The sequence below is a fragment of the Kitasatospora cystarginea genome (genome assembly GCF_039533515.1).
Taxonomy (GTDB): domain Bacteria; phylum Actinomycetota; class Actinomycetes; order Streptomycetales; family Streptomycetaceae; genus Kitasatospora; species Kitasatospora cystarginea.
In genome coordinates this window covers 255506-312563 of the sequence record NZ_BAAATR010000002.1, presented here as the reverse complement: position 1 = coordinate 312563, position 57058 = coordinate 255506, and the positions used below count along the sequence as shown (strand labels likewise).

Below are 57058 nucleotides of genomic sequence, written 5' to 3'. Positions count from 1 at the left end.
CGGCCACCTGGCCCGCCACCTGGGACTGACCTGCGACAACCTGCTCTCCGCGGACGTGGTGACGGCGGACGGCCGGTTCCTGATGGTGACCGAGCACGAGCACCCCGACCTGTTCTGGGCGCTCCGCGGCGGCACCGGGAACTTCGGCGTGGTCACCTCCTTCGAGTTCCGGCTCAGCCCGGTCTCGGAGGTGCTCGGCGGCCTGATGTTCTTCGAGCTGGAGCACACGGAATCCGTGCTGCGGCACTACCGCGAGTACATCGCCGTCGCACCGGAGCAGCTGGGTGCCTTCCCCGCCTTCCACAACGCCCCGCCGCTGCCGTTCGTCCCGGAGGAACGGCACGGTGACCCCTTGATCGCGGTGGTGGTCTGCTGGTCCGGGCCGATGGCGGAGGGCGAGCGGGCCGTCCAGCCGTTCCGGGAGGCCGCCCCGGTGGCCTTCGAGTCGGTCGGGCCGCTGCCGTACCCGGTGCTGCAGACCATGTTCGACCAGCTGCTGCCGCCCGGCCTGCAGCACTACTGGAAGTCGGCCTTCGCCGTTCGGCTCACCGACGAGGCGATCGCCGCCCACGCCGCGCACGGGCCGAAGGTGCCGTCGGTCAGCGCCTGCCACATCTACCCGATCAACGGCGCCTGCCACCGGATCGCCCCGGAGGAGACCGCGTTCTCCTACCGCGACGCCACGTTCGCGACCGTGATCGCCGGGATGTGGCCGGATCCGGCCGAGAACGCGGTCAACACGGCCTGGGTGAAGGACTACTACCGGGCGATCGCCCCACACTCCTCGGCGGGCGGCTATGTCAACTTCGTGGCCGACGACGACCAGGAACGGGTCACGGACGACTACCGCGACAACTACACCCGCCTGATCGAGATCAAACGCGCATACGATCCGGACAACTTCTTCCACGTCAACCACAACATCCGGCCCTGACGGGTCGAGCGAGTGCCGGGGGCGCGGCCGCGATCCACACCCGTCGCCGCCCGGTTCTCCGTCGCACCACGTGGCGGAGAACCGGCCAGAGGCTCGAAGCCTCCGGTGACGACCGTCGCGCCACTCCACGGGTGTGACGGCCGGCGGCGACGGCCGTCACACCCGCGGCGCCGGTCAGCCGCGCGGGCGGAAGGAGCGCAGGACCGGCTCGCCGAAGAGGTCTACCACCGGGCCCTCGACCTCGAACTCGTCGAGGTTGACCAGGTGGTACTGCACGCCGTACCAGAGCGGCAGCAGCGGCAGATCCGCGCAGACCCGGGCCTCCGCCTCGGCGTAGAGCTTGCGCCGGCTCACCGGGTCCGCGGTGCCACGGGCCCGGTCGATCAGCGCGTCCGCTTCGGTGCTCCGGTAGCGGGTGTAGTTGCTGCTGCCGACGGAGGCCGAGTGGAACAGCGGGAACAGGAAGTTGTCCGCCGACGGGTAGTCGATCGCCCAGGTCATCCGGAACACCGTGTCGGCCTGCTTGAGCCAGGCGAGGAACTCCGGCCACACCATCGGGCGGGGGGTGATCCGCCAGCCCAGGTTGGTGTTGAGCTGGTCGATCACACTCTCCACCCAACCGTCGTGCCCGAGACCGGCGTTGTAGGTGAAGTAGGTGGTGACCGGCGCGATGCCGTGCTCCGCCAGCAGCGCCCGGGCGCCCTCGGGGTCGTAGCGCACGCCCGTCAGGTCGGCGTCGTCGTCGGTGCGCAGCATGGGAGGCAGGATGCGCTGCGCCAGCGGGCGCGTCCCGCTGAACGCCGAGTCGATGACGCCCTGGCGGTCGATCGCCATCGCCGCGGCCCGGCGGACCACCGGGTTGTCGAACGGCGCGACCTCGGTCGGGAAGCCCACGTACTGCATGAGCGCGCAGGGGGTGCGGCGGAAGCGTTCGCCGAACGGCAGCGCGTCCGGGATCCGGGCCGGCGGTACCTTCACCACGTCGAGCTCGCCGCGGTGCCAGTCCCGGTACGCGTCCTCCAGCTCCTCGTAGATCCGGAACTCCAGCCGGTCCAGGTAGCCGGAACCGCCGTCCGGGAAGGCCTCGTTGGCTCCGTAGTAGCCGTCGAAGCGGGCCATGGTCAGGCCCTGGCCCGGCACCCACGGGCGGATGATCCGGTACGGGCCGGTGCTGACCGGGTGCACGCGGAACAGCTCCCGGTCCCCGTCCGCCAGCTCCTGCGGTACGGCCGCGGTCACCCGGTGTCCGAACACGGCCGCGACCTCGTGGAACGGGCGGTTCAGCCGGACCCGCAGCAGCCGCGGGTCCACCGCGGTCACGCCGCTGAGTGTGTCGGCCTCGCCCGAGCGGACGGCATCGAAGCCCTCTATGCAGGAGAGGTGGTACGCCAGCTTCGATCCGGTGGCCGGGCGGACCACCCTGGACAGCGAGTAGACGTAGTCCGCCGCCGTGACCTCGCGGCCGTGGTGGAACCGGACGCCCGGCCGCAGCCGGAAGTCGACCCGGGTGCCGTCGGCCGACACTTCCCAGCTCTCGGCGGCGGCCGGCCGGGCCTCACCGGTGTCGGCGCTGTAGTCGACCAGCGGGTCGGCGAGGAAGCGGAGCAGCAGCGCGCCGTCGTGTTCGAAGCCGTTGCTCGGGTCGACCGAGGACGGCTCACCGATGAACACCCGTACGCTGTCCCGCTCCTCAGCGGCCGAGCCGGTTCCGGTCGCGGCGGCGTGCAGCTTGAACAGCGCCGGGTCCGCCAGCCGGCCGGCGATCCGCATCAGCTCCTCGGCGGTGTCGGCCACGGCCGAGATCTTGGCCAGCTGGCAGGCCGTGCCGTTGGCCGAGTCGACCAGCTGGCCGGCCGGCACCAGGTGGTGCACGCCCCGGGTGCCGGGAATCCGCAGCAGGTCCTCCCGCGCGGGGGCGACATCGACGAGGTGACGGCCCACCGGGGGCTGCGGGGTCGCGTACAGCGCCCAGCGCTCGCACGTCACGGCGGTGTCGGCGGGCATCCCGGCGGACAGCCGGGCCAGGTTGAGCGGAAGGTCGTACCCGGCGGCGAGCATCAGGAGGTCCGCGACCTTGCCGCCCGGGCGGCCGTTGACCTCGATGATGCGCGGGCCGTCGGCCGTCAGCTTGACCTCGGTGTGGGTCGCGCCGAACCGGATGCCGAGCGCCGCGTGCGCCGCCAGGACCTGCGCCACGACCTCGTCGGTCTCCGCGGCCGGGCGCAGGGTCGGGATGATGTGCCCGTTCTCCCGGTAGGGCCGGGAGAACGGGAGCTTGTCGGACACCGCCAGGACGGCCGGCTCGCCGTCCACCACCAGCACTTCGACGGACAGGTAGTCGCCGAGGCCGCCGGTCGCCCGGGCCGGATCCCCGACGAGCTCCTCCTCCAGCAGCATGACCGGCCGGTGATGGGCCACCCGCGGGTCCGCGAGGGCCAACTCCCGGGCCCGCCGCCAGGCGGGAGCGAGCTCCTGGGCACTCGCCACCCGGAAGGTGGCCAGGCTCCCCATGCCCACCGACGGCTTCAGTACGGCCGGGAACGGCGCCTGCTGCTCGGCCTCGGCGACGTCAGCGGGTTCGCGCAGCTCCCACTGCCGGGGCACCGGAACACCGTGGCTGCGCAGACGGGCACGCTGGACCCGCTTGTCCTGGAGGGCCTCCAGCACCGCGGGCGGGTTGCCGGGCAGGCCGGCCCGGACGGCGGCCTGCTGGGCGAGGTGGACCACCCGCTCGCTGAAGGCCACCACGCCGGCGGTACGGCCCGGCACGACCAGCACGGCCAGTGCTTCGGCGACCTCCTCGGGCGTGCTCACCGCCGTGACCGTGCCGCCCGTGGCCGCGACCTGCCGCATGGCCGTCGCCCGGTCGGCGCGGGCCTCGGCCGCCTCGACCGCGAGCCATACCGCGTCCACGTCGAACTCGGTGAGCAGGGAGGGGAGATAGCTGGACGGATGGGGGCCACCCGGCGCGTCCGCCACCACGATGCGTCGACGCTGTGTCACGAGGGAACTCCTGTTCCGAAGGGCGAAGAAGCCGAGGAGAAGGGGGCGGGCGGCAGTTGGGGGAGTCGCTCCCGCAGCGCCGCTTCACGCTCGGCGAGCGCCTGGGCCGCGGCTTCGCGCAGTTCGGCGGGCCAGCGCACCACCCCGTAGGCCGGGACCGGGCTCGCGCCCCGGGCGATCTTGGCCGGGTAGCTGCCCGTCCCGAACGAGTACGTCCTGATCCCGTGCTCCAGACCCCACTGGATCGGTTCGTAGAAGAGCAGGTTGAAGTAGGCGAAGTCGGAACCGGTGGCGTCGTAGTCGAAGCCGACCAGCCGCAGGTGCAGCCGATCGCCGTCGAGCAGCGCCAGGCTCAGGCCGACCGGCTTCCCGTCCCGCTCGCACAGGAAGACCCGGACCCGGTCGCCGACCGTGCGGCCCAGATGGTCGTAGTCGGCCAGCACGGACTCCACTGAGCCCGGCGCGGAGTAGCGCTTGCGCACGGCGAGTTGGAGCCGGGCGGTGGTCTCGTCGAGCTCGTCGGTGCCGTGCAGCACCCGGACGGTCAGGCCGGACCCCAGGAACTCCCGGCGCTCCCGGCGGACCTTGTTGCGCCGGGAGCGGTGCAGGGTGCCCAGGTAGCCGTCGAAGTCCGGCCAGTCGGTGGTGAGTTCGGTGTGCGCCGCGGCCAGGAAGGGCGGGCCGGCCGCCGCTCCCAGGACGGCCGAGACATCCCGGACCGCGTCGGCGTCGGTCAGGTACAGGAACCCGACCGTGCGGCAGCCCTCGTCCTCGGCCAGCCCGGCCGCGGCCCGGACGAGCAGCCGACGGCGCCCGGACCGCTCGGCCGGCCCGCCGTCCCCGGCCGTCAGCAGGACGCAGTGCGCACCGGAGACGGCGGCCACGCCGTTCGGGAACAGACCCCGGCGGGCCAGCTCCTCGGTCGGCTCCTGCGCGCCGATGAGCGACGCGAGGTTGTACAGGCCCAGTACGTTCTGGTCCGGGACGATGCGCAACGAGGTGAGGCCGACCAGGCGGCCGCGCTCGTCGGTGAGGGTCAGATGGCGCGTGCCGCCGGCGGCCGACTGCTCGCAGTACCGCAGCCAGTCGGGCGAGTCGTACAGCGCGCCGGTGCCGGTGAGCGCGGCGAGTTCGTCCAGCGGCAGGTCGTCGACCCGGTCGTGGACCCGGATGCCGGGGGGGACGGTCGTCATGCGAAGGCCGTCCTTCCGGTCATCAGGGACTCCACGGTGCCGCCCAGCAGGACCTCGCCGCGGCCGGTCAGCCGCAGGTGCAGCCGGCCCTGCTGCTCCTCGCGCGCCGGACCCTGGACGACCGCGAGGTCGCCCCTGACACCGTCGAGCGCGGTGAGCCGGCCCACGCCGAGGACGGCTCCGCCGGTGGCACTGTCCTCCCGCCCGGACAGCGAGGTGGTGAAGACCCGTACCCGCAGCCCGTCGTCCGCCGGGGCGGACAGGACCAGCCCGTTCGTGCCGGTCCGGGCGCACAGCTCGAGCACGTCCGCGGCCCGGATGTCCAGGCCGTCCAGCTGCTTCGCGTCGGCGCAACGCAGATGCACCCGGCTGCGGGCCTGCCGCAGGATCACCGGGCCGCTACCGGGCGCCGGTTCGGCCATGACGAAGTTGGGCCAGTCGGTGTGCTCCAGCGCGAGCGAGCCCGGTGCGGTCTCCCGGGCCCAGGTGACCGCGCCCTCGCGGTACAGCTCCAGTTGCTCGCCGCGTTCGTGGCGGACCAGCCGGCGCTCACCCTCGGGGACGCCGAGGGCGGTCAGGGCCGCGAGCGAGGTCTGCAGGCACTGGGCCAGTTCCTCGACCGGGGAGAAGGTCCGCAGGGTGATCTCGTTGCCGTGGACGCCGGTGACGAAACCGGTGTCCGGGACGGCGAACCGGGCCGCGACCGCCGCCCGGTCCACCACCTGCACACCGGGCAGGACGATCACCGTGTGGTTGCCGCCCGGGCTCCCCTGCGCGAACACTCGGCCCCACCACGCGTGCACCTCGGTCATCCGACCGCCTCCGCACCGGCGCACTCCGCTGCCAGCGCCTCCCTCAGGACGTCGACGGACCGGTCGAGCTCCGCCGCCGTGATGGTGAGGGGCGGGGTCCACTTGACCACCGTGCCGTCCGCGCCGCCGCGCAGTGCCAGGACGCCCAGCGCCCGCATCCGCGCGATGACCGCGCAGGTGAAGGCGGTCCGGTCCGCGACCGGTGCCTCGGCGATCCGCACGCCCGTCATCAGCCCGCGGCCGATCGTCTCCAGCCGTACGCCCGGCACGGCGAGCTTGGCGACCGCGCCGACCAGCCGGTCGCCCAGGACGCCCGCGCCGGTGGACAGGTCCTGCTCCAGCAGGGTGTCCAGGACGGCCAGGCCCGCCGCGCACGCGACCGGGTTGGCCGAGAAGGTGCTGGTCTGCCGAAGCGGCGGGAGGGCCGCCAGCAGCTCACGCGGTCCGGCCACCAGCGACACCGGCAGACCGCCGCCGATCGCCTTGCCGAGCACCACCAGGTCGGGAACCACATTCTCGTGCTGGAAACCGAACAACGCGCCCGTGCGGCCGAAACCGGTGAAGATCTCGTCGACGATCAGCAGCATGCCGTGCGCGGTGCAGAACTTCCGGAGGTCCTGCAGCAGGCCCGGCGCGGCGGCGTTCATGCCGCCAGCGCCCTGCACCGTCTCCACGATGAGGCCGGCGACGTCGGCGGAACCGAAGTCGGGGTGCTCCAGGATCTCCTGGCCGAACCGCTGCCCGCGTCCGGGCCGCGCCCCGGGCGGCACATGGCCGGCGGCCACCGGGTAGGGCAACGACAGGCCGGCCACCGGCACTTCGGTCGCACCGGACCGGTAGGCCGAGTTGGCGGTCACGGCCAGGGCTCCCGCGGTCTTGCCGTGGTAGCCGCCGAGGAAACCGAGCACCTGTCGGCGGCCGGTGGCGCACCGGGCCGTCTTGAGCGCGGCCTCGACGGCCTCGGTGCCGGTGGTGCACCACAGCAGCATCGGGTCGGGCCACGGGAGCAGCTCGGCCAGCCGCTCGCTCAGCTCGGCCCGGGCGGCGCAGCCGAACTGCCAGCCACCGTGGGCGTAGCGGTCCAACTGGGCGTGCATCGCGGCCAGCACGGCCGGGTGGCTGTGGCCGAGCGCGAGGACGCCGGAGCCCGCGGTCAGGTCCAGGTACTCCCGGTCCTCCTCGTCCCACAACCGACTGCCCAGACCGCGCACCGGCGTGATCCCGATCTCCGCGCCGATCGTCTTGGCCATCGACGGGCTCTCGCGCCGCTGCAGCACCTCGAGGCTGCTCTTGGTGGTCACAGCCATGAGCGCTCCCGGGCGATCGCGTCCACGCGGGTCAGCAGGGCCTCGGCGATCACTTTTCCCTTCTCGGCACTCGCCAGGCGCGGATCGCCCAGGACGCCGGACGGGATGTCCTGCGGCCGCAGGCGCTCCACCAGGTGGGACCGCTTGCGCACGTGCAGGTCGGCGCGGGTGACGTCGCCCTGGGGCAGGGTCCCGAGCGCTATCAGGTCGGTGCGCACCCGCTCGGGGTACCAGTGCAGGAAGAGGGAGGTCAGCCCCTCGCCGCCGTGCGACTCGCTGGTGGACTCGGAGACCTCCCGGACGACGTCGCTGACCAGCTGCGCCCACTCGACCACCACCACGTCGGTGCCGTGACGCTCGTTCAGGGCGCGGGCCGCGATCATCAGCGGTTCGTGGTTCTCGTCGTGGCCGTTCAGCACCAGCACCCGGTTGCTGTACCGGGCCGCCGTCTCGGCCATGCCCGCGGCCTGGCCGATCAGCACGTCCACCGGGATCCTCTGGCTGCCCGGCCAGTCCTGGAAGGCATGCAGCACGCCCGTCCGGATGCTGCCGAGGACGACCGCGCCGTGCAGCTCGGCGGACAGGTCGGCCAGCCGCTCGGCCACCAGCGTGTCGGCGGCCAACGGGAGATGCGGCCCGTGCTGCTCGGTGCTGCCGGCGACCAGGATCCAGTAGGGCACCTGCGACGCCCTCGCCTCGAACTCGGTCCATGTGAAGTCCTCGAGCCGCATGGGCTGAGCGATCTTCGTCGTCATGCCAGACGTCCTCCATCGACGATCACGGTCTGACCCGTGAGATAACTGTTGCGGTCGGAGACCAGAAAGGCGATCAGATCCGCCACTTCCTCCTTGTGCGCGAGCCGTCCGACCGGGATCTCGCGCCGGTACCGGTCGATCTCCTCGGCGGAGTCGGGCCAGTCGGGATTGGCGACCTTGCCAGGGGCCACGGTGTTGATCAGCACACCGTCCCCGCCGTGGCGCACCGCGAAGGTGCTCACCATCGCGGCCAGACCGGCCTTGGCCGCGGCATATGCCGCTCCGGCCGTGGTCCGTCCGGTGTGCGCCGCCGCCGAGCCGACGGCCACCACCCGGCCGCGGCCCGCCTCGGCCATGGCCGGCACCAGGGTGCGCATCAGCAGGAAGCAGCTCGTCAGATTGGCGTCCAGCACCTGCCGGAAGAGCGCGGCCGGCACCTCGGCCTCGGGCAGCGGACGGCCGTCGGGCCCCTTGGGCGACCAGCCCTGGCACATCACCAGCCCGTCCGGTGCGCCCCGGAGCTCCAGCAGCCGCGCCAGCCGTTCGTCCGTCGCCTGCTCGTCGGCGAGATCGGTCTGGTGGAACTCGGCTCCCTGAGCGCGGGGAGGGACCCGGTCCAGGACCACCACCCGGCGGCCCTCCGCCAGCAGGCGGGCGGCCACGGCCGAGCCGAGGTGCCCCGAGCCGCCACTGATGACGGCGTAGCCGTCGCTCATCGGATCTCCAGTCGGGCGAAGCGGGCGAGGTCGTCGATCGCACCGGGGTGGGAGGTGGCGGCCGCCCGGACCCCCGAGAGTTCGCAGCCGCCGCCGGCCAGCAGCGCGAGCACGAAAGCGGCGAAGATCACCCGGTGGTCGGCGGGCAGCCGGAGCTGTTCCGGGGCGACCGGCGTGCCGGGCTCGACCATCAGGCCGTCGGGGGTGGCCCGGGCGGCGATGCCGAACGCGGCGAGCAGTTCGACGGTACTGGCGATCCGGTCGGTGTCCTTGCCCTTCAGCTCGGCGGCGTCCCGGATCACCGTACGGCCCTTGGCCACCGCGGCCAGCGCGGCGACCAGCGGCAGCTCGTCGATGGCGCTCTGCACCAGCTGCCGACCCTCGACCACCGTGCCGCGCAGGGGACCGGGCAGCACGATCCGGATGTCGCCCGCGGGTTCCGGCCCGTCCTGGGAGGTCACCGTCTCGGTCACGGTGGCGCCCATCGCCGCCAGGATCCGCAGGAAGCCGGTGCGCAGCGGATTCAGCCCGACCCGGGTCAGGGTCAGCTCCTGTCCCGGCTGGGCGGAGGCCAGGTGGAGCGCGGCCAGCAGCGCGGCGCCCGAGGGGTCGCCGGGCACGGTGAGATCGAAGGCGCGCGGGCGGCGCGGGGTGACCAGCAGGTCCAGCTCGCTCTGGGCCACCGGGACGCCCGTCCAGCGCAGCAGCCGCTCGGTGTGGTCCCGCGCCATCGTCCGCCGGCGGATGCGCACCGGTCCGGCGGCGTTCAGTGCGGCGAACTGCAGCGCGGAGACCGGCTGGGCCGAGTCCACCGTGACATTCACCTCGCCGCCGCGCAGCCGCGCCCCGCGCACCCGCAGCGGGAGCCGGCCCGGCTCGCCGAGTTCCTCGATCTCGGCGCCCAGTTCGCGCAGCGGGTCGAGCACCTCCGTCATTGGCCGGGAGCGCAGCAGCCGGTTCCCGGTCACCACGCAGTCAGACGTGCTGCCGGCCAGTACGGCGAGCAGCAGCCGCGAGGTGGTGGCGCTGTTGCCTGCGTCCAGGGTGCGGTCGGTGATCCGGATCCCGGACGCGGCGGTGCCGGTCACCATCAGCTCGCCCGGTCCGGTGACCCGGACCTGGATGCCGAGCTTCCCAAGTGCTCTGAGATTGCAGCGGACATCGGCGCAGTCGGCGACGTTGCTCAGCCGTGACGTGCCGTCGGCGACGGCGGCCAGTACGGTGGCGCGCTGGCTGATCGCCTTGTCGGGATGGGGTTGCAGCGCTGGGCCGCCGGCCTCGGCGGGGTGGACGGAGCGCACCAGGATGCGGTCGGGAAGGGCTCGTGCCTGGTCCAGCAGGCCGGCGTACCGATCGTCCGGCACGGTCATGACTGAGGGTCCCTACTCATGAGTTCGATCAATTCGTCGTCGCCTATCGGCCGTTCGACCTCGACGCCGGCCACCGGCGGGCTGGGCACCGCCCCCGGGTTGTCGGCCGCGTAGCTCGCGTACCGATGGCGCTTGCGCTGCAGCCCGAGGCTCTCCTCGGGGAGGAACACGTTCTCGGCCACCTCGAGGTCGCCGTGGCGGACGGTGTCCGCCACGAGTGCCTGGCCGGTCTCGGTACGGGTCACCACCAGCGAGGCCTTGTCGGTCTGCTCGCCCTCCCGGCTGGTCCGGAAGATGTTGGGGTCGCCGTCGGCGATCGAGACGTCCGCCAGGCCACTCCACCAGTCGGGGCAGGCCAGGCAGCGGTGGGTCTTGAACTTCTTGAATTCGGTGACCAGTTCGTGGAACGGCAGGGAGCGCCGCCGGTCGGAGCGGTCCCACACGGTGAACTCGCCCGGGTAGTCGCCGGCCCGGTACTTCATCCGGGTGACGTCGACCAGCGGCAGGCGCAGGCGCTCCTCGATGAGGTACTCCGTGCCCTCCCGGCGGGTGTTGGAGGCGCAGCCGATCTCGATGGTGAAGGCGATCTTCTCGGCCACCGCGGGCTGCTGCGGCAGATTGCGCATCCGGTTCACCGCCTCGATCTGGCAGGCGAGACCGACCACGCCGATCCGGTCGTACGGCGCGTCCCGGAGGATCTGCAGGTTCGGGGTCAGGCAGTAACTCGCCTGGGCGCACTCGACGATCTCGGCGACGGTGGTCGCCAGCCGGGGCACCGGCACCCAGGGGCGCTCCTCGTCGCGGCCGATGACCAGGGCCGCCTCGATCTGTCCGCGACGCAGCGCGGACACCAGCAGCGCGGTCGCCGCACCGCCGGCCGAGGCGGCCTGCTTGACCGCGGGATCGGCGGCGCGCGCCGAGTAGGTGGAACGGACGATGCCCGTCCAGCGCTCGTCCTGCGACCTGGTCCGGCCGAAGATCCGGCGCTCCGACTCGGGCACCGCGGTCTCCCGGCCCGGGCAGACATCGACGCACAGGGTGCAGCTGCCGCACCCGTCCGCGCTCGCACCGGCGGCGAGGACGGGGGTGGGCTGATCGGGCGAGACGACGAGGACGTTCTCGGGGCAGACGGCGGCACAGGCGCCACAACTGGCGCACAGGGACGCTTCGAGTACGGACTGACTGAGCTCGGAAAAGCTCATGGCTAAGGAATCCCCTCGCATCATGGCTGTGTTCGTGGCCTTCGTGCGGCGTGTCGTCGCGCCGCACGCCGGGCTTCGTGACAGAGGTCGGATCCGGCCGGGGAGTTCGCCGGACCCGGGTGATGAGGTGCTACTCGGCGGCGGCCAGCGCGGACCGGAGCTGGTCCAGGTGGTCCCGGTCGTGGCCGGCCAGCACCGCCAGCAGGACGCGCAGCGACTCGGCGCCCCGGTAGGACAGCACTCCGCGCCGGTCCAGGTCCTCGGCGTCGAGCGACCTGGCGAGTGCGACGGTGTTGCGGCGGGCGGTGCTGAACCGCTCCAGCGCGTCCTGCCAGGTCTCCAGGGCGAAGAACCTGGTCCAGGGGTGGGAGTCGTAGCCGAAGACGGTCGGTGTGTCCTCGGTGAGGATGGAGCGGATCCGGACCGCGTTCACCGCTTCGTTGTCCGCGACGTGGTGGACTATGTGAAGCGCGCTCCACTCGTTCTCGGCCGGAGCGACGGTGATCCGGCCGGGGTCCGCGGCTGCCAGCAACCCGGCGACGGCCGCCGGGGTTTCGGCCAGCAGGTCGATCACATCGTGCCCGGCGACCAGCAGGTCGTAGGCGCGGCGCTGGCCCGGCGTACCGGATCCGGCGGCGAGGGCCTCCTCGGCCCAGCTGCGGGTGGCCGGATCATCGGGCGCGTCGAACAGCCGGTCAAGGACGGTGGCCCAGTCGAGCGTGGTCATACGGAAGCCTCCAGGCGGTCTGTGGACGCGCGGTCGGGTCGCAGTTCCGCCCGCTGGCCGAAGAACCGGCCGCGCAGCACGGCTGCGGTGACGAGGAACAGGGAGAGGTAGGCGGCGGCGACACCGGTGAACACCAGTGCGGTGACGTGCACGCCCCAGTCGGTGGTTACCGGGCCGGTCAGCGGGATCATGGCGATCGCGGTGATCGAGGTGGCGCTCTCCCGGGTGATCGAGAGCCGGCCCAACAGCTGTGGTGCGGAACGGAGTTGCAGAATGGTGTCGGAGGTGGTCGCGCCCAGCGTGGTGGCCACACCGATACCGAGGAAGGCCAGCCCCGCCACCGGCAGCGCCGACGCTCCGGCGAGCAGGCCGAGGGCCAGTACCGCCGTGGCGCAGGCAACGCCGACCAGGTACGGCCGCCGGGCGTCGATCCGGCGCACCACCAGGACGGTCAGCAGCGCGCCCACCGAGGCACCGCCGTCCAGGACGGTGATGCCCAGCGGCCCGCCGCGCAGCGCCTGGTTGACCGGTGCCACCAGCACGCTGGCGAGCGAGGTGATCACGGACGGCATCACCCCGATGACCAGGTGGACGCACAGCCCCGGATTGCTCCGCAGCACCTGGCCCAGCTGCCGCCAGTTCTCCCGAAGAGTCATGGGGGCCGGGGACTTCGGCTCACCCGCGCCCTGCGCGGCGCTGCGGTCGGGAATGCCTCGCAGCAGGAAGTGCACCGCCGTGCCCGACAGGAAGAAGACGGCGACCGCGCAGAGCACGGCCCCGCTCGGTAGGACCACGAACAGCCCGGAGACCACGCCCAGCCCGGCCAGCTGGGCCACCTGAAGCAGCCCGAAGCGCAGCGTGTTGACCTGGGGCATCACGGCCACGTCGGCCACCTGCCGGACCATGACGAAACTGGCGGCCCGGTACAGCGGCCGGATGAAGGCCGAGACCAGGAAGGCGGAGACCAGGACGAGTTGGGAATCCGACGCGAGGAAGAGCGCCCCGCCCACCAGCACGGCGACGCCCCGGATGCAGTTGGAGACCAGCCCGACCGTCAGGACGTCACGCCGGTCGAGGATGCTCCCGCCCAGCAACTGGCCGGCCAGACCGAGCGCGTACTCGACCCCCACCAGGAGCGCGAAGGTGTCCGCCGATCCGGTCTGCCTGTACAGGGCCAGGCCGATGGCCAGGGTGAAGCCACCTACGCCGACATTGGTGAGAAAGAAGCCGATCAGGTAGATCGTGACGCCGCGGCCGGTCGACAGCCCGCGCTTCACGACGACGCGACGGCTCGGGCTGACAGCCGGTTCAGGGCCTCCTCGGCCAGTCGGACCGCATCGTCCGCGTCCTTCGCCTCGACCCGGGCCGAGGCCAACCGGGAGTACGAACTCTGCAGTCCGTTCAACTCTGCGCCGTCGGACACTAGTTGGTCCACGTGGATGACGCCCTCGATGGCGCGGGCCTGAGCCAGCCCGTCGATCCCCGCCAGCCGTCCGGTGAGCTCGGGCGTGAGGTAGCGGATGGCGCCGCTCGCGAGGTAGTGCGGCCCGTCGGTGCGGCTCGCCACCTCGGGCAGCGCGGCCAGGTCCACTCCGAGCAGCTGCCGCAGCACCAGGTCGGTGAGGTTGACGCCGGTGGCCGACTCCGTGAGCTGGACGATCGAGTCGCCCGCCTGGCGCAGATGCGTCTCGACCAGCACCGGACCGTCGGAGCCGAGGATCACCTCGCTGTGCGTGATGCCCCGCTCGACACCGAGCGCGTCCAGACAGGCCCGGACGTGGGCGACGAGCTGGTCGGAGGTGCTCTGCGGTATCCGGGCCGGCACGACGTGGCCGGTCTCCACCTTGCTGCCGTCGTCCTTGAACTTCTCGGTGACCGCGAAGACATAGTGGACACCGCGGTGAGTGATCGCCTCGATGCTGAACTCGGGCCCCGCGACGTACCGTTCGGCGATCGGCGGGGACGGCTCCAGTCGCGGCGCGCTGGCGCCCATGGCCACCTCGAGCGCCGCGGCCAGCTCGCCGGCGTCGTGCGCCACGGCGATCCCGGTGCTCGCCCGGCCGCGCGACGGCTTGAGCAGAAGCGGGCCGCCGACCTCGCGCTGGAAGGCCTCCAACTCGGTGATCGACGAGACCTGCCGGAACGGCATGTGCTCGACGCCCGCCGCGTTGAGCCGCTCGCGCATGACCGTCTTGTCGTTCACGGCACGGACGGTCTCGGGGGAGTGATAGGCGAGTTCGAGTTCCTCGGCGATGGCGGCCGCCTTGTCCTGGTCGATCTCGGCCAGCGCCGCGATGCCGTCCAACGGCCACTGTTGGTGCAGGAAGTGCGCCGCGGCGAGCCATCGCTCCAGCGGCGAGTCGTCGTTCAGGACGACCACCGCGTCGTTCTCGTGCAACTGGTGCACCCAGTCGAGCACGGCGGCCCGGCAGAGTACTACCGTCGAGACACCTTCGGCCAGGCGCCGGAGCCTCGGCTGCTGGCCGGATCCTCCCCCGATGAGAAGTAAGCGCACAACTCCCCCTCTTGATGTCGAAAGGCACGCCACGGCCCACTCCACCGGCGCAGGAGCCGTTCTTTCGCCTACAAGCGATCATCGAGGGCCGGTCTCGGCGATGTCAAGATCGTCTTGCAATGAGGAACAAAGTATTAACCCACCGTCAAAGTTGTTCATTTTCAGCTGACTTGGTCACCTTTCGTGCGAGTCGACCCTTCCGCGGGTGCCTTGCCGGACTGCGCGGCGAGCGCGACCCGTACGTTCACGGGTCCACCGTGCCCGAGTTGATCGAGCGTCAGAAGACGGGACGGGACTTCGGCCAGGTCGAGCGGGCCGGGTTCCAGTGGGTGGCGTGGCACAACAGTGGATCGTCGGCTGCATCGGGCCGTCGAGGCTCAGCCCGGCCCGGACGCGCCGGTCCTCCAGCATGAGGCCGGCGGTGGCCGTTCCGCCCTTCGACCAGCCGAACACGCCGATGCGGTCCCGATCGAGGGAGCCGAGCAGACCGACCGGCAGCGGCCGCCGTTCGGCGTCGGGATCGCACCCGGCGGCGAGGTCCTCGACGCAGCGGTCGAGGGCGGACCGGATGTCCGCGGCGAAGTCCGCCGGCCCGCATGGGCGGCTCCGGCCACCGCGGGTCCGGCCACCGCGGGTCCGGCCACCGCGGCCCCGGCCACTACGGCTCCGGCCTCCACGGGCCCGACGCGGCTCACCCTGCCTGTGCCCACCGGACCGTACCCGGTGGGCACGGTGTCGCTGCACCTCGTCGACGGTTCACGTCCGGATTTTGTGGCCGGTCCGGGGCATCCGGCGGCAGCGCCAGCTCGGGCGCGGTCATGCCGAGCACGTCCACCGCGGCTGGCATCCACCAGTCCTGGAACCGCCTCTGACGATCCGTCGGATGGCTGTCGCGCATGGGCGGCGCTGCCACGCGACGTACCCGTGCACATCCGACCACCGGGTGATCCGCCGGCGGCGGGCGTTGGCCAGTGGGTTTACATCTGTGGAGTAACGCCGTGACGGGCGCGGGGTTGCCGCGTAATTCAACCGTCGAGTTCGATCGCGTTCTTGGCCCGTTCGACGGAGGCTTCGGAGGCCGGTCCGCCGGGATTCTCGGTGGCGAGTGCCTGGTTGAGTTCGACGAACGGGCGCATGCGCCTCTCGTAGCAGGCGAAGGCCGCGTGGTGGTCGCCGTCCGCCCGTCGCAGGGCGTCGGCCAGTACGTAGGCACCCACGAGAGCGAGGCTGGTCCCCTGGCCGGACAGCGGAGAGGCGCAGTAGCCGGCGTCACCGAGCAGGACGGTCCTGCCGTTCGACCAGCGGTCCATGTGGACCTGCGTCATCGTGTCGAAGTAGAAGTCGGGCGCCTCCCGCAGGGCCCGCAGCAGTCTGGGGGTCTCCCAGTGCAGCGTTGCCATCCGATCGGCGACGAACAGCTTGTGCTGTTCGGTGTCACCGCGGTCGGCGGGGAGCGACTCGCCCGCGAAGCCGAACGAGATCCTCAACTCGCTGTTGTCGCGCACCGGGTAGATGCCGTAGCCGGCCTCGCCGTCCCTGAGCCACAGCTGCCAGTCCTCCAGGGCCAGGAAGTTGTCCGCGGTGAAGATCGCCAGATGCATGCCCAGGTGGCGGGCGAACTGCTCCTGTGGTCCGAAGCCCAGCCGCCGCACGGCCGAGTGCAGGCCGTCGGCCCCCACGACCAGGTCGAAGGTTCGCGAGCGGCCGTGCTCGAAGCCGACCCGTACCCCGTGCTCGTTCTGGTCGAGCGTGGTGATGCCGTCCCCGAACACGAACTCGACTTCGCCCAACGCCCGTTCGTGCAGGAGGCGTACCAGGTCCTCGCGCAGCAGCTCGATGTCGTCGTTGGCGAGCCGGCCGCTGCTGAAGGTCATCTCGGTGGACCGGTGGATCTCCTTCCCGGCGCCGTCCAGGACGGACATGCCGCGCATCCGGGTGCGGTGGGCTCGGGTCTGGTCCAGCAGCCCCATCCGCTCGATCACATCGAGCGCGGCGCCGCGGATGTCGACCGCCTGACCGCCACAGCGGCGGCCCGGTGCGTGTTCCACAACCGTCACGGCAACACCGCCACGGTGCAGCCAGTGCGCGAGTGCGGCTCCCGCGACACCGGCGCCGGAGATGAGCACAGTCTTCATGCAAGCTCCTTCATGCGCTGTATCAAGCTCGTTAATACGCTGTACGCAGCTGAATGTACGGCGTATGTGCAGTGCTGCAAACTGGTGATTTCTCCGCTCTGTTCTAGGGCAGGGGCCGCATTTCGGCATTCTGTGCTGGTAGGTTCTGAGCTAGTACAGGTTCAGTGCGCGCGAAAAAAAATTCCAAGGAGTCGGCAGCATGGCCTCGAAGTCCGATCCGCCGTTCCGGCGCATCGCCGACGAGATCGCACGGCGGATCACCGAGGGCGCACTCGCCCCGGGCGAACGCGTGCCGTCGACGCGTCAGATCGCCCGTGAGTGGGGAGTCGCGCTCGCCACGGCTACCAAGGCCCTCACCGTGCTCCGCCTGGAAGGGCTGGTCGAGGCCCGTCCCCGGATCGGCACCGTGGTGGCGGCCAAGGAGCATGCGGTGCCGACCGAGAACCGGCCCCCGTCCAGGCGCCGTTCGCCGACGACCGCCTCCTCCGAGAACGAACTGACCCGTGAGCGGATCGTCCGGGTCGCCGTGGGCATCGCGGACGGCGAAGGACTGGCAGCGGTGTCCATGCGGACCGTTGCCGCCAGGCTCGGTGTCGCCGCCATGTCCCCGTACCGGTACGTCAACAGCAAGGACGACCTGGTTCTGCTGATGGCGGATGCGGTGTTCGGCGAGAAGGCCTATCCGGTCGAGCCGCCGGACGGGTGGCGGGTCCGGCTGGAGCTCGGTGCGCGCACCCTGTGGGGGATCTACCGCAGGCACCCCTGGCTCGCGCAGGTCGGCTCGCTCACCCGACCCCTGATGCTGCCCGCCCTGATGACCCACGCGGAATGGGCGCTCGCCGCCCTAGACGGCCACGGCCTCGATCCGACGACCATGTTCGACCTGCACGTCCTGTTCTACAGCTATGTTCAGGGGATCGCCGTGCACCTGGAGCGGGAGGCCCAGGCCGAGGCCGCCACCGGCCTGTCGGAGGACCAGTGGATGGACCGTCAGACTCCCGCCTACGAGGCGATCGTCGCGGCAACCCGGTACCCGGTGTTCGCCAGGATCGCCGGCAGCCTCAAGCACGGCTACGACCTCGACCTGGACACGCTGTTCGAGTTCGGCCTCAAGTCACTCCTCGACGGCATCGCCCTCATCATCGAGCCCCGCTGTCCCACCGCATGACGCCTCGAAGCGGGAGGGATCGAAGCGGGAGGGCTCGGCGGGGCTGCCGACGGCCTGGCCGGAGCCGATCGGATTCGTCCAGTACGTTGTGAACCCTGGTGCGTGCGCGGCTTGCTGGGGAAGATCCGCCCGGCCCTCGTGTGGTCGCCAGGAACGGCCGTCCGACACGGCAAGAGCTGCGGCTGCCGCGACCGTCGGGGCAGGCCGCCCCACCGGCGACGAGGAGGAATCAGCCTTGGAACAGCGGGAGTTCGTCCACCGTGCCGATGGCGAGGAGCTGAGCTGCACCGCCTGCATCCCGGCGGGCGACGAGCGGCTCGAACGGGTCGTGATCATGCACGGTGCCGGGACGGGCAGCAAGCAGCGGAACCTGCCGCTGGCGCGCGAGTTCGCGGGCGCCGGGTACCGGTCACTCGCTTTCGACTTCTCCGGTCACGGCCGGAGCACCGGCGAGCTCCCGCTGCTGAGCCTGGAGCGTCGGTTCCTCCAAGCCCGAAGCGTGATCGCGGAGTTCGCCCCCGACGGGCCGGTCATGCTCATCGGCTTCAGCATGAGCGGCCAGACCATCGCCGATGTGGTCGAGCACCTCGGGGATCGCGTCACCACCATCGTCCTCGGCGCGCCGGCGGCCTACTCGGCAGCGGCATGGAAGGTGCCCTTCGGCTCCGGATTCACCGAGATCATCCGCACCGCGGACAGCTGGCGGGCCAGCCCCGCCTTCGACACCTACGCGCGTTTCACCGGCCGCGCCGTACTGATCGTCCCCGACCACGACTCGGTGATCCCGCCCGGCGTGACCTCCCGCATCGAGGCCGCCCTCCGGAGGCACGCCGCCTTCGACCGGATCGTGTTCCCCGGCTCGCAGCACACGCTCGGGCTGTGGCTGGCGGAGCATCCCGAGGACCGGCGCCGGATCGTGGCCCTCTGCGCGGCACCGGGACACCCCTGAACACTCCGGGGCAGGCCGATCGCGCGGGAGTGCAGGCTCGTCGCTAGGCGCGCGCCGAGCACGGCCGCGAGCGTCCCGGACAAGGTGGCCATGCCGCCAGCGATCGACGAGGGCTGTTCCCGCGAGCCTTGGAGCGTCCGCGCGATGGGGCCGGTGCTGGTGAGCACTACGGTAGGCACCATGACGATCACCGGGGAGGACCAGGACGCCGCTGGCGGCCGGGTGTTGCTGCTGGCCGCCGCGCCGGTCGGATCCCGCCGCAGGCTTCTCGATCCGGAGGTCGCTGTCGGTGAGCTCGCCGCGGTACCGGCTCGTTCGCTGCTGCCCGGTTGGGAGCACCCGGTTGAGGTCGAGACCCTCGTCAACCCCAGCGGCGCACAGGCCGTGCTGGCCCGGGTGCGGGCCGCGGCCACCGTGCCGGGACCGCTGCTGCTGTACCTGTGCGGCCTGCTCGTCAGGGACGACCGGCAGCATCAGGTCCACCTCGCGCTCGCCGACACTACGGACACCACGATCCGCTACACGGCACTCCCTTGGACCTGGCTCGCCCGGGAACTGGCCGTCCGTAAGCCCGGCACCACCTCCGTCGTGCTCGACCTGCTCAGCGACCCCGGCTGCCTGCCACTCGAACCCGCCGACCTCGCGCTGCCACCGCAGATCGCCCGGTTCGGCGTGATCGGCCCGCCCGCCCGGCGCGGCCCCTGGCAGTCACCCGCCTACACCGCAGCCCTCTCGCACCTGCTGCGGAACACACCGGACCGGCAGCACCTCGCCCAACTCCACCCGATCGCCGCCGGCCACGCCGGCCTTCCGCCCGGCAGCATTGTGATCGGCCCCCGGATCGACCGGGCCGAAGCCACCGCGGACCGGCCCGAAGCCACCGCGGCCCCGCCCAGGCTCCTGTCCCATCCGGTTGGGCCGGCCCCGGCCGTCGCCGCGGCAACGCCGCCCGCTCCGCCCGCTCCACCCGCTCCACAGGTCTCCGGCCTGGTCGCCGACCCACGGCCGACGATCGCCGAGGCGATACGCGGCGGGGACCACCGCACGGCGGCCGACCTCACCGCCCAGTGGGAACAGGCCATCGCGTATACCGCCGGCCCGAACTCGCCGGCGATGGGCGACGTGCTGGAGGTCCAGGCCACCCTGGCCGTCGCCGCCGGGGCGATCGTCCAGGCCACCGACCGCTGGCTGGCCTGCGCCGAGCACCGGCTCACCTGGACCGGACCCGAAACCGCCCAGGTCCAGCTCGCCGTCCGCAACGCACTGCACTGCTGGCAGCAGACCAGGGACGACGAGCCGTCCCTATCCGCGACCGCCGGACGTCTCGTGGAGGTACTACGGGCAACGGGCCGCCCACGTGCGGCCGTCGCCATCGAGGACCGCCTCGCCGATCTGAAGGGCCCCGTCTACACGCCGCCCACTGTGTGGGTCGGGTAATTCCCTTATCAGGGACACCTCCTCCCGAACCTGGTCAACCACCTACGGCTGCTCGAAATGAGGCGACGTACGGCGACAAGCCAGGCCGTGTCTCATAATTGATCTTGTGGTGGGTTACTGTTCCTCGGCTCGCAGTCACTGGATCAGTGAGGCGAGGAGGACGCCGGCTCGGTAGCGGTTGGCCGGTTCGTCGAACCTGGTTGCCACTGCCCGGAACTGCTTCAGCTTGGCGAAGCACCGCTCGACAACGTTCCGGCCCTTGTAGGTGGTCTTGTCGAAGGCCGGTGGTCGCCCGCCGCGGCCTGCGCGGCGGGCGCGGTTGGCGATCTGGTCGCGGCGTTCGGGGATGGTCGCTTTGATCCGTCGGCGTCGCAGTAGGTTGCGGATCTTCCGGGAGGAGTATGCCTTGCCGGCCACGACCCGGTCGGGCCTGGTCCTCGGCCGCCCGGTCCCGGCCCGCGGGACGCGGATGGCGTCGAGGACGGCGGGCAGCATACAGGCCTAAGGCAGCAGGAGTCGCTGGGTCGGTCCGGAGAGGCTGAGCAAGTGGTCGAAGATGGCGGCCACCGGGTCCGGCTGCGGGTCGAGGGCGGTGAAGAACCGGTCCATCTCCGCCGGGCCGGCCGGGGGTGGGGCGTCGAGGCAGTGTCTTGCCTGGGTGCGGGTGTTGGCCAGGGCGACCGTCCAGGCGGCCTGCTCCGAGGCGACCGGGACGGGGAAGTAGGCGTCGGCCCGGTCGGCCGCGTTGAGCAGGTCCGTGCAGGCGTGCCGCAGCGCCGCGGCATCCACGTTGCCGTCCGGGCCGACGCTGCGGTCGGCGGCGGCGAGGGCGTGCTCGTACTGTTGCATGATGCTGCGCCCCCCGAAGTAGCCCCAGGCCCAAACCTGCAGACCTGCCGTCAGGCTGTCCACCGGTCTGCGCTGCAGCGCAGTGACGGTCGGGTCCGGGCCGGACCCGACCGGGCCGGACCTGGCTCCTCCGGGCGTGGTGTAGCCGACCAGGCCAAGTCCGAGCAGGGCCAGGCAGCCGACAGCACCGCAAATACGGCGTACCACACGGTACTTGGGGCTCGGCTCGGCCTCGGGGCAACGGGGAGCGACAGGGGCCCGCCGGCGGAGCCGTGCAGCGGCTGCGAACGGGAGCGCTGCCACGATGCTCACCATCCCCGCCACGGCAAGGAATTGGGGAAGGAAGAAGGCGAGCAGCTGCCGGCCGTTCCCGGCAGGGAAGCCGCAGGAGGCTCGCACCGTCTCCAGCGCGGGCACACAGCCGTCGGTCGCGTTCACGGCGAGCAGGACGGTCAGGCCGGCGGCCGTCGCCGTGCCCGCGCCGACGGCCGCCGCCGCACCGCTGCCCCGGCCCATCAACGCCCCGCTCGCCGCCGCGAGGACCGCACCGCAGAGCAGCAGTACGAAGATCCAGCCGGTGTAGACCGTCAGGGCCGGGACGAACGGCTGCTCGTCCCGCCAGATCCACACCTGGGCCCGGTGCGTCAGGGCGAGGGCCCCGGCGCCGACGGCCGCGCCGCACAGCAGACCGGGCAGGACACCGGCCGCCCGGGCGCGCACCCCGCCGAGCAGCGGGATGACCAGAGGGACGAGCCACAGCGCGACGGTCAGCCAGACGGTCCACCGGAACCGCGCCAGGAGGACGACGATCAGCGTGAGGTTGGCGATGACGTCCGAGGTGGGCGAGGGCGACAACTGCTCCGAGGGCTCGAAGCCGGCGTTCAGGAACGAGAGCGCGGTGGCGGAGGAGTACGGCATCCCGGCGGCGAAGGAGGTCCCGGCCGCCTGCCACCAGCCGTACCACCAGGCGAAGGCCGCAGCGGCGACGGAGACGGTGGCCACCCCGGCCGCCGACCGCCGCAGCCCGGGCCGCAGCCCGGTGGAGAGCGCCGCGCAGCCCGCCGTCCACCAGAGCACGGCGGCGGGCACCAGCACCGGTAGCAGCAGCAGGAGCGCCTCGGGGAAGCGGGGCGCCCAGTCGAGCCCGAGGAACTGGCTGCAGACCAGCTCGCCCAGCAGGTGCCCGGCCCCGAACCAGAGCCCCGCGCGTATCCCGGACGGCCGGGCGGCCCCCGGCGGGGCGTGGACCACGCTGCGCCGGACGGCGCCGGCCGCCACGACGGCGGCCAGCAACGCCGCCGGCCAGACCCCGGGGTCGCCCAGCCAGGTCGGCAGGTAGGTGTTCAGGCCGGGGGTGAAGGTGAGCAGGTAGCCGAGGACGGCGACCGACACCCCGGTCAGCACCAGCTGGGGCGGCCGGACGGCGACCGGCGCGGCGGCGTCGGCCAGCGCGGCGGCCCGGGCCTCCCAGGACGGATGGGTGCGCAGCAGCGCCCGCACCGCCCGGCCCGCCGCCGCCACCGGGCCCCGGCGGCGCTCGGCCGTCCGGCGACGCTGCTGCCGCGTCCAGTAGCCCGGGTCGGCGCCGTGGGCGACGGCGTCGAGATCGGCGTGGATCTCGCGGGCCCGCAGCAACTCGGCGGTGGTGAGCTGCATCAGCAGCACCATGGCCGCCGCCAGGGCCAGATCCCGGGCCAGCGGCGCCGGCGGGGGCGAGTGGAAGGTCGGCGCGAGGACGGCGGGCAGCAGCTTCCACCCGACGGCCACCACGAAGGGGAGGACCACGCAGACCAGGAACACGCGCCAGAGCGCGATGGTCAGGTAGGTCAGGTCGACGTCCCGGTTGCGCAGGTGGGCGTACTCGTGGAGCAGCGTCGCCTCGAAGGCCCGGCGGTCCGTCCGGTACAGCGTCACCAAGCCCAGGTCCAGCCGGAGGCTGTACCGTCCGAACCGTCCGAGAGCGACGGCGTTCACGCTGAACGGCGCCGCCCGGTCCACCACGAAGGCGGGCGTCCTCGGGAGCCCGCAGCGGGTGGCCAGTGCGGTCAACCACTCGGTCAGCTCGGCCTGGTCGAGCGGGACGGCCTGGGTGCGGTGCTGCTTCCAGCGTGGGATGAGCAGGTGGACCAGGACGGCGAGGGCCAGCACGCCGACGGTGCCGAGCAGCGGCAGCCCCAACAGCTTCCACGGGCCCAGGTATGTGTCGACGCACCGGCGGTAGGCCGGAACGCTCAGCGGCAGGTAGTTGGCCAGGCTGGTGTGGTCCGGGTCGGCGCCGGCCGCCAGCGCGCAGCCCCCGGTGGTGTTGAGCGGGTCGACCACCAGCAGCAGCAAGTCCGAGAGCATGGCCAGCGAACCGGCCGTGAACACCCCGGCCAGCAGGACGAAACGCCGGGTAGTCCCGGCCCCGGGCCGGGGGAGGAGGAGTCGGGCACTCCGGTCGCTCATCGGCGGCCCTCGGCACGCCGCCCGGTCATCCGCTTCCCCCGCTGCGCCGCCTGGTCACCCCTCGCCCTCGGCGCTCCGCTCGGGCCCTTCCAGGGCCTGCGGCAGGAGCGCGAGCCGCCGCACCACGCCGTCGGCGATCCGCTCGCCCCGCTCGGGGGACAGGCGGGCCTGCCGCGCCGCCTCCAGCACGCACTGCTCGACCGAGGCCAACTGCTCGGGGGTGAGGGCGGGCAGGGCGACGGGCACCGGAGTCCGGCGGCGGCGGAAGAACCCGCGCCGGGCGAGCCCGGACCGGCCCGCCCGCTCCACCACCGTGTCGACGACCCGCCGGACGGACTCGTCCACGACGATCCAGACGGCCGGAGTCAGCAGGACGCCGAGTTCCTCCAACCCGAAGCCCAGCGGCTCGCCCCGGGTGGGCCGGGAGCCCAGGCGCTCCAGCGCCGTCGCGGGGTCCAGCCCGTGCAGCGACTCGGCCAACGGCAGCTCCGCCGGGGCGAGTCGGGCGATCACCGCGGTGACGATGGCGTCCCGCAGGTCCGCGGCCGACGGCTCCGGCAGGTGCTCATCCGAGGGACTGGAGTTCATGCTGCTCCTTGGCGACCAACTGGTCGACGTCGGTGGGGCTGAGGGGGTGGACGACGAGGTCGAGCCGGTCCGCGTAGTCCCAGAATTGGGAGCTTCCGGAGGCGTTCGCCCTGGCCTGGTTCTCGGCGGCGGCCTGGTCGAAGAGCGGACCGCCCGCGGGGTTGTTGCAGGTGAGCTTCCCGCTCAGGCTCGTCCCGGTCAGCTGGTAGGGCTGCAGGCCGCTGGTGCACCCGCCGACCTCCCGGCCGCCGGTGGTGATGGAGCCCACCTTCAGCTCGATGTACACCTTGTCCAGCACGTAGGCCGCCGAGGAGGCGTTGTAGACGGGGCCGGAGAAGGCGACGTTGACCAGGCAGCCCGTGTGGCTGCAGGCGACGTTGCTCGCACCGTCGTTCTGCTGGAGGATCTGGACCGAGGCGCCGGTCGTGGCGGTAGTGAGCTCCTTGGTGTACTGCACGACCTTGCCGTACAGCCCGGCGGCGTCGGTGACCGGGGTGAGGGTGATGCCGAGCGAGTTGGTGAGCGGCGTGTGCGCCTCCAGCGACCTCGGCTGTTGGCTCGACGGGTTCTTCGCCATCGCCTTCAGCCCGGCCAGCGCCGTGATCAGGTTCGCCGGTTCCCAACGGAGCACCCGGTAGGGGGCTTTCTGCGTGACGTACAGATAACCCTGGACGGTGTCGGCCCGCCAGGCCGGCTGCCCGTCCACGGTGACGGCGGCGGCAGCCTTGTCGCCGACCACCGGGAGGCGGGGCTGCTGGTCGAGGGCCGAACTCAGCGTCGCGGCCAGCTGCGCGGGCGTCACGTAGGTCTTGAGCAGCGAGGCCATGTTCTTCTCGTCGTTGCCCGGGTCGTAGGTCCAGCCCTTGAGCGCGGTGTCGTTCCGGTAGCTCAGGTAGTCGTGCCCGGCGACCGTCACCAGGTCCTCGTCCACCTTGTCCGAGAAGTCCGCAGCCTCGCCCACGGAGCCGAACCGCTCGGCGGCGGCGGTCACGGTGACGTCGTAGTAGCCGGTGTACTGGTCGTGGTCCTGGTACCGCACCCCAGGCGTCCGGGCGAGCGCGGCCAGCGCCTGGGTGAAGGGCTCGCGCACCTCCTGCTTCGGGCTGCCCCCGTCCAGCAGGAGCACCAGGACAACGGCCAGGACGGCCATGACTACGGCGCCCGCTACCGCGAGCCGGCTCCGCCGACGCCGCCACCACGGCCCGGCCCCGGGCCCGTCGGGGCCCAGCAGCGGCTGGGCGCTGGCCGTCGCCGCGGCCGCGTCGGCGAGAAGGCGCTCGCCCCGCTCCGGCCACTGCGGGCCGTGGACCTCAGCAGCGGCCGCCTCCAACTCCGCCAGGAAGGACCGGGCATCGGGGTACCGGGCCTCCGGCGCCTCGGCCGTGGCGCGTACCACCACCCGGCGCAGCGGCTCGGGCAGGTCGTCGGGCGCCGCCGCACCGGGGGAGTGGCCCACCGTGGCGGGCTGACCGCCGGTCAGGCACTCAAGGAACACCAGCGCGGCGGCGTACCCGTCGGAGGCGGGCGAGGCAGGCTCGCCGCGTCGCAACTCAGGGGCGCGGTACGCCGCGTCCGTCTCCGACAGGTCCGCCGTCGCCGCAGCGGCCGGGCGGCCGGTGTTGAGCACCTGACAGTGCCCGGTGAGGTCCACCAGGACGTCGCTCGGTCGGTAACTCCCGTGCACCACGCCCTGCTCGTGGGCGGCGGCCAGACCGAGCAGTGAGTCGCGCAGCACCGCGAGCCCGGCCTCGGGCGGGAGACGACGGACGGCCAGTAACGCCTGCAGGCTCGCGCCCTCCACCGCCGCCATGACCACGGCGACGCCCTCGCCGTCCGGCGAGGGGAGCACCTGGTCGATCCGGACGAGATTCGGGTGTCGCAGCGCGGTGCCCCCGGCGGGCGCCGCGAGGAGGTACTTGACCACGGCGAGCGCACCGGTGGCGTCCGAGCGCACCAGCACGACCCGGCACGGACCGGTGCCGAGCGGTCGTATCTCCGTCGTCCCCGGTACCCGCCAGCCGGGCATCTGCTGCCCCGGCACCGACTGCCCGGGTAACGTCCGGTCCTGCCCCGATGCCTCCGGCATGCTCGCTCCCCCGAGTCGGCAGTCATCCGTGGACACTCAGCCTAGGACCGGCCATACACCCTTGTACATGGCCGGAGTTGACGGCTAGGCCGTGTCTCATGAGTGCTTCGCCAAGCTGAAGCAGTTCCGGGCAGTGGCAACCAGGTTCGACAAACTGGCCAACCGCTACCGAGCCGGCGTCGTCCTCGCCTCACTGATCCTGTGGCTGCGAGCCGAGGAACAGTGACCCACCACAAGATCAATCATGAGACACGGCCTAGTAGACCGGCTGGCGATATTCCGAGGGGCTGACCGCCACCGCTGAAATCGGGCACGATCCTCCAGGGGCCGACGAGCACGGCTGATCGGGTGAGCGGCGCACGAGGTGCGCCCGGTCGAGCTCGGCTGACCGCTCTGGCCGGTGTTCCCGCCTTTTCCGCAGCCGCCCCTCCCGCCCTCGCCGCAGCCGCTCCCGCCCTCGCCGCGACCGCTCCCGGCGCGGCCGTGCCTGACGTGAGAGCGGTCGGGATCGGTGTGAGACTGGGCGCGGAAGGGGTGATCCCCGTGTCGGAGCCACCGCACGCGCCCGCCGGTCCGGATGCCACCATCGACGAGAATCGGCTGGAAGAGCTGGTCATCGAGGCGCAGACGGCCCTGCCGTTCGAGCTGCCCGACCTGGCGAACCGGTGCGCCTCGGCCCTCGGCCTGGGCGCCGCACTGATCTACCTCGCCGACCTGCAGCAGCGGCTGCTCATTCCACTCGACGAGACCTCGGAGCCGCTGCTGGTGGCCGACTCGTTGGCCGGCTGGGCGTACCGCACGGTCTCCTCTCGGGTGGTCGACGCAGACGACGAAGTGATCGTCTGGATGCCCCTGGTCGACGGTGCGGAGCGGCTGGGTGTGCTGGCGGTCCGGTGTGCCGCGCTCGACGGTGTACGGATGCGCCGCTGCCGGATCCTGGCCCATCTGTTCGCCATGCTGATCACCTCCAAGCGCGCCTACAGCGACTGGCTCGCCGCCCGCTCCCGCACCGCGGTCATGCGGTTGCCCGCCGAGATGCTGCGGGCCTTCCTGCCACCCGGAACCGTCGGCAGCAGCAAGTGCGTCTCGACCGCGGTCCTGGAACCGGCGTACGACATCGCCGGCGACGCCTTCGACCACTCGGTGGTCAAGAACGTGCTGCACACCATGGTCCTCGACTCCATGGGTCACGATCTGGCCTCCGGCCTGACCACCTCGGTCGCCATGGCCGCGGCGCGGAACGCCCGCCGCGGTGGTGGCGACCTGGCCGACATCGTCGGCTCCGTCGACGAGGCGCTCGCCCACTGGCTGCCCGACCATTTCTCCACCGGCGTGCTGTGCCGGCTCGACGCGGACACCGGGGTGCTGAACTGGGTCAACTGCGGTCATCCGGCGCCGCTGCTGATCCGTGCCGAGCGGGTGCTCCACGGGGCGCTGGACAGCCCCCCGCAGCCCCCGATCGGCCTGGCCGGTGAACTCGCCCCGGTGGCCCGGCAGGTTCACGAGACGACACTGGAACCCGGCGACCGCGTCCTGCTCTACACCGACGGCGTGGTGGAGGCGCGCGACGCGGACGGTGCGGAGTTCGGCCTCGACCGGTTCACCGACTTCATCATCCGCTCCTCCGCCGCGGGCCAGCGCCCGGCCGAGGTGCTGCGGCTGCTCATCCACGCCATCCTCGATCTCCAGTGCGACCAACTGCGGGACGACGCCACCATCCTGCTCTTCGAATGGCGCCCGCAACGCCGGTGATGCGGTACTGCCTGATCTGGCGATGCGTCAGTTCGGTGCTATCGCGTCCTTCCGCCGGGTCCGGGCGGTTGCGGACGGGCCGGTGCGCACCGACGCTCCTGTCGCTAGGCGGGTCGGGGAGCGGGTCGGCTGTGCGGTCGTCCGGCTCGGCTGCGTGGTCGGGGCGGTTACGCGGAGGCGTCCGAGGGGTGCGGGGCGCGGTCCGTGGTCGCCTGGGTGAGCGCGAGGCTGGCGCGGCGGGCGGCGGCGATGACGTCCGCGGGGTCGGCGTCGGTGCCCAGCGCCGCGAGGAGTGCGGCGCTCGCGGTGTCGAAGGTCATCCGCAGCAGGATGCGGTCCTGCGCGCTCGCGCCGTCCTCCGCGAGTAGGTCGATGACTCGGTCGAAGGCCGTGCGGACGTCCTTGCCGCTCTCCGCCAGCCGCCGCATCAGCGGCTGGTTGGCGTGTGCGAGGCGCATGGCCCGGAGGTGGTCCGGGGTGGTGCCGTCCAGCCACCGGAGTGCCGCCCGCTGCGGCAGGTCGGGTGTCCTCGGCTGCGCGGCGACCCAGTCGACGAGGTCGTCGAGGTCACGGCGGCGACCCGCCATGAGGCTCGCGACGATGTCCTCCTTGTTGCGGAAGTGGTAGTAGAGCGACGACTTCGTCAGCCCGAGTGCCTCGGTGAGGTCCCTGGTCGACGTCGCCTCATAGCCCTTCTCGGTGAACAGCTTCAGTGCGACGCGGAGGATCTCCGCGCGCGTCTCGGCGCCCGAGCGCCGGTCACTCCTGCTGGTGGACGTCATGGTCACTCCCTCTCCGTCGTCGCCATCCTACGCGTCTTACCGACCGCCCGTTCAGTAGTTGCTTACCGGGCGCCCGTTCAGCTAACTTCACTTACCGACCGCCCGTTCAGTAAATGTCGGACCGGCCGGTCGCGAGGCTGCCGCCATGAGGTGGGACAGCCACTGCCATGAGTGAAGGAGACCCCATGAAGACCACGCCACGCATCGCCGTCATCGGCGCGGGGCCGGCCGGGCTGATGTGCGCCCGGGTTCTGCAGCTGCGCGGTGTCGACGTCGCGGTGTACGACGCCGACGCGTCCGTCGACGCCCGGGACGCCGGCGGCACCCTCGACCTGCATGCCGACTCCGGTCAGATCGCGCTGGAGGACGCCGGCCTGATGGAGGCGTTCACCGAGCTCGCCCGGCCCGAGGGGCAGGCCCACCTCCGGCTCGACCAGCACGGTGCCGTGCTCGCCTCGTTCGTCCCCGACGGGGACGACGACGCCGCGCCCGAGATCGACCGGGGCCGGCTGCGGGCGATGCTCGCCGCGCACGTCGCGCCCGGCACCGTACGGTGGGGCCACAAGCTCGTCCGAGCCGTGGCGGTGGGGGAGGGCGGACACCGTCTCGAGTTCGCGGGCGGCGCCGCGGTCGAGGCGGACCTGGTGATCGGGGCCGACGGCGCCTGGTCCAGGGTGCGGCCGCTCGTCAGTGACGCGGTGCCCCGGTACAGCGGTGTCTCACTGCTCGAAGTCCGCTTCGACGACGTCGAGCGCCGCCACCCGCGGATCACCGAACTCGTCGGCGACGGCCACATGTTCGCCAACAACGGCAACGGCCAGGCGATCATCGGTCAGCGCAACGGCCACGGTGTCGTCCGCGGTTACGTCGGCATGCGCGCTCCGCTCGACTGGCACACCGCCGCCGGCGTCGACCTCGGCGACGCGGCGGCCGTCCGGGGCTTCCTGCTCGAGGAGTTCAGCGGCTGGGCCGAGCGGCTGCTGCCCTTCCTCATCGACAGCGACCACGGCTACACCAACCGGCCTCTCCACGCCCTGCCGGCCCCGCTCGCCTGGGAACGCACCCCCGGGGTCACGCTGCTCGGCGACGCGGCCCACCTCATGTCGCCCTTCGGCGGCCATGGCGCGAACCTCGCCATGCTCGACGCGGCCGAACTCGCCCGGGCGATAGCCGAGGAGCCCACCCTGGACGCCGCCGTCACCCGTTACGAGACGGCCATGTTCGCCCGCTCGGGGCCCCTCGCCGTCGGCGCCAACCAGGCGCTGGAGCGGTTCTTCGCCTCCGGCTCCCACATCCCCGACCACGCGGCCGAGCACCAGCGGTACAAGGAGGCGGCTGCCGACTACCGTCGCCGACAGGGCGCTTCGGCCGCCGAGTAGCCGTGCAGCCGGGTAGCCGACGGTCGTTGCCGCTCCGCGCCGCGGAGCATCAGCCGGGCACGTCCATGCGCTGCGTACCGATCACCGACAGCAGTCGCAGCGCCTCCTCGGACGGCGAGCCGGGGGCGGCGGTGTAGATCACCAGCCGCTGGTCCCGGTCGGTGATCTCGAGAACGTCGCAGTCGACGGTGACGGGACCGACCAGCGGGTGCCGGAGGGTCTTGCACAGGGCGGGCTCGGCACACACGTCGTGGGAGGCCCACAGCCGGGCGAACTCCTCGCTTCCGGCGAGGAGTTCGCGCACCAGGGCAGTCACCTCGGGATCGTCGGGGTAGCGGGCGGCGGTGGCGCGGAGGTGCCGGGCCGCGCTGCGGGCGAACTCCTCCGCGTCCGACAGGCCGTACAGTCGGCACCCGTCCGGGCCCGGCCCGAGGAAGGCGCGGTGCACCAGGTTGCGCTCACGCCGCGACAGGGCGGAGAAGTCCTCCATCAGGGCGGCTGCAAGATCGTTCCAGGCGATCACCTCGTATGTCGCGGACAGCACGATGGCGGCGGCCTGCGGCAGCCGGTGCAACAGGTCGAGGATGCTCTGCCGCACCTCGCGGGAGGGCCCGGTCGGCGGGAGCGGCGGGGCGCCGGCGAGATGGTGGAGATGGCCCCGCTCGGCATCCGACAGGCGCAGGGCGCGGGCCAGCCCGGCCAGCACCTCGCGCGACGGGCGCGGGCCGCGGGCCTGCTCCAGCCGGGTGTAGTACTCGGTCGAGATGAATGCCAGCTGCGCCACCTCCTCGCGGCGCAGCCCAGGGGTGCGGCGGCGCGGCCCGGCGGGCAGACCCGCGTCCGCAGGGGTGATCCGTTCGCGCCTGCTGCGCAGGAAACCGGCAAGTTCTCGTCTGTCCACACCCCAGTGTGTAACGGGAGCCGCCGCCACCATCCAGGTACTGCCGGTACCTGGATGGGTTCCGCGGTCGGGCGCAGGCTCGTCGTCATGGAGAACACGCAGAACACCAGCACATCCACCCAGGCCGGCCCGGGCCTGCTGGCCGGCAAGGTCGCCCTCGTCACCGGTGCCGGGCGCGGCATCGGCGCGGCCGCGGCACGCCTGTTCGCCCGGGAGGGCGCCCGGGTGCTGCTCGCGGCCCGTACGGAGGCCCAGTTGAAGGCCGTGGCCGAGGAGGTACGGGTGTCGGGCGGCATCGCGGACCACGTCGTCTGCGACCTGGCCGACGCGGCGAGCGTGCGCGCCGCCGTCGACCGTGCCGTGGACCTGTACGGCAGGCTCGACGTCGCTTTCAACAACGGCGCGACGGGCACGCCGCCCGGACCGCTGGACCGGGTGCGGGAGGCCGACTTCGACCACGTCTACGCCGTGAACCTCAAGGGGACCTGGCTGGCCATGGCCGCCGAGGTCGCCGCCATCCGGGCCACCGCCGGGACGGGGGCCATCGTCAACACCTCCAGCGTCGGCAGTCTGATGGGCAACCCCGAGCTGCCCGCGTACGCCGCGATGAAGCGTGCGGTCAACAGCCTCACCGAGACGGCCGCCGTCACCTACGGCCCCGAGGGCATCCGGGTCAACGCCATCGCCCCCGGCACCACGCTGACCGAGATGCTGCGCCAGTGGGACGAGGACTCGCCCGGCGTCATCGAGCGGTTGAACGCGAATACCCCGCTGCGCCGGGCGGCCGACCCCGATGAGATCGCCCAGGCCGCCGCCTGGCTGCTCAGCGACCGGGCCTCCTACGTGACCGGCACGGTCCTCAGGGTCGACGGCGGCCTGCGCGCCTGAACCGGCGGCAGGACCCGCGCCGACGGCCCGCAGGTGGTCCGTACGGTCCGTACGGGCTACCTGCGGGCGTAGCCCATCTCCCACGCGTGCACCGCGATCCCGACCCGGTTCTGCACGCCCAACTTCCGCTGGATGCTGGCGACATGGGTCTTGACGGTGCCCGCCGAGATGAACAGCTGGGCGGCGATGTCGGCATTGGTCCGGCCGGCCGCGACCTGTCCGGCGATCTCGATCTCCCGCTCGGTGAGCGCTCCGCCCGGCGGGGTCCGGCGGGCGGCGGAGGACCGGCCGGGGGTGAGATGGCTCAGCAGCCGTACCGTGATGGACGGGCTGATCAGGCTGTCACCGGCCACCGCCGCCCGGACCGCCTCCACCAGCAGGGCGGGCCCCGACCGCTTGAGCAGGAAGCCGGACGCGCCGTGGCGCAGAGCCGGGTAGACGTACTCGTCGAGGTCGAAGGTGGTCAGCACGACGACCCGGACGGGATCCGCGGCGGTCGGTCCGGCGAGCCGACGGGTCACCTCCAGGCCGTCCATCCGGGGCATCCGGATGTCCACCAGCGCGACGTCCGGCCGGAGTTGACGGGCCAGTTCGACCGCCGTGGCGCCGTCGGCGGCCTCTCCGACGATCTCGATGTCCGGCTGGGTCTCCAGGATGCGGCGCACCCCTCGGCGGACCATCTCCTGGTCGTCGGCGATCAGCACACGTATCGTCACGGGAGGTGAGTCTGCCATGCCTGCCCGGGCAACCGAGCCGCCGTCACCTCCCGGCCGTCACCGTGCCGCCCTCACCGTCTCGTCATGGTCGCCGGACCGTCAGCGCCGGACCGTCCGCCGGGCGGGGTCGGCGACCAGGGCGACGGCCAGCAGGGCGGCGGTCAGTGCCGTGACCGCCAGCGGTCCGGGCCCGGCGAGGTGGCCGTGCCGACGGACCACGCCCATGAAGTCGAGCGCCGCCGTGCCGTTGAGCACCAGGTACCAGAGCGGCGGGTAGAGCATCTGGAAGAGCCGGTGGGAGCGGCTGACCAGGCCCAGGGCGAGGCCGAGCGCGGGCACGAACAGCGCCCCGCCGACCCAGCTGGCCAGCATCGGCCAGTCCGCGGCCAGCACTATCCGCACCGCCGGACCCGCGCCGGTCAGCGCGCTGAGCACCACCCCGGCCGCCCACTCCGCCAGCACCCGGCCGCGCGGCGCCGGATATGCGCCGAGCAGCGTGTCGACGCCGTACTCCTCCCGCTGGGTGCCGAGCCGCGACCAGAGCAGCAGGGGCAGCAGCCAGGCGAGCAGCAGCACGCCCCGGGTGCCCGCCGGGTACGGCAGGACGAGGGCGGGCAGCACCAGTGCCGCGAGGAGGAGCCAGCACCAGCGTGGCAGGCCCTGGAGCAGGATGCGCACCTCGCCCGCCAGCAGCCGGCCGAAGGTCCGGCCCGGTACGACGGCGGCCTGCGGCAGCGGGGTCAGCGCGGTGTACGGGGGCGCGGGCCGGTGCGGGACCGGGGCGGCGAGCGGCTCCGGGGCGGGGTCCGTCAACCGGAGGGGAGCGGCGCCGCGCGAAGGGTCGAAGCGGTGGAACCAGAACGCGGGCAGCAGGGCCAGCAGCACCGCGCCGAGGACCAGCAGCAGCCGGTCGGCGGCGAAGGTCGGGTCGACACCCATGCCGTTCCACTGGACGGTCTGCAGCGGGTGGGCACGGGAGGTCAGACCGAGACTGAACTCGGCATCGCTCAGGTCGACGTTCCGGGCCACCAGGGCATCGCGCATCGAGGCGACGAACGGCCGCACCCCGAGCCCGCCGAGCGGGGCGGTCGGCGACTGCCCGCCGAGCGCCACCGCCAGCGCCACGAAGAACCAGAGCGCGTTCCCGAGACCGCCGCGCAGTCCCGGCACGGTTTCGACGAGCAGCGCGGCGCCGGCCGTGACCGCCAGCAGCGGCAGCGTGACCAGTAGGTACGGGGTCAGCAGGGCGACCGGGTCGACGTCGGTCGACTCCCCTCGGGTCAGTTGCAGTACCAGGGCGGTACCGGCCAGTGCGGCCGCCATCGAGCCCAGGACCGCCAGGTTGCCGAGGAACTTGGCGGCCAGATAAGCGGTGGAGCGCAGCGGAGTGGTGGCGAGCAGCCGGCCGACCCCGGTGCTCTCGTCCCGGGCCACGGCGCCCCGTACGACGTAGAAGCCGGCCAGGGTCAGCCAGAGCGCGCCGGCCAGCGCGGTCGACCAGCCGACGTAGGCGCTGTTGTAGACGCCCCGGTAGTCCCCGAGGTTGAGCACCGACCAGCGGGTGCCGACGGCCGGAACCGCCAGAGCGCCGAGGCCGACGGCCGCCAGCAGGGTCATCGCGTACGCGGGCCGGCGTGCCCGGTAGCGGAAGTCGCCGAGGGCCAGCGTGAGCAGCGCCCGGGGCGTCATCACCGCACCGCCCAAGTCGTCTGGTCCGCCTGCTGGTTGACGACGGCGAGATACGTCTCCTCCAGGCCGGGAGCCACCTGCACCGCGCCCGGGTACGGCGGTGCGGGCGCGAGCAGCCGTACCCGGACGCCGTCGGCGGTGCGCACCTGCCGGCTCACCAGGTGGCGGGCCTGGACGGCGGCCACCTCGGCCGGGCCGACCACGACCTCCCAGACCTGGCCGGCCAGTTCGCGCAGCAGCTCGTCGGGGGTGCCCCGGCGCCGCAGCCGCCCCTGGGTCATGATCGCGATGTCACCGGCCACCGACTCGATGTCGGAGACGATGTGCGTCGAGAAGATCACCACCCGGTCCGTGGCGAGGCTGCTGAGCAGGTTGCGGACCCGGACCCGCTCCTGTGGGTCGAGCCCGGCGGTCGGCTCGTCGACGATCACCACCCGCGGGTCGGCCAGCAGCGCCTGGGCGATGCCCACCCGGCGCAGCATGCCGCCCGAGTAGGCGCGCAGCGGGCGCCGGACCGCCTCGGTGAGGTTGACCAGTTCGAGCAACTCGTCGATCCGGGTACGGGCCGCGCGGGCCGCCACGCCCTTGGCCGCGGCCAGGTAGCCGAGGAACTCACGCGAGGTCAGGTTCGGGTAGACCCCGAAGTCCTGCGGGAGGTAGCCGAGCGAGCGGCGGAGCAGGTCGGGGTGGGCCAGCGCGTCGTTGCCCGCGAAGCGCAGCTGCCCGGAGGTCGGACGGGTGGCGGTCGAGGCGATGCCCAGCAGCGAGGACTTGCCCGCGCCGTTGGGGCCGAGCAGGCCCAGCATGCCGGGGCCGAGCCGCAGCGTGACGCCGTCGACGGCCCGCTTGCCGCCGCGGTGGACCTTGGTGATGTCGGACAGTTCGAGCACGGTGTCGGCCGCAGTGGGCGACGGCTGCCATGCGGTGGTGATGGGGTGAGGCATGCCCGTCAGCTTCGTCGGTCACGGGCTCGCTGCCATCTACCTTTCGGCAGATATCGGCGGCCGGCCATCTTCGGTGTCGGCGATCGGGGGCCGGACTCTTTGGGCGTCGGCCCGCAGCGGCAGGAGGCAGCTGACCTGCCAGCCCGTCCGTCCTGGTGCGGCGGTCCGGCCGTCCGCGGCCGGTCCCGCTCCGGCCGGTTCCGTCGCCCCCGCGTCCGTCGCAGCCGCTCCGGCCACGGACCTGTTCACCGGGCCGGCCACGAAGGTGCCGCCGAGGGCGGCGATCCGCTCGGCGGCGGCGGCCAGTCCGGTGCCGCCTCCGCTGCGCGGGCGCCGGGCGAGAGCGCCGGGCCCGCCGTCGTCGGTGACGCTCACGGCGACGGCCGGGCGGCCGTCCGCACCGGTGGCGCGCTCGACCCGGACGGCCACCCGCCGCGAACCGGCGGCGTGACGGCGGACGTTGGTCAATGCCTCCAGGACCACGGCGTACGCGGCGCCCTCGGTCTCGCGCGGGAGCGCGCCGGCCAGACCGGGCTCGAGGTCGAGACTCGCGCGGGTCGTGCCGGTGGTGGAGAACCGGCTGGTCAGGTCCGCCAGGTCGGCCAGCCCGTAGACGCGGGTGGGTGGCGGCTCGTGCGTGGCCGTGTCCGCCGCGCCCGCCGTGCCGTCGGCGTCCGCCGGTTCGCGCAGCGCCCGTACGGTGTCGTCCATCGCGTCCAGGGCGCGCAGCCCGGCCTCCTCAAGTCGGTGGAGCAGAGCGCGGGTCTCTGCCGGGTCGTCGCCGGAGAGCTGGGCGGCCTGCGCCTCCAGCACGATGCCGGTGATCTCGTGGGCGACGAAGTCGTGCAGATCGCGGGCGACTTCGAGGCGCTGCTCGCGCCGGGCCCGCGCCACCGCGCGCACCCTGCGCCCGTCCAGGGCCCGCAGATAGGCACCGACCCCGGCCGCACCGGCGACGCCCAGCAGGGACAGCGCGACCGCAACCGCCGACGGCCCGGGATGCAGCACGGGCGCCCGGAGCGTGAACCGCAGCGGCAACACGGCCGCCACGGCCCCGGTGAGTACCGAGAACCCCGCCACCCGACGGCCCGGCACCCGACGGACCACCCGGTGGAGCAGCACCAGCAGGGCGGCCCACTCGAACGGCAACCAGACCAGCACCGGGCCCTGCTGCCACGCGTACCCCAGGTCGACCAGCAGCGACACCACGGCGACCGCACTCGCCACCGTGGCCAGCCGCACCCGCCCGGACGGCCAGGGCAGCAGAGCACCGGCCACCGCCGCACCGGCCGCGACCGCGAGCGGCAGTGCGCCGAGCGGTGCGATGACCGTAGGCGACAGCATCGTCAGGGCGGCGACGCTGCTCCAGATGCGGCGCTGACGGCGCCAGCGGCGGGCTGACAGGTGATCACTGCGCATACGACTGAGCGTACTGGCCGTGCCGGGACGGCCCTGGGCGGCCGAGGCGGTCGGCCGGTTCCGACCGGGCCCTGCCACCGGTTCGCGCCGGTGTGGCAGCACCCGTTGCCGTCGAACGGCCGACTCGTCCGGTGGGAGCAGGACTTGGAGCGACGGGGGGAAGGGGAACCGGCCCACGAGCAGCGGCGCCGCAGCCGTCAGTCGGAGTCGACCGGATCGGCGGGGTCGGTGTCCTTGATGCCGAGCTTCGTCTCCGCGGTCGTCCAGTCCGTGGCGATGGCCTGCTGAGCCGCGGCGAGGGTCACCTTGCCTTTGCAGATGGCCGTGTGCAGGTGGGTCTCGACGCTGTCCTTCGGGTTGTTCGGGCCCTTGCCCGCGACGTGGTCCGGCGACGGCGGCTCGACCCAGAGGTTCCTGGGATCGTTCGGGTCACCACCGAGCTGAAGGCTTATCAGGTGGTCGTACTCGGCGTCGCCCATGGGGCCGGTGTACCCGTACGACTTGGCGTTGTCGGTCTTCTCCTTGCCGGTTATGTTCACCGGCGGCCGGATCGTGGAGGTGTACCCGCCCGTCCGGCAGATCGTGTCCTTGAGGTCGGCCTGGGTCACGGCCGGGCTCACCGCACCCGGAGTGCACGCCGGGTCCGGCAGCGGCTGCCGGTCCGAGGTGTACCGGTAGTGACAGCTGCCCGCTGTCGGCTGCGCCGCAGCGGTGTACTTCGGCTGCGGCCCGGCCCCGACCGGGACGGCTCCCCCGGCCTGGGCACCCGAGGCGGGAGCTGAGGCCGCTGTCGGGGGCGGTGCGGTGTGATGATCACCGGACTTGGCGGTGTGCCCGGTCTTCGACGAGCACCCGGCGGTGGCGGCCAGCACGAGAGCTACGGCGGCCAGAACGGTACGGGCCCGACGCTGCATCAGTCCTCCATGGGATCGCGCGACTTTCGGTCAGCAGTGCGGGGCGATTCTGCCAGGCGTTTCCGCGAGCGCTGCAGGTGGGCGGGGGCGCGCGGGGATCGGCGCCGGCGGGGGCGCGCGGGTGAAGGTGTCGCACCGGACGGCGCGCGAGCACTCCGTGCGCGAACCCGTGCGCCCGGGGGCGCGCGCGAAGCGGGGGTGCGGGAGACGGGCGCAGAGGACGGGAGCGGGAGCCGGGAGTGGTGCAGCACGAAAACCGCCGTAGCGGACCCGGATCCGCTACGGCGCCGAGCGCACTCCGGACGACAGCGTCGGCTTCGGCCCGCTGCTCGAACTCGCCCGGCGTGCACGGGAGACGGCGGCGTGCCCGGGGCGGTCCGCGGGTTCCGGCGCCCCGGTCGGCTGGTCGGCGCCTGCCGCTACTGCTCGGCCCGCTGGGTGATGGGCGCATCGGTGCGGTCCCCGAGGAACTCGTACCACCGGCGCTCCAGGCAGACGTAGCGCATGTCGGCCTCGACCAGGCTGAGGAAGCCCGACACGGTCTCGGTGAGGCGCTGCTGCAGGCCGGAGTCCTTCAGCGTGCCGTCCTCGGCGAAGGCCTGGTAGCAGTTGGCCAGGCTGAACATGTCCGGGTAGACGCGGGTGCCGAGGTGCTCCAGGGGGACCCGCAGGGCCCACAGCCCGCGGTTGCCGCCGACCAGGGAGGGCGACGCGGACACCAGCATCGCGTGCTTGGTCTTGAACGGCTGCGGCTGGACGCGCGAGACCCAGTCGACCGCGTTCTTCAACACACCGGGGACAGAGGCGTTGTACTCGGGGGAGGAGATGACGAAGGCGTCGTTCCGTTCGAGCCGGTCGCGCAGCGCCAGGGCGCCGGACGGCAGGCCGTGGGCGGCCTCCACGTCGCCGTCGTACAGCGGCATGTCGAACTCGTGCATGGCGGCGAGGTCGACCGTGGCACCGGTGTCGGAGATCTGTCGAGCCACCAGCGAGGCGAGGCGGGCGTTGGCCGACCCCGCCCGCAGCGAGGCACCGAAGACCAGGACCCGCAGCGGGCCGGGGTGGTTGTCCGTGGGCATGGAGGCGTCCTTCAGTCGTATGGACTCGCGCCCGGCCGGGGCGCCACGGGGACCAGTGTGGCCACGGCGGCACCGCCGCGCCAGAGGACTGAGCCTTCCGGAGCAACGCCGTCGGCAGCGCGCCCGCCTGTTCGCGCCGGTGGGCGTCGCCGGATCCGCCGGCCGGGCTCCGGGACACGTCGGCGTACGCCAGGCCCCGCGTGACGACGGCCGTGAGCCGGGCCGGAACGCCCGCGGCGGGCCGCCTCGGTGATCCCGCGTCACCCCTTCCGGTTCACCGGCTCAACTGCCGCTCCGGTAGTAGTCGATGGAGACCTTGACGGGCCCGTCGTCGGTGGTCGTCGAGATCACCCTGACGATCGCGATGCCGAGGTCGGCCTCGGCCCGGACGCAGAAGGCCCGGCCCGACGGCAGGGCGCTGAAGGGCAGTTTGGTGACCGGCTGGGTCTCGATGCCCTTGATGCAGCCGGCGAGGGTGAGCTGGTCGCCCCGGGCTATGTAGGCGTCGTTCTCCTCGGCGAGGGAGAACTCCGTGGCGGAGCGGCCGAGGTACCAGGTGGCGGCGCCCGCGGGTAGCACCTTGCCGGCCTTGAGGTCGAACTCGTAGGTGTGGTCCGGCGAGGCCAACTCGGCCCCGGTGTAGTCCTCGGCGTATCCCGGTACTTCGGCCGGGTCGGCGTCCGGGTCGGCGGCCGAGTTCCCGGGGGCCGGCTCTGCCGGGTCGTCCGAGGAGTCGGTGGCGGCGGTCGTGTCGCTGCCGGCCCGGTCGAGCAGGACGTACGCGCCGCCGGCGCCGAGCAGCAGCGCCGCGGCGGCGGTCAGTGCGATCACGCGGCCGCCCCGGCGCCTGGATCCGGCCCGCCCGGCAGGGGCGGCTTCGGGGGGCGCGGCCGGAGCCGGCAGCGGGTGGGCGCGCGCGGTCGGCGCGTCGGCGAGGGAACGCGCCGCGTCGAGGACCGTGGGTGGCGCGGCCAGGGCGGTGGGCGCCGCGTCGAGGACCGTGGGTGGCGCGGCCGGGGCGGTGGGCGGTGCGTCGGGGGCGGTCGGCAGGTCCGAGCGGCGGGAGATCTCGGTGCTGACCTGTGACGGCAGCCAGTCCTCGGTGAACAGGAGCTGCCCCGAGATCGCGGGGTGGCGGTGAGCCGCCTCGATAACCTCGGCGGCGGACGGCCGATGCTCCGGCTGCTTGGCCAGACAGTGCCGGAGCAGCGGATGCAGGGACGCCGGTACCCGGGTGAGGTCCGGCTCCTCGTGCACCGCACGGTACAGCGAGACGGAGGCCGGGCCGTTGCCGAACGGCGGTGTGCCGCCCGCGATGTGGACGGCCAGTGCGCCCAGGGCGAAGATGTCGGTGGCGGAGGTCGCGGGTGCGCCCATGGCCTGTTCGGGCGCCATGAAGCCGGGCGATCCGATCTGGATGCCGGTGCCGGTGAGCGCGCTGGCGTCAGCGGCGCGGGCGATGCCGAAGTCGATGACGCGCGGACCGTCGGCGGCGACCAGGACGTTGGCCGGCTTCAGGTCGCGGTGCACCACGCCGGCGTCGTGGATCACCTGGAGCGCCTCGGCGACGCCGGCCATCAGCAGCAACACCGTCCGCTCCGGGAGGGGACCGTGCAACTGCACCACCTGCTGCAGCGAGGGACCCGGCACGTACGCGGTGGCCAGCCACGGGGTGGCCGCGTCGACACCCGCGTCCACCACCTGGGCGGTGTAGAGACCGTGGATGCGCCGGGCGTTGGCGACCTCCTGGGCGAACCGGCGCCGGAACTCCGCGTCCTCCGCGAGTTCGGGGCGCACCACCTTGACCGCCACGGGCCGTCCGCCCGGGGTGTGGGCCAGGTAGACCCGGCCCATCCCGCCCGCGCCCAGCCTGGTGATCAGGCGGTAGCCGCCCACCTCCGACGGGTCGTCCGCGGACAGCGCCTGGAAGGTCGGCGGCGGGCCGGCCGGGGATGTGGGTGTGTACATGCGCTTGCTTTCTCAGCGGGCCGGAGATCACACGGCTGGCCGATCAGCTCCTCAGGACACCCCGAAAGGCGATCACATGACATGACCATCCGCTCATTGACCCGATGCAGTCTAGGACGGCCGGGGGCGACGCTCCGCACCAGGTCGCGGTAGCACCTCCGGGAGCCCGGGTGCGCCGATGCCGGAGCCCGGGTGCATCGACGCCCGGAACTCGGTACACGGAGTGGCGCCCCGGCCGCGGCACGGCCGTCCCGCGCTCCTGGCGGCGGCCGGAGCGGTGGAGCTTGGATGCCGTGCGTGAGACGGTGGACGGAGAGGAACCCCGGAGGCGCGGTCCGGTACGGCGTCATGCCGAGCCGGGTGCCGTGCGTCCGCGGCGGCACGGCCGAGGAAGTGCGGCGGGGGAGACGGGGCCCGTCGGGCGCGGGCATCGGCCCTCGTGACCGAGAAGGAGCCCAGGGCCATGGCGACGACCACAGCGGCGGACCGGCCGATCAGGGTCGAGGCGGTGCTCGACGAGCCGTTGTCCCGCTGGCTGTGGCTGGTGAAGTGGCTCCTCCTGGTCCCGCATCACATCGCGCTGAGCATCCTCTGGCTCGCCTTCGTCCCGGTCGGCGTGGTCGCCTCGGTCGTGGTCCTGCGCACCGGGCGCTATCCGCGCAGGCTGTTCCACTTCGCCACCGGCGTGCTGCGCTGGACCTGGCGGGTGGCGTACTACTCGTACGGGGCCCTCGCCACCGACCGCTATCCGCCGCTCAGCCTGGGCGCCGAGCCCGGTTACCCCGCCCGTCTGTACATCGGCTACCCGCGACGGCTGCCGCGCGGGGCGGCGCTGGTGAAGTGGTGGCTGCGCGCGACCCCGCAGTACCTCCTGATCGTGCTCTCCCTGGGCAGCTTCCGGTTGCTGTGGTGGATCGGCGGGTTCCTCCCCGTCCTCGCCCTGGCCGCCCTCGTGGCCATGGTGTTCACCAGCCCCGCGGTGGTCCTGCTGTGCACCGGGCGCTATCCGAAGCGCCAGTTCGACGCGCTCGTCGGGTTCGACCGCTGGCTGATCAGGGTCCTTGCCTATGCCTTCCTGCTGACGGACGAGTATCCGCCGCTCAGGATGGACCGGGGCGGTACGGAGCCGCACCCGCCCGTGGCCGCCGAGGCCTGAACTTCCGGACATCCGCCCGTCCCGGTCGATCAGACTCCTTGTGCGGTAACCGAATTCGGGCCCGCCGGCGATGTCCCCGCCGACATTGTCGCGGTTGTACCGCTCGGCCTCGGCCGCGGTGGCGGCCCGCCGGGTCAGCACCAGGTCTCGGAAGCCCGGTGCGAACCGCTCGATCTGCGCGGTGACGGCGTCGCCGACGTCCGAAGCGCCCCCACGCCGGTCCGCCCCCACGCCTGACCGCCCGTGCGTCGGTCCGCCCCCACGCCGGTCCGCCCCCACGCCTGACCGCCCGTGCGTCGGTCCGCCCCCACGCCGGTCCGTTCAGCCCGCCGCCGAGGCCAGGTTCCGGACCAGATCGGCGGACAGCTGCGGGATCTCGCCGTGGTCCTCGTCGTCGCCGTCCACGGTGAGTTGGTTGATCACCGCAGCCAGCCGTGGGGGGAGCCGCACGTCCAGGCCGTGGTAGCAGCGCGCGATTATGTCCGCGCGCACCTGCGCGGGCAGCAGTTCGTACGGCGCGTCCAGCACCCGCTGCCGGGGACGCGGGTGGGCCGCCAGCTCCTCCGCCTGGAGCCGCCAGAAGTCGGCGTCCTCGATCTCGCCACGGCTGCGGTGCAGCAGGTTCAGACAGGACGCCGCCGTGTAGTTGCCGCCGCCCGCCGCGAACTGGAGCCAGAACTGCGCCGCATCCCGGTTCCCGGTGATCAGCAGCAGCGCCCCGAGGACCAGCGCGCCCTCGGGGTGGACCCGCCGGTCGTTGACCAGCCGATCGAGCGAGGCCGCCGCCGCCGGGGCGGCCAGCACCAGTGAGGCCAGTAAGTCCAGCTCGTGCGCGGCCTGTTGGTGCTCGGACGGCAGCGGTGCCGGCGCCGTCATCAGCCGCCGCCAGGCCAACCCGGAGGCGCCGGGGGGCTGTTTCGGCGGCAGGCCGGCCGGCGCGTCCCGGCCGGCCGGGGAAGGTGCGGGCCGCCGGTTCTCGCGCACCGGGCGATCCCGTCCCGCGAGGCGGTCCGATCCGGGGTTCACCGCACCTCCCCCCACCCGGCCTCGCGGCCGAGGACCCGGGCGAGCCGCTTGACGGCCTGGCTCGCGGTGGAGCGTACGTTCGCCTCGGTGATCCCGAGGTAGTCCGCGATCCGGGCGTCCTGCAGACCGAGCAGGTAGCGCAGGACGACCACGTCGTGCTGCCGCTCGGGCAGGCGCCGGATCGCCTCGTACAGATCCTCGCGCTCCTCCAGCGACTCCAGGCTGATCCTGGCCTGGTCGGCGAAGTGGCGCACCACCCTCGCCCAGTCCGGCACGGTGGACTCCGGCGGTAGCCGGGCTTCCTTGAGCACGGCGTCCGCGAGGGCGTCGGCCACGTGCTCCTTGATGAGCATCCAGGCGTAGCACGCCGGAACCGCCTGGCGCAGGGCGAGATCCCAGTGGCTCCACAGGTGGTCCTTCATCGTCGCGACCGCCCTGGCCGCGTCCGCCCCGTCGCGCAGTCGCGCCCGGGCGAATCCCGTCCATGCCCGCTCGTGTGTCTCGCAGAACGCCTCGAACGTCAGGCGGGGCCGACTCGGCCGTACGGCCCAGTCGTTTTCGTTCACGTCCCGATCCTCCCCGGCGGGCCCTCCGATGGCCGCCCGGTCCGCTGCTCCTTTGGCCGCGTGGTGCTCCGGCGTGCGGCCGGTTCAAGGGGAACCGGAGTCCCCTCGAGACCATTGGAGCTCATTTGGAGGGCTGTTGTGAAAGTGATCACACAAAGACATTTGCGAACGGTGGACTGATTGATCATCACTTGATACTTCGTCATACCGACGCACCAAGTGTCCCATCGGGCCTCGTTCCTGATCAACCGTGCCTGTGCACATCGTTCGTGTCGATGCGGCCCTTGATTCTCCGGGGCCCGTTGTGGGCATAGTGGCAGGGGTCGCGCCAGGGTTCGCCAGGCCGGCTCGGCGGGGCGGACCTGCGCGCGGGGACGGGCGCGGGACATGGGGAACCACGGACACTTGGGGGAGTGGGTGGCGGACGACACCGTGCGAGCAGGCACCGAATCGGATGTCGAGGTGAACCTCGACGTGCATGTGGCGCATTCGGCGAGGATGTACGACTACTACCTGGGCGGCACCACCAACTTCGCCGCCGACCGGGAGGCCGCGGGCCGGGCCCTGGCGGTCTTCCCCTGGGCGCGCGCCGCCGCCCGCGCCAACCGCACCTTCATGCACCGCTCCACCCGCGCGCTGGCCCGGTCCGGCATCCGGCAGTTCCTCGACATCGGCACCGGGATCCCCACCTCGCCCAACCTGCACGAGATAGCCCAGCGGGAGATCCCCGAGGCCCGGGTGGTCTATGCCGACAACGACCCGATCGTCCTCACTCATGCGCAGGCGCTGCTGCTCAGCACCCCGCAGGGCCGTACCGCGTACGTGCCCGGCGACGTACGCGAGCCGGGGAGGGTACTGGCCGCGGCCCGGGAACTGCTGGACTTCTCCCGGCCGATCGCGCTCAGCATGAACGCGCTGCTGCACTTCGTCCCGGGGCGGGCGCACCGGATCGCCGAGGAGATCAAGGCCGAACTGCCCGCCGGAAGCGCCCTGGTGATCAGCCACTTCACGCCGGACTTCGCGCCGGAGGAAGCCGCGCGGCTGATCCAGGTCTACACCTCGGCCGGCACCCCGGTGCACGCCTGCACCAAGGAACAGTTCGCCCGGTTCTTCACCGGCTGGGAACTCCTCGATCCGGGTGTCGTCTCCACTCCGAGGTGGCGGCCGGACGAGGCCTCCGCCGCCGATCCGGTCAGCGATGCCGAGGCCTCCTGCTACGGGGCGGTCGCGATCCGTCGTTGACATCCTCCCCCGGGTTTAGCCGGGGGAGGATGTCAAAGCCACTGCAGCTTCTTCGAACTGCGAAGCGGGACCAGTAGGTCGAAGGCGGAGGGTGGCCAGGCCGAGCCCGGCTCCCGTACGGCCGGGGTGGGAACGTTCAATGCCTTGTCGGTCGACGACGGCACGGCACTCGACCGGCCCGCCGCCGGTGCAGGGGAAGCGGCTGATGCCCGAACGGGCGTCGGCCGCTTCCCATTTGCCCTGGGTCGACTCTGGAGAGTCGCCAACTGGTCGCTGACGGTGTGCGGTTGGGTCGGGCGTCCGGGGGTTCGCCTGGTCCGGACGGCTTCTGTCGCGCGATGCGAGTATGTCATCATCTGAAGACATCGTCTGATGACATCACTTGATGACAACTCGATCTCCGACAAGGGAGGGCGCGTCCATGCACACCCAGACGGGGCGGCCGACGCGACGGCAGCGGGCTCTGGTGCCCGTACTGGTCTTCCTCGGCACCGTGGTGGCGGTGATCAGCAGCCTCGGCGCCCCGCTGATCCCGACCATCGCCACCGCCGATCACGTATCGCTCGCCGAAGCCCAGTGGTCACTGACCATCACCATGCTGGTCGGGGCCGTCGCCACCCCGGTGCTGGGCCGCCTCGGCGACGGGCCGGGGCGTCGGACGGTGACGCTGGTCGCGGCCGCCGTGGTGGTGCTGGGCAGCGTGCTGGCCGCGCTGCCGCTCGGGTTCGGATGGCTGGTCGCGGGCCGCGGGCTGCAGGGCGTCGGGCTCGGACTGACCCCGCTGGCCATCGCCACCGCCCGGGACAGCCTGCCCGCCGCGGCCTCCCGCTCGGCCGTCGCGCTGCTCTCGATCACCACCGTCGCCGGCGTAGGCCTCGGCTACCCGATCACCGGCCTGATCGCGCAGTCCTTCGGCATCCACGCCGGCTTCTGGTTCGGCGCGGTGATCAGCGCCCTGGCCCTGGTGCTGGCCGCCCTGGTGCTGCCCCCGGCCACCGGGCGCGTGCGGCACCCGCTCGACACGGCGGGCGCGGTGCTACTCGGCCTGGCACTCGCCGGATTGCTGCTGGTGCTCAGCGAAGGGGAGACCTGGGGCTGGGCAAGTAGCCGCCTGTGGGTGGTCGCGGCCGCTGCGGTGCTGCTGATCGCCGGTTGGATCCGGCACGAACTGCGCACCGCCCACCCGTTGGTGGAGCTGCGCACCCTGGCCAACCGGACGGTGCTGACCGCCGACGTGGCGGGCCTGGTCGCGGGCGTCGGGATGTACCTGCTGATGTCGCTGGTGATCCGGTATGTGCAGACCCCGGTGAGCACCGGCTACGGCCTGGGCGGATCGGTGGTGGTCGCGGGCCTGGTGCTGCTGCCGTTCTCCGTGCTCTCCGTACTCTCCAGCAAGGTGGTCCCGGTGCTGGCCCGGCGCACCTCCACCGCCCTGGTGCTGCCGCTGGGCTGCGCGGTCTCGCTGGTCTCGGTGCTGCTCTTCCTGTCCGCCCGCAGCCGGCTGTGGGAACTCGTGGTGGTGATGGCGGTCGCCGGGCTGGGCGTCGGCTGCACCTTCGCGGTGATGCCGGGACTGATCGTCGCCGCGGTGCCCGCCGACGAGGTCGGCAGTGCGGTCAGCTTCAACCAGGTGCTGCGCTACGTCGGTTACTCCACCGGTAGTGCCCTGTGCGGCGCCGTGCTGCAGGCGCACACCGCGCCAGGACGGCTGCTGCCCGCCGACAGCGGCTACCGGGATGCCGCCCTGCTGAGCTGCGCGGTGTGGGTGGTGGTCGGGCTGGTTACCATCGTCCTGCCGCGGCGCAGCGCCCCGGCGGCCGACCGGGCCAGCGTGGACGAGGAGCTGATGGTGGACGAGAGCATCGCGGACATCGCACCCGGCGAGGCCGAGGTGCCGGTCCTGCACACCCGGGCCGAGCGGTGACCGAGGCGGGACGGGGGCGCGACGGGGCGGCCGCGGACGGTGGGAAGGCGCCCGCGCCGGGCCGGCGCCGCGACGCCGCCCGCAGCCGGGAACTACTCGTCCAGGCGGCGATGGAGCTCTTCGCCGACCGCGGTTTCGAGCGCACCACCACCCGGGAGATCGGTGAACGGGCGGGCGTCGACCCGGCGTTGATCGCCCGCTACTTCGGCAGCAAGATGCAGCTCTACCTGGCCGCCGTACGGGTCGAGCAGGGGGACGCGGTGCCGGCCGACCTGCTGGACGAGGACCGGCTGCGCGGCCTGCTGGAGCGGTTCGACCGGCGCGGTCCCGGACCCTCCTTCCAGGCCGCTGTGCTGCCGAGTGACAACACCGAGGTGCAGCAGGCCGCCCGTGGTCACCTCGACGAGCGGCTGGTGCAGCCGCTGTGCGACCGGTTCGCCGCCGAGCAGGTGGACCGACCCCGGCTGCGGGCCGAGCTCGCGGCGGCGGCCTTCGCCGGAGTGGTCCTGGCCCGCTCCAGCGGGGCGTTCGGTGAACTGGCCGAGGCGGAGCCGGGGGAACTGCTGCCGCTGCTGCACGACCTGCTGGCCGCGAGCCGCCCGGCCCGGTGAGCCGGGGCGGGCCTCGGCGGTGACCACGCCGTGGGCATGGTCGGAGACCGAGGCGATCAGCGCGGGGTAGACCATCGCGGTGCCGATGCCGAGGAGGGCGGCGGCGGCGATGCCGGCGAGCAGTGGCCGGTCGAGCAGGACGAGGGCGAGGACGAAGCCGGCGGACTGGACCAGCATGCCGGTGACGGTGACGGTGACGGTGACGGTGAGCGGCTTGCGGTCGATGCGGTCTGTGAGGTGGCCGGTGGGGATCTGACCGAAGCTCCACAGCAGCGGGTACAGGCCCTTGACCAGGCCGACGGCGGCGAGTCCGAGGCCGTGCTGGGTGAACAACAGGGGGAAAACGCCCCAGGTGAGACCGTCGTTGAGGTTGTTGACCAGCCCGGCCTGGCTGGCGCCGCGCAGGGAGCGGTTGCGCCACGTGGTGCGGACGAAGGTCGGCCGCAGGCCGGGACCCTGCTCCCCGGTTGCGGGCCTGGGGTGCTGGGCGATTTCGAGGGCGACGTGCGCGGCGGTGTCGCGGACGACGAGGGAGGGAGCGCGGGAGCGACGACTGTCGGCGCCGGGTCAGAGCGCCCGGAGGCGAGTGAAGGCGGCCAGGTCGCTGGCCAGGTGGAAGGTGTCGGCGCCGATGAGCGGGACGGTGGTGCGCTCGAGCCCGACCAGGCCGCCCACGCAGGTGTTGACGATGACCGGGAGGGTGAACTGCAGCCGGTTCTCCCGCAGGCCGAGCCGGACCGGCCGGGACGGCTTCGCCGGCGCGGCGTAGGACGTCGTACTCATGAGTGCGCGGCCTCCGTGCCGTCGACCAGGGGCCGGCCGTGGGCACGCGCGTAGTCGGCGGGCCCGCCCGAAAGGACGGCCAGGTCCGTACGGCCGGCGCGTTCGAGGATGCTGGCGGCGGTCATGGCGCGCTCGCCGCGGCCGCAGGCGACCAGTGCTCCGTGCGGGGCCTCGGCGGCGAGGCCGGCCAGGTCGCCGAGTTCGATGTGGGCGGCCCCGGGCACGTGACCGGCGGTGAACTCCGCGTACTGGCGGACATCGAGGTAGGGGCGGCTGCCGGTCTGGTCGGCGGTGACCAACGTGGTTGCGGTGACGGGGCCTTGGGCGTCGCGCCAGGCCCGCATGCCGCCGTCCAGGTGTCCGGCCAGGCGCTCGTAGCCGATCTTGTACGCCTGCCAGACGAGCTCGTTCAAGTCCTGGCCGGCGCCGGTGACGAAGGCCAGCGGGGCGGTGTCGGGCAGGAGCCAGCCGAGCCAGGTCGCGAACTGGTCGCGCAGCGGGATGGACAGGGCTTTGGGGATGTGCCCGGCGGCGAACTCGACGGCCGGGCGCACGTCGACGACGTGCCCGCCGTCCGCGAGGAGTTGCTTGATGCGGGCGGCGTCCAGCAGCGGGAGCAGCGGGGGGCCGCTGAGTACACGAGGTCCGGTGCGGTTGCGTTCGGCGAGCCGTGTGAAGTACACGGGGTAGGTGCCGAGGCCGGCCAGCAGCTCGGCCACGAAGGCGTCCTCGGTGGGGGCTGCCAGAAGGGGGTTGGACTGCTTCTGTGCGCCGATGGTGGTGGTGCGCGCGGCGCCGGGCGGGGCCGCGCAGAAGGAGCCCGCCCCGTGGGTGGGCCACACCGGGAGGTGGTCGGGCAGGGTGGCGAGTCGCCGCAGGGAGCGGTACTGGGCACGGGCCAGTTCCTCGGTGCGCTCGGGGCCGAGGAGGTCGGTGCGGGCGGCGGAGTCCACGATCAGCGAGCCGCCGGTGAACACGCCGAGCTCGACCGCGCCGTCGAGGAGGAGGAAGGACAGGTGCTCGTCGGTGTGGCCGGGGGTGGCCAGCGCCCGCAGGGTCAGCCCGCCCAGGTCGACCTCGTCGCCCTCCGCCAGTGCGACGTGGGGGAAGGTGCGGTGGCCGGCCGCGGAGGCCAGGACGGTGGCCGCGGCGTCGTGGCCGAGCTGGACCGCGCCGGAGAGGAAGTCGGCGTGCAGGTGCGTGTCCGCGGCGAAGGCGACGGTCAGGCCGCGCCGCTCGGCCGCGGCCCGCAGGGTGCGCAGGTCCCGGCTCGCGTCCACGGCCAGGGCGCTGCCGTTGCCCAGGTCGACGAGGTAGGCACTGTTGCCCAGCCCCTGGTCGACCAGCGGTATCAGGTGTTCGTCGGTGAAGCCCATCTCAGTCCTCCATGAGACCCCGGTGCGGTCTGCATCCGGGTTCGGCGCCCGTTCTATCTGCGATATTCCATGGATTTGTGGAGAATGCCTAGAGGGCAGGGGTTGGGAGCCTCTCTGTGAGGTATTCCCCCTGGTTGGGGCAGTGTTGCGGGTTTTCGCGCGGTTGCCGTGCGCTGCCGTCGGGAAGCTCTGTTCCGGCTTGATGGGGTGAGGGCCCCATCCGCGCCCTGTCGACGCGCGGTGCGCACGCCGGCGCGAGTCGGGGTTGCAGGGTTGTCGTCCGCGCCTCCCCGGTGTTCGCCTGGGTGTCGACGGCGGCCGGCGGCCGCTGCGTCAGCTGCGGGCTCATCCCAGGCTCTGGGGGTGGAGGTTCGCCGACCTGGAGGGTGCGGAGCAGGTCCTGGTTCCCCTCGGCTGGCCATCGAGGCTGCCGCCTTCCTCGCCCGCTGCCGCGCCTGCGCTACGATATTCCATGGATTCATGGATTAAAGCGTGGAGGACGCCATGCCCCAGAACGGCGCGAAGGCGCAGCTGTACGAGGCGTTCGCGGCCAGCGGGAAGGCCCTGGCCAGCGGGAAGCGCCTGGAACTGCTCGACCTGCTCGCCCAGGGCGAGCGCACCGTGGACGCGCTCGCGAAGGCGGCCGGGCTGAATCTGACCACCGCCTCGGCGCACCTGCAGGCGCTCAAGCAGGCCGGGTTCGTCGCCACCCGCCGCGAGGGCGTGCGCATCCACTACCGGCTCTCCGGCCACGACGTCGGCCAGCTGCTGGTGCTGCTGCGCAAGGTCGCCGAACGCCACCAGGCCGCCGTGCCCGCCGCTCTGGACGCCTACCTCGGTCAGGACGGCGCGACAGAGGTCGGCAACGAGGAACTGCGCGCCCGCGCGGCGGCCGGAGACGTCGTCGTGCTCGACGTGCGCCCGGTCGAGGAGTACCTGGCCGGCCACATCCCCGGTGCCCTCTCCGTCCCCCTCGACGAACTCGCCGACCGCGTCGACGACTTGCCCAGGGACACCGAGATCGTCGTCTACTGCCGCGGCGAGTACTGCGTGCTGGCCTACGACGCCGTCCGGCTGCTGGCCGCACGGGGGCGCCGCGCGATCCGCCTCAACGACGGCATGCTGGAGTGGCGCCTTGCCGAACTCCCCGTCGCCACCGGGGCCCTGGCATGATCCAGCCCTCGCCCGGCCGCCCGGGCCTGGCCGGCGGACCGGCCGCACCCGGCATCGCGGCCTCCACCGGATCCGCCGGCCACAGCGGCACCCACACGCCCTCGCCCGTGCTGACCGCCATGGGCATGGCCACCGGCCGGGCGCTGGGAGCCCTGCGCCTGTCGCTCGGCCGCTGGGCCACGCCAGGCGACGTCGCCACCGCGGCGGACGTTCTGACCGCGGCCGCCTCGGCCGGCGACACGAGCGCGAGCAGCCGATGAACACCTGGCCCCGGCCCCGGCCGGACATCACCGTCGACGGCACCGGCCTGCTGTGCGTCGCCCTCCTGCTCCGGCTGCGCGCCGCCATCGACGGCGCCCCGGCAGGAACGATCGTGCACGTCATCGCGACCGACCCGGCCGCACCGCTCGACCTGCCGGCCTGGTGCCACATGACCGGCCACACATACCTCGGCCCGCTCGACGACGAGCAGCGGCTGTTCGCGCTGCGGATCACCGGATCCCCGGTGGCGACCCGGCCCGACGCTCCCTGGCACCCGGCCCCGCCCGCGCGCTGAGGTCCGCCTCGGCAGCCGCGCCGGGTTGGACCCAGGCGCACGGCTCGCGGATCGGGCTCCGGGGGCGCAGCGTGGAGAGTGTCCGCGAGTGCGGTGAGGTGGTGCCCTGTGAACGGGAACGAATCGGCTCCCCGTGACGCGGCTCCCCGTGTCGTGGTCGGCGTCGACGGTTCGCCGTCGTCGGGTGCCGCGCTGCGGTGGGCCGTCCAGCAGGCCGGGCTGATCGGTGGGGCGGTGGACGCGGTGAGTGCCTGGGAGCCGCCGGTGGCGTACGGCTGGAACGCGCCGGTGGTCGACACCAGTCTCGACGAGGAGAACGCTCGCCGGCTGTTCACCGACGAGCTGCGCGAAGTGCTCGGGGAGGAGTGCCCGGTTCAGGTGCATCCGCGTCTGGTGCTCGGCAACCCGGCCGCCGTACTGCTCGACGCGGCGGTCGGTGCCGAGCTCCTGGTGGTGGGCAGCCGGGGGCGCGGCGGCTTCGCCCGTGCGCTGCTGGGTTCGGTGAGCCAGCAGTGCGCGCTGCATGCGACCTGCCCGGTGGTGATCGTCCGCGCGGAGTGAGGCCGACCGGGACGGACCGGCCACGGCGGGTTCCGACCCGGCCACCGCGGGTCTGACCGTGCCGAGTGGACCCGGCCGCGTCGCCCCGCAGAGGGAGAGAGGCCACGGTGAACGAGAAGACCGAGTCCGAAGTCGCCGACGTCCGGTCTGCCGATCGGGTTGCCGTCGCACAGCGCATCACCGATCGGATGCGTCAACTCGGATTGACAGAGGACGACTTGGCGAACCATGCCGCGATGGCCCCCGGCTATCTGCGGCACCTGATCAGGATGGGGCCCGACTTCGACCCCGGAGGCTTCCTCCGGATCGCCGCGGCGCTGCGGCTGACGTACCGGGAGCTGGTCGAAGGGCGGACCGACGCCCCGCCGGGGCAGACCGGTCCGGCGCCGCGCCCGGTCCTGATCCACCTCGCCGAACCCGAGTGCTGGGAGAAGCTCGGTACCCACGGCGTCGGCCGGATCGCCCTGCCGGTCCGGCCGGGCCCGGCGATCTACCCCGTCAATTACACCATCGACTCCGGGACCGTGGTCTACCCCGCGGACCGGCCGGGCGGCTCCGCCCCCGAGGCGGGCACGGCGATGTCCTTCGAGGCGGACCACATCGACGACCGCCTGAGCCAGGGCTGGAGCGTGCTGATCACCGGCACGGCCGAGTACATCGAGGACGCCGACACCGTGGCGCGCATCTCCCGGCTGCCCGGGGCCGAGTCGTGGGCCGGCGGGAGCCACCCGCTGTGGGTCCGGATCCGGCCGGAGCGGACCACGGGCCGGCGCATCGGCACCACGTGAAGCGGGCCACCCCCGAGAGGCGTCGGGAATCAGGGGCGGACGGCCCCGGGTACGGACGGCGCCCTACGGCTGCGGGAGTGTCTGCGAGGCCCAGATCACCTTGCCGGTGGCGGTGTAGCGAGTGCCCCAGTGCTCGGCGAACTGCGCGACCAGGAACAGCCCGCGCCCGCCTTCGTCGGTGCTGGCCGCGTAGCGCAGATGGGGCGAGGTGCTGCTGGCGTCCGAGACCTCGCAGGTCAGCTGGCGGTCGCGGAGCAGGCGCACCCGGATCGGGCCGCCGGCGTGCCGGATGGCGTTGGTGGTCAGCTCGCTGAGGATGAGCTCGGTGTTGAAGGCCAGGTCGGCCAGGTCCCACTCGTCCAGCTGCCGGGTGACGGCGGCCCGGGTGTGGGAGACCGCGGCAGGGTCGGTCGGCACGTCCCAGCTGGCGACCCGGTCGTCCGCCAGCACCCGGGTGCGGGCGACCAGCAGGGCGATGTCATCGCTCGGCTCGGCGGGCAGCAGGGCGTCCAGTACCGCGTCGCAGATCTCCTCCGGCGACCTGCCGGGCTCGGCGAGGGCCCGGCGCAGCAGCTCCAGTCCGGTCTCGATGTCGTGGTTCCGGCGCTCGACGAGCCCGTCGGTGTACAGCACCAGCCGGCTGCCCTCGGGCAGTCGCAGGTGCGCGGTCTCGAACGGCAGTCCGGCCAGGCCGAGCGGCGGTCCGGCCGGCAGTTCGGGGAACTCCGCGGTGCCGTCGGGGCGGACCAGCGCGGGCGGGAGGTGGCCGGCCCGGGCCAGCGCGCACTCCCCGGAGACCGCGTCGTAGACCGCGTACAGGCAGGTGGCCCCGGTGACCGCGGTGCGGTCGCCGGCGGCCGTCTCCTCCTGGTCGATCCGGTGGACCAGTTCGTCCAGGTGCCCGAGGAGCTCGTCGGGCGGCAGGTCGAGGGCGGAGAAGTTGTGGACCGCGGTCCGCAGCCGTCCCATGGTGGCGGCGGCGTGCACGCCGTGGCCCACCACATCGCCCACGACCAGCGCGACCCGGGCGCCCGGCAGCGGGATGACGTCGAACCAGTCGCCGCCCATTCTGGAGTGCGCCGGGAGGTAGCGGTGGGCGATGTCCAGGGCGTCCTGGGCGGGCAGGTCGCGCGGCAGCAGGCTGCGCTGCAGGGTGACGGCCATGCTGTGCTCGCGGGTGTAGCGGCGGGCGTTGTCGACGCACAGCGCTGCCCGGGTGGCCAGCTCCTCGGCCACCGACAGGTCGTCCTCCTCGAACGGCTCGGGCTTGGCGGAGCGCCAGAAGTTGGCCATGCCCATGATGATTCCGCGCGCCTGGAGCGGCACGGTGATCAGCGAGTGGAAGCCGTAGGCCATCATCCGTGCGGTCAGGTCGGGGTCCTGCGCCTGCCAGTCGGGCGCCAGGCGCAGGTCGGGCTCGAGCACGGCGTGCCCAGTCCGGAAGCCCCGGGCCTGCGGTGTGGCCGGGGACCAGGTGATCAGGTCGCCCACCCGGTACAGCGGCGCGTTCGGACGGAGGCCGTGGACGGCGGTGCGCCGCATGTCCAGGTTCGTACCGGTCGGTTCGTCACCGCGCAGCACCGGATCCGCCAGGTCGACGGTGGCGAAGTCGGCGAAGCGGGGAACGGCGAACTCCGTCAGTTCCTCCGCGGTCCGCACCACGTCGAGGGTGGTGCCGATCGCCGCGCCCGCGTCGTACAGCAGCTTCAGCCGCTGCCGCGCCACGTCCGCCCTCCCGGCGAGCTCCTGCAGTTCCGTGGTGTCCCGCAGGGTGGCCACGAAGTCGGGCGGCCCGTCGCCGAGCTTCGTGAGCCGCAGGTTGACGGCCAGCAGCCGGTTCCCGGCCGGGTACACCTGGTCGGTGGCGGTCTCCCCGGACATCAGCAGTCCGGCCATGCTGGCGTCGAGCCCGAGGTCGGTGACGGCTCGGCCCTCGGCGTCCGCGGGAAGGTCGAGCAGCCGCCGCGCCTCGTCGTTGGCGAGGGTGAGCCGGCGCTCGCCGTCGACGATCAGCACACCCTCGCGGACGGCGTGCAGCACGGCGTCGTGGTGCTCGTACATCCGGGTGATCCCGGCGGGACCGAGGCCGCGGGTCTGCCGCCGCAGCCGCCTGCTCACCAGCGCCGCGCCGCCGGTGGCCAGCGCCAGCGCGGCCGCGGCCGAGCCGAGCATCAGCGGCAGCTGACGGTCGGCCACTCCGCTCACCTTGCTGATCGTGATGCCGGCGGAGACCAGCCCCGCGACCGAGCCGCCCGGCCTGGCCACCGGGACCACCGAGCGTACGGACGGGCCCAGGGTGCCGACATAGGTCTCGGTGACGGTGCCGCCGGCCACTGCCGGCGCGATGGTGCCGATGTAGTGCTTCCCGATCTCGCTCGGGTTCGGATGGGTGAGGCGGATCCCCTCCGGTGTCATGACGACGATGAAGTCCATCCCGGACGCCTGCCGGGCGGCCTCGGCCCGCGGCTGCAGGATCGCGGTCGGATCGGGCGCCGCCAGTGCGGCCAGCATCCCCGGCGAGTGGGCGAAGGTCTGGGCCACGGCCAGTGACCGGTTGCGGGCCTCCTGGGTGCTGTCCCGCTGGGCCTGCGCCAGCAACTCAACCACTGCGGCGACGATCAGCAGCAGCACGATCACCACTTGCAGCACGAAGACCTGGCCGGCGATGCTGTGCACGCCGATCAGCGTGGCCGGGGGCCGTGCGGGCGGACCGGCACCGCCGTACTCACCCTGCGGCTGCCGAGCGTCCACGGAAGCGTTCCCCGGACGTCGACGCGCGCGCCGACGGTTCGGCCGCAGGCCGGCGGAAGAAGGGGCCGACTGGGCCCAGCGGCCCAGAAACCGGACCATATGCTCATTTAAGCACTGCCATCTTTCGGGTACCGCCCGCGCGCCGACGGGCCGGCGGCGTGCGCCTGGGGCGCACGGGTCGGCGGCGGGCACGCCGCGCCCTCGCGGCCTCCAGCCTGGCCTGCCCGGGCCGCGGCCGCGCGGACAACACACCGCCGCGCGGGCGGTGACGCCCCGGCCGGCCATCGGACCGGTGTGCCCGCGGGCCGCCGGGAGATCGCCGAAGTACCCGTGCCGCCCGGTACCCAGGTCCTCCGCAGGCCGCAGCCTGGGGACGGTGATCGATTGTCAGTACGGCTCGCTACGTTTCACCCAGCTCAGGAACGGCAGCTGGGAGGGCACGGTCGTGGCATGGCTGGCAGCGGGTGGCTACGAGGTCACCCTGGAATCCGACGGGAAGGTCGCGTGCCGCAACGCGGCCGGCCGCCAGCTGAAGACGGTGCCGTCGAAACTCAAGGACGACCCGGCCGTCACCGGGCTGCGCCGGCTGGCCGAGTGGCTCGACGCGCACCAGCGGCAGTGCCTGCTGGAGGCGGAGCGGTGGATGGTCCGCTCGCTCCCGGTGCCCGCCGCGGTGCTCACCGCCGTCTGGGCCGACGAGGCCTGGCAGTCGGTGCTCCGCGACCTGGTGGTGACGAGCGCCGACGGCGCCCTCGCGGGCTTCCTGCGCGGCGCGGACCCGCAGCGCGGCATCGGCGTGGTCGACCTGGACGGCGACACGGTCCGCCTCACCGGCCCCGAGATCCGCATACCGCACCCCGTCCTGCTCGATGACCTGGACGAACTGCGCGAGTTCGCGGCCGAGTTGGGCGTATCCCAGCAACTCCAGCAGCTGCACCGGGAGGTCTGGCACCGCCCCGCCGACCTCGACCCGAGGGCGGTCCAGACGGACACCTACGCCGGCGGCCGCTACCGGGAGCTGCGCGAACTGGTCGCCCGCTGTGCCCGGTTCGGGTACCGGGTGCGCGGCGGCTACGCGGTCGCCTCCCTGGTCGAGGACGGCCGGGCGCTGGAGGCCCGCCTCTGGGTGGGCGACTACTACGAGTACGACGAGTGCGAGACGGGCCCGCTCTGCTGGGCGGCCCCGGACGGGCGGCCGGTGCCGCTCGCCGAGGTCGGCCCGGTGGCCTGGTCCGAGGGCATGCGGATGGCCGCCGCGCTGTACGCCGGCCGCACGATCGAAGGGGAGGGATCGGCATGACGACCACAGGGACGACGACCACGCGGCCGACGGACGACCGCTACCGGGAGGGCCTGCTCGACAGCGGCGGCATCCTCCCGGCCGGCACCCCGGCGGACACCGGCCACCCCGAGAGCACCGTGGACGTGCTCACCGCCCGCGCCTACCGGCACCCGGCCCTGGACGGGCGCACGGTGGTCCGGCTGGTGCCCGGCGCACTCGGCCAGGCCGAGGACCTCGCCCTGGAGTTCCTCGACCTGACGCCAGCCGAAGAGCCGGCCGAGGTCGGCCAGGTCCGCCAGGAGGCCCTCGGCTTCCCGGCCTGGGCCCTGGTCCACGACCCCGCCAACGGCCACCACGCGCTGGATGTGGTCAAGGAGATGGAACGCCTGGCCCGCCAGGCCAGGTCCAAGCCCGGCAACGCCAAGGACGGCTTCGAGCGGCTGGCCGTCCGCCTCGGGCGCGCGGTGCCGCACTTCCTTCCGACGTACTGCGAGCAGGTCGGCCGGATCTTCCTGGAGCAGGGCAACCAGACGTACGCGGCCACCTTCTTCGGCAAGGCCCGCGAGGCCGAGCGCACCTTCAGCCTGGAGATCGACGAGGAGCGGCTGCGCGCCGTCTTCCTGGAGTTCGCCCTGGGC

Annotated in this window: 47 protein-coding genes and 3 pseudogenes (2 of these 50 cut by a window edge); 19 read left to right on the top strand and 31 right to left on the bottom strand. The window is 72.9% G+C overall.

All coding sequences use genetic code 11. The features are described from left to right. Nucleotides 1-934: the 3' portion of an FAD-binding oxidoreductase gene (locus ABD369_RS03300; protein WP_344634651.1), read on the top strand. The gene continues 434 nt to the left of window position 1, outside the view; only the last 934 of its 1368 coding nucleotides appear in the window; the start codon falls outside the window, past its left edge; it ends in the stop codon at nucleotides 932-934. A 174-nt stretch (nucleotides 935-1108) separates the two neighbouring features. Here the strand turns inward: ABD369_RS03300 and ABD369_RS03295 are convergent, their stop codons facing one another. The 12 genes from ABD369_RS03295 to ABD369_RS03240 all read right to left on the bottom strand — a co-directional run bounded on the left by ABD369_RS03295 (nucleotide 1109) and on the right by ABD369_RS03240 (nucleotide 16669). Then, a complete protein-coding gene (locus ABD369_RS03295; protein WP_344634650.1) occupies nucleotides 1109-3937 on the bottom strand; it encodes an ABC transporter substrate-binding protein in 2829 nt (942 codons plus the stop codon). Beyond that, nucleotides 3934-5130, bottom strand: a complete 1197-nt coding sequence (locus tag ABD369_RS03290) for a GNAT family N-acetyltransferase (protein WP_344634649.1) — start codon at nucleotides 5128-5130, stop codon at nucleotides 3934-3936. The genes ABD369_RS03295 and ABD369_RS03290 overlap by 4 nt, the downstream gene beginning before the upstream one ends. Beyond that, nucleotides 5127-5942, bottom strand: coding sequence for a hypothetical protein (locus ABD369_RS03285; protein WP_344634648.1), 816 nt, complete (start codon nucleotides 5940-5942; stop codon nucleotides 5127-5129). Before ABD369_RS03285 ends, ABD369_RS03290 begins: the two co-directional genes overlap by 4 nt. Then, nucleotides 5939-7249 carry an aspartate aminotransferase family protein gene (locus ABD369_RS03280; protein ID WP_344634647.1) on the bottom strand — a complete coding sequence of 437 codons (1311 nt, stop codon included), beginning with the start codon at nucleotides 7247-7249 and terminating at the stop codon, nucleotides 5939-5941. The genes ABD369_RS03285 and ABD369_RS03280 overlap by 4 nt, the downstream gene beginning before the upstream one ends. Then, the gene (locus ABD369_RS03275) at nucleotides 7240-8004 is read right to left on the bottom strand and encodes a creatininase family protein (protein WP_344634646.1); all 765 of its coding nucleotides are present in this window, start codon (nucleotides 8002-8004) and stop codon (nucleotides 7240-7242) included. The genes ABD369_RS03280 and ABD369_RS03275 overlap by 10 nt, the downstream gene beginning before the upstream one ends. Next, the gene (locus ABD369_RS03270; RefSeq protein WP_344634645.1) at nucleotides 8001-8720 is read right to left on the bottom strand and encodes an SDR family NAD(P)-dependent oxidoreductase; all 720 of its coding nucleotides are present in this window, start codon (nucleotides 8718-8720) and stop codon (nucleotides 8001-8003) included. Before ABD369_RS03270 ends, ABD369_RS03275 begins: the two co-directional genes overlap by 4 nt. After that, entirely contained in the window at nucleotides 8717-10090 is a 1374-nt protein-coding gene (locus tag ABD369_RS03265) for a 3-phosphoshikimate 1-carboxyvinyltransferase (RefSeq protein WP_344634644.1), read from the bottom strand. The genes ABD369_RS03270 and ABD369_RS03265 overlap by 4 nt, the downstream gene beginning before the upstream one ends. Beyond that, the gene (locus ABD369_RS03260) at nucleotides 10087-11292 is read right to left on the bottom strand and encodes a Coenzyme F420 hydrogenase/dehydrogenase, beta subunit C-terminal domain (protein WP_344634643.1); all 1206 of its coding nucleotides are present in this window, start codon (nucleotides 11290-11292) and stop codon (nucleotides 10087-10089) included. Before ABD369_RS03260 ends, ABD369_RS03265 begins: the two co-directional genes overlap by 4 nt. A gap of 130 nt (nucleotides 11293-11422) precedes the next feature. Next, on the bottom strand, nucleotides 11423-12019 hold the full coding sequence (locus ABD369_RS03255; RefSeq protein ID WP_344634642.1) for a DinB family protein: 597 nt from the start codon (nucleotides 12017-12019) through the stop codon (nucleotides 11423-11425). Then, a complete protein-coding gene (locus ABD369_RS03250) occupies nucleotides 12016-13296 on the bottom strand; it encodes an MFS transporter (protein ID WP_344634641.1) in 1281 nt (426 codons plus the stop codon). The genes ABD369_RS03255 and ABD369_RS03250 overlap by 4 nt, the downstream gene beginning before the upstream one ends. Beyond that, nucleotides 13293-14438, bottom strand: coding sequence for an ATP-grasp domain-containing protein (locus tag ABD369_RS03245; RefSeq protein WP_344634640.1), 1146 nt, complete (start codon nucleotides 14436-14438; stop codon nucleotides 13293-13295). Before ABD369_RS03245 ends, ABD369_RS03250 begins: the two co-directional genes overlap by 4 nt. A gap of 1121 nt (nucleotides 14439-15559) precedes the next feature. Beyond that, on the bottom strand, nucleotides 15560-16669 hold the full coding sequence (locus ABD369_RS03240; RefSeq protein WP_344634639.1) for an FAD-dependent monooxygenase: 1110 nt from the start codon (nucleotides 16667-16669) through the stop codon (nucleotides 15560-15562). 199 nt (nucleotides 16670-16868) lie between these two features. On the opposite strand from ABD369_RS03240, the gene ABD369_RS03235 reads away from it, so the two are divergent. From ABD369_RS03235 to ABD369_RS03225, 3 genes are all read left to right on the top strand, one after another. Then, a complete protein-coding gene (locus ABD369_RS03235) occupies nucleotides 16869-17837 on the top strand; it encodes a TetR/AcrR family transcriptional regulator C-terminal domain-containing protein (protein WP_344634638.1) in 969 nt (322 codons plus the stop codon). 235 nt (nucleotides 17838-18072) lie between these two features. Further along, nucleotides 18073-18786: an alpha/beta hydrolase gene (locus tag ABD369_RS03230; RefSeq protein WP_344634637.1), complete on the top strand. Its 714-nt coding sequence runs from the start codon at nucleotides 18073-18075 to the stop codon at nucleotides 18784-18786. A gap of 180 nt (nucleotides 18787-18966) precedes the next feature. Beyond that, nucleotides 18967-20223: a hypothetical protein gene (locus ABD369_RS03225; RefSeq protein WP_344634636.1), complete on the top strand. Its 1257-nt coding sequence runs from the start codon at nucleotides 18967-18969 to the stop codon at nucleotides 20221-20223. 135 nt (nucleotides 20224-20358) lie between these two features. Here ABD369_RS03225 and ABD369_RS03220 read toward each other — a convergent pair. The 4 genes and pseudogenes from ABD369_RS03220 to ABD369_RS03205 form a co-directional block, all read right to left on the bottom strand. Beyond that, nucleotides 20359-20706: pseudogene (locus ABD369_RS03220) on the bottom strand (transposase); the annotation flags it as partial. An 18-nt stretch (nucleotides 20707-20724) separates the two neighbouring features. Then, nucleotides 20725-23520 (bottom strand): M48 family metalloprotease, encoded by a 2796-nt coding sequence (locus ABD369_RS03215; RefSeq protein ID WP_344634635.1) that lies wholly within the window; start codon nucleotides 23518-23520, stop codon nucleotides 20725-20727. Between the two features lie 54 nt (nucleotides 23521-23574). Next, complete coding sequence (locus ABD369_RS03210; RefSeq protein WP_344634634.1) at nucleotides 23575-24108, bottom strand: hypothetical protein; 534 nt, start codon at nucleotides 24106-24108, stop codon at nucleotides 23575-23577. Next, nucleotides 24086-26194 (bottom strand): serine/threonine protein kinase, encoded by a 2109-nt coding sequence (locus ABD369_RS03205; RefSeq protein WP_344634633.1) that lies wholly within the window; start codon nucleotides 26192-26194, stop codon nucleotides 24086-24088. Before ABD369_RS03205 ends, ABD369_RS03210 begins: the two co-directional genes overlap by 23 nt. 103 nt (nucleotides 26195-26297) lie before the next feature. On the opposite strand from ABD369_RS03205, the pseudogene ABD369_RS03200 reads away from it, so the two are divergent. Together ABD369_RS03200 and ABD369_RS03195 are read left to right on the top strand one after the other, a co-directional pair. Then, nucleotides 26298-26420: pseudogene (locus tag ABD369_RS03200) on the top strand (IS5/IS1182 family transposase); the annotation flags it as partial. Nucleotides 26421-26728: 308 nt separating this feature from the next. Beyond that, nucleotides 26729-27946, top strand: a complete 1218-nt coding sequence (locus ABD369_RS03195; RefSeq protein ID WP_425557526.1) for a PP2C family protein-serine/threonine phosphatase — start codon at nucleotides 26729-26731, stop codon at nucleotides 27944-27946. A 167-nt stretch (nucleotides 27947-28113) separates the two neighbouring features. Here ABD369_RS03195 and ABD369_RS03190 read toward each other — a convergent pair whose 3' ends face one another. Next, on the bottom strand, nucleotides 28114-28728 hold the full coding sequence (locus ABD369_RS03190) for a TetR/AcrR family transcriptional regulator (RefSeq protein ID WP_344634631.1): 615 nt from the start codon (nucleotides 28726-28728) through the stop codon (nucleotides 28114-28116). Nucleotides 28729-28913: 185 nt separating this feature from the next. Between ABD369_RS03190 and ABD369_RS03185 the strand changes: the two genes are divergently transcribed. Then, entirely contained in the window at nucleotides 28914-30107 is a 1194-nt protein-coding gene (locus tag ABD369_RS03185) for an FAD-dependent oxidoreductase (RefSeq protein ID WP_344634630.1), read from the top strand. A gap of 49 nt (nucleotides 30108-30156) precedes the next feature. Here the strand turns inward: ABD369_RS03185 and ABD369_RS03180 are convergent, their stop codons facing one another. Continuing rightward, complete coding sequence (locus tag ABD369_RS03180) at nucleotides 30157-31008, bottom strand: helix-turn-helix transcriptional regulator (protein ID WP_344634629.1); 852 nt, start codon at nucleotides 31006-31008, stop codon at nucleotides 30157-30159. A gap of 87 nt (nucleotides 31009-31095) precedes the next feature. Here ABD369_RS03180 and ABD369_RS03175 point away from each other — a divergent pair, with 87 nt between their 5' ends. Next, nucleotides 31096-31896, top strand: coding sequence for an SDR family NAD(P)-dependent oxidoreductase (locus ABD369_RS03175; RefSeq protein ID WP_344634628.1), 801 nt, complete (start codon nucleotides 31096-31098; stop codon nucleotides 31894-31896). Nucleotides 31897-31952: 56 nt separating this feature from the next. Here ABD369_RS03175 and ABD369_RS03170 read toward each other — a convergent pair whose 3' ends face one another. From ABD369_RS03170 to ABD369_RS03140, 7 genes are all read right to left on the bottom strand, one after another. Further along, on the bottom strand, nucleotides 31953-32612 hold the full coding sequence (locus ABD369_RS03170) for a response regulator (RefSeq protein ID WP_344634627.1): 660 nt from the start codon (nucleotides 32610-32612) through the stop codon (nucleotides 31953-31955). A 99-nt stretch (nucleotides 32613-32711) separates the two neighbouring features. Then, nucleotides 32712-34301, bottom strand: coding sequence for an ABC transporter permease (locus tag ABD369_RS03165; protein WP_344634626.1), 1590 nt, complete (start codon nucleotides 34299-34301; stop codon nucleotides 32712-32714). Beyond that, nucleotides 34301-35191: an ATP-binding cassette domain-containing protein gene (locus ABD369_RS03160; protein ID WP_344634751.1), complete on the bottom strand. Its 891-nt coding sequence runs from the start codon at nucleotides 35189-35191 to the stop codon at nucleotides 34301-34303. Before ABD369_RS03160 ends, ABD369_RS03165 begins: the two co-directional genes overlap by 1 nt. A 90-nt stretch (nucleotides 35192-35281) precedes the next feature. Next, nucleotides 35282-36664, bottom strand: a complete 1383-nt coding sequence (locus ABD369_RS03155) for a sensor histidine kinase (RefSeq protein WP_344634625.1) — start codon at nucleotides 36662-36664, stop codon at nucleotides 35282-35284. A 197-nt stretch (nucleotides 36665-36861) separates the two neighbouring features. Further along, a complete protein-coding gene (locus tag ABD369_RS03150; RefSeq protein WP_344634624.1) occupies nucleotides 36862-37578 on the bottom strand; it encodes a hypothetical protein in 717 nt (238 codons plus the stop codon). 419 nt (nucleotides 37579-37997) lie between these two features. Continuing rightward, a complete protein-coding gene (locus tag ABD369_RS03145) occupies nucleotides 37998-38657 on the bottom strand; it encodes an NADPH-dependent FMN reductase (protein WP_344634623.1) in 660 nt (219 codons plus the stop codon). A gap of 282 nt (nucleotides 38658-38939) precedes the next feature. Further along, a complete protein-coding gene (locus ABD369_RS03140) occupies nucleotides 38940-40625 on the bottom strand; it encodes a serine/threonine-protein kinase (RefSeq protein ID WP_344634622.1) in 1686 nt (561 codons plus the stop codon). Nucleotides 40626-41088: 463 nt separating this feature from the next. On the opposite strand from ABD369_RS03140, the gene ABD369_RS03135 reads away from it, so the two are divergent. Further along, complete coding sequence (locus ABD369_RS03135; RefSeq protein ID WP_344634621.1) at nucleotides 41089-41781, top strand: DUF4389 domain-containing protein; 693 nt, start codon at nucleotides 41089-41091, stop codon at nucleotides 41779-41781. A gap of 321 nt (nucleotides 41782-42102) precedes the next feature. On the opposite strand, the gene ABD369_RS03130 is transcribed toward ABD369_RS03135, so the two are convergent. Further along, entirely contained in the window at nucleotides 42103-42807 is a 705-nt protein-coding gene (locus tag ABD369_RS03130) for a hypothetical protein (protein ID WP_344634620.1), read from the bottom strand. Beyond that, nucleotides 42804-43373 (bottom strand): sigma-70 family RNA polymerase sigma factor, encoded by a 570-nt coding sequence (locus ABD369_RS03125; protein ID WP_344634619.1) that lies wholly within the window; start codon nucleotides 43371-43373, stop codon nucleotides 42804-42806. Before ABD369_RS03125 ends, ABD369_RS03130 begins: the two co-directional genes overlap by 4 nt. A gap of 387 nt (nucleotides 43374-43760) precedes the next feature. On the opposite strand from ABD369_RS03125, the gene ABD369_RS03120 reads away from it, so the two are divergent. From ABD369_RS03120 to ABD369_RS03110, 3 genes are all read left to right on the top strand, one after another. Further along, nucleotides 43761-44615, top strand: a complete 855-nt coding sequence (locus ABD369_RS03120; RefSeq protein WP_344634618.1) for an SAM-dependent methyltransferase — start codon at nucleotides 43761-43763, stop codon at nucleotides 44613-44615. A gap of 421 nt (nucleotides 44616-45036) precedes the next feature. Continuing rightward, entirely contained in the window at nucleotides 45037-46539 is a 1503-nt protein-coding gene (locus tag ABD369_RS03115; RefSeq protein WP_344634617.1) for an MFS transporter, read from the top strand. Nucleotides 46540-46649: 110 nt separating this feature from the next. Further along, nucleotides 46650-47150 (top strand): TetR/AcrR family transcriptional regulator, encoded by a 501-nt coding sequence (locus tag ABD369_RS03110; protein ID WP_344634750.1) that lies wholly within the window; start codon nucleotides 46650-46652, stop codon nucleotides 47148-47150. 45 nt (nucleotides 47151-47195) lie between these two features. On the opposite strand, the pseudogene ABD369_RS03105 reads toward ABD369_RS03110, so the two are convergent. From ABD369_RS03105 to ABD369_RS03095, 3 genes and pseudogenes are all read right to left on the bottom strand, one after another. After that, nucleotides 47196-47531 (bottom strand): annotated as a pseudogene (locus ABD369_RS03105) (MFS transporter); the annotation flags it as partial. 186 nt (nucleotides 47532-47717) lie between these two features. Beyond that, nucleotides 47718-47933, bottom strand: a complete 216-nt coding sequence (locus ABD369_RS03100) for a hypothetical protein (protein WP_344634616.1) — start codon at nucleotides 47931-47933, stop codon at nucleotides 47718-47720. Beyond that, nucleotides 47930-49309, bottom strand: a complete 1380-nt coding sequence (locus tag ABD369_RS03095) for an MBL fold metallo-hydrolase (protein WP_344634615.1) — start codon at nucleotides 49307-49309, stop codon at nucleotides 47930-47932. Before ABD369_RS03095 ends, ABD369_RS03100 begins: the two co-directional genes overlap by 4 nt. A 492-nt stretch (nucleotides 49310-49801) precedes the next feature. On the opposite strand from ABD369_RS03095, the gene ABD369_RS03090 reads away from it, so the two are divergent. The 5 genes from ABD369_RS03090 to ABD369_RS03070 all read left to right on the top strand — a co-directional run bounded on the left by ABD369_RS03090 (nucleotide 49802) and on the right by ABD369_RS03070 (nucleotide 52387). Then, a complete protein-coding gene (locus ABD369_RS03090) occupies nucleotides 49802-50482 on the top strand; it encodes an ArsR/SmtB family transcription factor (RefSeq protein ID WP_344634614.1) in 681 nt (226 codons plus the stop codon). Beyond that, nucleotides 50479-50742 (top strand): hypothetical protein, encoded by a 264-nt coding sequence (locus tag ABD369_RS03085; RefSeq protein ID WP_344634613.1) that lies wholly within the window; start codon nucleotides 50479-50481, stop codon nucleotides 50740-50742. The genes ABD369_RS03090 and ABD369_RS03085 overlap by 4 nt, the downstream gene beginning before the upstream one ends. After that, nucleotides 50739-51038 (top strand): sulfurtransferase TusA family protein, encoded by a 300-nt coding sequence (locus ABD369_RS03080; protein ID WP_344634612.1) that lies wholly within the window; start codon nucleotides 50739-50741, stop codon nucleotides 51036-51038. The genes ABD369_RS03085 and ABD369_RS03080 overlap by 4 nt, the downstream gene beginning before the upstream one ends. Nucleotides 51039-51146: 108 nt before the next feature. Then, nucleotides 51147-51599 (top strand): universal stress protein, encoded by a 453-nt coding sequence (locus tag ABD369_RS03075; protein ID WP_344634611.1) that lies wholly within the window; start codon nucleotides 51147-51149, stop codon nucleotides 51597-51599. Between the two features lie 107 nt (nucleotides 51600-51706). Further along, a complete protein-coding gene (locus ABD369_RS03070) occupies nucleotides 51707-52387 on the top strand; it encodes a helix-turn-helix domain-containing protein (protein WP_344634610.1) in 681 nt (226 codons plus the stop codon). A gap of 63 nt (nucleotides 52388-52450) precedes the next feature. On the opposite strand, the gene ABD369_RS03065 is transcribed toward ABD369_RS03070, so the two are convergent. Further along, the gene (locus ABD369_RS03065; protein ID WP_344634609.1) at nucleotides 52451-55237 is read right to left on the bottom strand and encodes a SpoIIE family protein phosphatase; all 2787 of its coding nucleotides are present in this window, start codon (nucleotides 55235-55237) and stop codon (nucleotides 52451-52453) included. 346 nt (nucleotides 55238-55583) lie between these two features. Between ABD369_RS03065 and ABD369_RS03060 the strand changes: the two genes are divergently transcribed. Both ABD369_RS03060 and ABD369_RS03055 read left to right on the top strand, forming a co-directional pair. Next, a complete protein-coding gene (locus ABD369_RS03060; protein WP_344634749.1) occupies nucleotides 55584-56438 on the top strand; it encodes a DUF4132 domain-containing protein in 855 nt (284 codons plus the stop codon). Then, nucleotides 56435-57058, top strand: the start of a protein-coding gene (locus tag ABD369_RS03055) for a hypothetical protein (RefSeq protein ID WP_344634608.1). Its footprint extends 4446 nt past the window's final position; 624 of the gene's 5070 nt are visible here — the first part of the coding sequence; it begins with the start codon at nucleotides 56435-56437; its stop codon lies off the right edge, out of view. The genes ABD369_RS03060 and ABD369_RS03055 overlap by 4 nt, the downstream gene beginning before the upstream one ends.

Bases quoted from the DNA above. Each gene is read 5' to 3' on its own strand.
- ABD369_RS03210 (WP_344634634.1), bottom strand. From the start codon at position 24,108: ATGAACTCCAGTCCCTCGGATGAGCACCTGCCGGAGCCGTCGGCCGCG.
- ABD369_RS03240 (WP_344634639.1), bottom strand. From the start codon at position 16,669: ATGAAGACTGTGCTCATCTCCGGCGCCGGTGTCGCGGGAGCCGCACTC.
- ABD369_RS03100 (WP_344634616.1), bottom strand. From the start codon at position 47,933: ATGAGTACGACGTCCTACGCCGCGCCGGCGAAGCCGTCCCGGCCGGTC.
- ABD369_RS03265 (WP_344634644.1), bottom strand. From the start codon at position 10,090: ATGACCGTGCCGGACGATCGGTACGCCGGCCTGCTGGACCAGGCACGA.
- ABD369_RS03165 (WP_344634626.1), bottom strand. From the start codon at position 34,301: ATGACGCCCCGGGCGCTGCTCACGCTGGCCCTCGGCGACTTCCGCTAC.
- ABD369_RS03190 (WP_344634631.1), bottom strand. From the start codon at position 28,728: ATGACGTCCACCAGCAGGAGTGACCGGCGCTCGGGCGCCGAGACGCGC.
- ABD369_RS03270 (WP_344634645.1), bottom strand. From the start codon at position 8,720: ATGAGCGACGGCTACGCCGTCATCAGTGGCGGCTCGGGGCACCTCGGC.
- ABD369_RS03175 (WP_344634628.1), top strand. From the start codon at position 31,096: ATGGAGAACACGCAGAACACCAGCACATCCACCCAGGCCGGCCCGGGC.
- ABD369_RS03155 (WP_344634625.1), bottom strand. From the start codon at position 36,664: ATGCGCAGTGATCACCTGTCAGCCCGCCGCTGGCGCCGTCAGCGCCGC.
- ABD369_RS03140 (WP_344634622.1), bottom strand. From the start codon at position 40,625: ATGTACACACCCACATCCCCGGCCGGCCCGCCGCCGACCTTCCAGGCG.
- ABD369_RS03255 (WP_344634642.1), bottom strand. From the start codon at position 12,019: ATGACCACGCTCGACTGGGCCACCGTCCTTGACCGGCTGTTCGACGCG.
- ABD369_RS03215 (WP_344634635.1), bottom strand. From the start codon at position 23,520: ATGAGCGACCGGAGTGCCCGACTCCTCCTCCCCCGGCCCGGGGCCGGG.
- ABD369_RS03135 (WP_344634621.1), top strand. From the start codon at position 41,089: ATGGCGACGACCACAGCGGCGGACCGGCCGATCAGGGTCGAGGCGGTG.
- ABD369_RS03110 (WP_344634750.1), top strand. From the start codon at position 46,650: ATGGAGCTCTTCGCCGACCGCGGTTTCGAGCGCACCACCACCCGGGAG.
- ABD369_RS03065 (WP_344634609.1), bottom strand. From the start codon at position 55,237: ATGGTCCGGTTTCTGGGCCGCTGGGCCCAGTCGGCCCCTTCTTCCGCC.
- ABD369_RS03285 (WP_344634648.1), bottom strand. From the start codon at position 5,942: ATGACCGAGGTGCACGCGTGGTGGGGCCGAGTGTTCGCGCAGGGGAGC.
- ABD369_RS03095 (WP_344634615.1), bottom strand. From the start codon at position 49,309: ATGGGCTTCACCGACGAACACCTGATACCGCTGGTCGACCAGGGGCTG.
- ABD369_RS03115 (WP_344634617.1), top strand. From the start codon at position 45,037: ATGCACACCCAGACGGGGCGGCCGACGCGACGGCAGCGGGCTCTGGTG.
- ABD369_RS03290 (WP_344634649.1), bottom strand. From the start codon at position 5,130: ATGACGACCGTCCCCCCCGGCATCCGGGTCCACGACCGGGTCGACGAC.
- ABD369_RS03120 (WP_344634618.1), top strand. From the start codon at position 43,761: ATGGGGAACCACGGACACTTGGGGGAGTGGGTGGCGGACGACACCGTG.
- ABD369_RS03145 (WP_344634623.1), bottom strand. From the start codon at position 38,657: ATGCCCACGGACAACCACCCCGGCCCGCTGCGGGTCCTGGTCTTCGGT.
- ABD369_RS03080 (WP_344634612.1), top strand. From the start codon at position 50,739: ATGAACACCTGGCCCCGGCCCCGGCCGGACATCACCGTCGACGGCACC.
- ABD369_RS03205 (WP_344634633.1), bottom strand. From the start codon at position 26,194: ATGCCGGAGGCATCGGGGCAGGACCGGACGTTACCCGGGCAGTCGGTG.
- ABD369_RS03235 (WP_344634638.1), top strand. From the start codon at position 16,869: ATGGCCTCGAAGTCCGATCCGCCGTTCCGGCGCATCGCCGACGAGATC.
- ABD369_RS03260 (WP_344634643.1), bottom strand. From the start codon at position 11,292: ATGAGCTTTTCCGAGCTCAGTCAGTCCGTACTCGAAGCGTCCCTGTGC.
- ABD369_RS03275 (WP_344634646.1), bottom strand. From the start codon at position 8,004: ATGACGACGAAGATCGCTCAGCCCATGCGGCTCGAGGACTTCACATGG.
- ABD369_RS03150 (WP_344634624.1), bottom strand. From the start codon at position 37,578: ATGCAGCGTCGGGCCCGTACCGTTCTGGCCGCCGTAGCTCTCGTGCTG.
- ABD369_RS03280 (WP_344634647.1), bottom strand. From the start codon at position 7,249: ATGGCTGTGACCACCAAGAGCAGCCTCGAGGTGCTGCAGCGGCGCGAG.
- ABD369_RS03085 (WP_344634613.1), top strand. From the start codon at position 50,479: ATGATCCAGCCCTCGCCCGGCCGCCCGGGCCTGGCCGGCGGACCGGCC.
- ABD369_RS03225 (WP_344634636.1), top strand. From the start codon at position 18,967: ATGACGATCACCGGGGAGGACCAGGACGCCGCTGGCGGCCGGGTGTTG.
- ABD369_RS03185 (WP_344634630.1), top strand. From the start codon at position 28,914: ATGAAGACCACGCCACGCATCGCCGTCATCGGCGCGGGGCCGGCCGGG.